The sequence below is a fragment of the Shewanella inventionis genome, from assembly GCF_014641855.1.
GTDB classification, from domain to species: Bacteria; Pseudomonadota; Gammaproteobacteria; order Enterobacterales; family Shewanellaceae; genus Shewanella; species Shewanella inventionis.
The window spans coordinates 57,672-115,342 of the sequence record NZ_BMII01000009.1; the positions used below are offsets into that span (position 1 = coordinate 57,672).

At 42.4% G+C, this 57,671-nt stretch carries 46 protein-coding genes and 1 riboswitch (2 of these 47 cut by a window edge); of the genes, 24 read left to right on the plus strand and 22 right to left on the minus strand.

The features are described from left to right. From katB to IEW93_RS06780, 5 genes are all read right to left on the minus strand, one after another. A protein-coding gene (katB, locus tag IEW93_RS06760; RefSeq protein WP_188738254.1) for a catalase KatB crosses the window boundary here: on the minus strand, positions 1–1,200 show its 5' portion. 261 nt of this gene lie to the left of the window's left edge; only the first 1,200 of its 1,461 coding nucleotides appear in the window; its start codon is at positions 1,198–1,200; its stop codon lies off the left edge, out of view. Positions 1,201–1,474: 274 nt separating this feature from the next. Continuing rightward, positions 1,475–1,720, minus strand: coding sequence for a YgjV family protein (locus tag IEW93_RS06765; protein ID WP_188738256.1), 246 nt, complete (start codon positions 1,718–1,720; stop codon positions 1,475–1,477). 183 nt (positions 1,721–1,903) lie between these two features. Next, positions 1,904–2,341, minus strand: a complete 438-nt coding sequence (locus IEW93_RS06770) for a PaaI family thioesterase (RefSeq protein WP_188738258.1) — start codon at positions 2,339–2,341, stop codon at positions 1,904–1,906. A 121-nt stretch (positions 2,342–2,462) separates the two neighbouring features. Further along, positions 2,463–3,131: a helix-turn-helix transcriptional regulator gene (locus IEW93_RS06775; protein ID WP_188738260.1), complete on the minus strand. Its 669-nt coding sequence runs from the start codon at positions 3,129–3,131 to the stop codon at positions 2,463–2,465. A 408-nt stretch (positions 3,132–3,539) separates the two neighbouring features. Then, entirely contained in the window at positions 3,540–4,148 is a 609-nt protein-coding gene (locus IEW93_RS06780) for a DUF2238 domain-containing protein (protein WP_188738404.1), read from the minus strand. A gap of 201 nt (positions 4,149–4,349) precedes the next feature. Here IEW93_RS06780 and serA point away from each other — a divergent pair, with 201 nt between their 5' ends. The 10 genes from serA to IEW93_RS06830 all read left to right on the plus strand — a co-directional run bounded on the left by serA (position 4,350) and on the right by IEW93_RS06830 (position 16,763). Next, positions 4,350–5,579, plus strand: a complete 1,230-nt coding sequence (gene serA / locus IEW93_RS06785) for a phosphoglycerate dehydrogenase (protein WP_188738262.1) — start codon at positions 4,350–4,352, stop codon at positions 5,577–5,579. 161 nt (positions 5,580–5,740) lie between these two features. Beyond that, positions 5,741–6,703, plus strand: coding sequence for a tRNA-modifying protein YgfZ (gene ygfZ / locus IEW93_RS06790; protein WP_188738264.1), 963 nt, complete (start codon positions 5,741–5,743; stop codon positions 6,701–6,703). Positions 6,704–6,779: 76 nt separating this feature from the next. Beyond that, the gene (locus tag IEW93_RS06795; RefSeq protein ID WP_188738266.1) at positions 6,780–7,427 is read left to right on the plus strand and encodes a hypothetical protein; all 648 of its coding nucleotides are present in this window, start codon (positions 6,780–6,782) and stop codon (positions 7,425–7,427) included. Between the two features lie 32 nt (positions 7,428–7,459). Then, a complete protein-coding gene (locus IEW93_RS06800; RefSeq protein WP_188738269.1) occupies positions 7,460–8,164 on the plus strand; it encodes an ABC transporter ATP-binding protein in 705 nt (234 codons plus the stop codon). 4 nt (positions 8,165–8,168) lie between these two features. Beyond that, positions 8,169–10,718, plus strand: a complete 2,550-nt coding sequence (locus tag IEW93_RS06805; RefSeq protein ID WP_188738271.1) for an FtsX-like permease family protein — start codon at positions 8,169–8,171, stop codon at positions 10,716–10,718. Continuing rightward, on the plus strand, positions 10,715–11,854 hold the full coding sequence (locus IEW93_RS06810) for a lipocalin-like domain-containing protein (RefSeq protein WP_188738273.1): 1,140 nt from the start codon (positions 10,715–10,717) through the stop codon (positions 11,852–11,854). The genes IEW93_RS06805 and IEW93_RS06810 overlap by 4 nt, the downstream gene beginning before the upstream one ends. Positions 11,855–12,180: 326 nt before the next feature. Continuing rightward, complete coding sequence (napA, locus tag IEW93_RS06815) at positions 12,181–14,664, plus strand: nitrate reductase catalytic subunit NapA (RefSeq protein WP_188738275.1); 2,484 nt, start codon at positions 12,181–12,183, stop codon at positions 14,662–14,664. Between the two features lie 31 nt (positions 14,665–14,695). Continuing rightward, positions 14,696–15,430 carry a ferredoxin-type protein NapG gene (gene napG, locus IEW93_RS06820; protein WP_188738277.1) on the plus strand — a complete coding sequence of 245 codons (735 nt, stop codon included), beginning with the start codon at positions 14,696–14,698 and terminating at the stop codon, positions 15,428–15,430. Then, positions 15,427–16,335, plus strand: coding sequence for a quinol dehydrogenase ferredoxin subunit NapH (gene napH / locus IEW93_RS06825; protein WP_188738279.1), 909 nt, complete (start codon positions 15,427–15,429; stop codon positions 16,333–16,335). The genes napG and napH overlap by 4 nt, the downstream gene beginning before the upstream one ends. Before the next feature lie 2 nt (positions 16,336–16,337). After that, positions 16,338–16,763, plus strand: a complete 426-nt coding sequence (locus IEW93_RS06830; protein WP_188738281.1) for a nitrate reductase cytochrome c-type subunit — start codon at positions 16,338–16,340, stop codon at positions 16,761–16,763. Between the two features lie 88 nt (positions 16,764–16,851). On the opposite strand, the gene IEW93_RS06835 is transcribed toward IEW93_RS06830, so the two are convergent. Next, complete coding sequence (locus tag IEW93_RS06835; protein ID WP_188738283.1) at positions 16,852–17,004, minus strand: hypothetical protein; 153 nt, start codon at positions 17,002–17,004, stop codon at positions 16,852–16,854. Between the two features lie 93 nt (positions 17,005–17,097). Here IEW93_RS06835 and IEW93_RS06840 point away from each other — a divergent pair, with 93 nt between their 5' ends. Next, positions 17,098–18,000, plus strand: a complete 903-nt coding sequence (locus IEW93_RS06840) for a LysR family transcriptional regulator (RefSeq protein WP_188738285.1) — start codon at positions 17,098–17,100, stop codon at positions 17,998–18,000. A 96-nt stretch (positions 18,001–18,096) separates the two neighbouring features. Here IEW93_RS06840 and fusA read toward each other — a convergent pair whose 3' ends face one another. The 3 genes from fusA to IEW93_RS06855 form a co-directional block, all read right to left on the minus strand. Continuing rightward, entirely contained in the window at positions 18,097–20,190 is a 2,094-nt protein-coding gene (gene fusA / locus IEW93_RS06845) for an elongation factor G (protein WP_188738287.1), read from the minus strand. A 620-nt stretch (positions 20,191–20,810) separates the two neighbouring features. Continuing rightward, a complete protein-coding gene (locus tag IEW93_RS06850) occupies positions 20,811–22,262 on the minus strand; it encodes a diguanylate cyclase (RefSeq protein WP_188738289.1) in 1,452 nt (483 codons plus the stop codon). A gap of 175 nt (positions 22,263–22,437) precedes the next feature. Further along, positions 22,438–26,991 carry an ATP-binding protein gene (locus IEW93_RS06855; protein ID WP_188738291.1) on the minus strand — a complete coding sequence of 1,518 codons (4,554 nt, stop codon included), beginning with the start codon at positions 26,989–26,991 and terminating at the stop codon, positions 22,438–22,440. A gap of 127 nt (positions 26,992–27,118) precedes the next feature. Between IEW93_RS06855 and IEW93_RS06860 the strand changes: the two genes are divergently transcribed. Continuing rightward, on the plus strand, positions 27,119–28,030 hold the full coding sequence (locus IEW93_RS06860; protein WP_188738293.1) for a LysR family transcriptional regulator: 912 nt from the start codon (positions 27,119–27,121) through the stop codon (positions 28,028–28,030). 387 nt (positions 28,031–28,417) lie between these two features. Here the strand turns inward: IEW93_RS06860 and IEW93_RS06865 are convergent, their stop codons facing one another. The 6 genes from IEW93_RS06865 to IEW93_RS06890 form a co-directional block, all read right to left on the minus strand. Continuing rightward, positions 28,418–29,737, minus strand: coding sequence for a transporter (locus IEW93_RS06865; protein WP_223418782.1), 1,320 nt, complete (start codon positions 29,735–29,737; stop codon positions 28,418–28,420). Between the two features lie 29 nt (positions 29,738–29,766). After that, positions 29,767–30,480 (minus strand): hypothetical protein, encoded by a 714-nt coding sequence (locus IEW93_RS06870; RefSeq protein ID WP_188738295.1) that lies wholly within the window; start codon positions 30,478–30,480, stop codon positions 29,767–29,769. Between the two features lie 10 nt (positions 30,481–30,490). Beyond that, a complete protein-coding gene (locus tag IEW93_RS06875) occupies positions 30,491–31,195 on the minus strand; it encodes a C39 family peptidase (RefSeq protein WP_188738297.1) in 705 nt (234 codons plus the stop codon). Between the two features lie 58 nt (positions 31,196–31,253). Further along, positions 31,254–32,324, minus strand: coding sequence for a FapB/FapC family functional amyloid domain-containing protein (locus IEW93_RS06880; RefSeq protein ID WP_188738299.1), 1,071 nt, complete (start codon positions 32,322–32,324; stop codon positions 31,254–31,256). Between the two features lie 25 nt (positions 32,325–32,349). Then, positions 32,350–32,967 (minus strand): FapB/FapC family functional amyloid domain-containing protein, encoded by a 618-nt coding sequence (locus IEW93_RS06885; RefSeq protein ID WP_188738300.1) that lies wholly within the window; start codon positions 32,965–32,967, stop codon positions 32,350–32,352. A 423-nt stretch (positions 32,968–33,390) separates the two neighbouring features. Next, positions 33,391–34,722 carry a sigma-54 dependent transcriptional regulator gene (locus IEW93_RS06890; RefSeq protein ID WP_188738302.1) on the minus strand — a complete coding sequence of 444 codons (1,332 nt, stop codon included), beginning with the start codon at positions 34,720–34,722 and terminating at the stop codon, positions 33,391–33,393. Between the two features lie 571 nt (positions 34,723–35,293). Between IEW93_RS06890 and IEW93_RS06895 the strand changes: the two genes are divergently transcribed. The 10 genes from IEW93_RS06895 to IEW93_RS06940 all read left to right on the plus strand — a co-directional run bounded on the left by IEW93_RS06895 (position 35,294) and on the right by IEW93_RS06940 (position 45,736). After that, positions 35,294–36,478, plus strand: a complete 1,185-nt coding sequence (locus IEW93_RS06895; protein ID WP_188738304.1) for a PA0049 C-terminal domain-containing protein — start codon at positions 35,294–35,296, stop codon at positions 36,476–36,478. A gap of 66 nt (positions 36,479–36,544) precedes the next feature. Further along, the gene (locus IEW93_RS06900; RefSeq protein WP_188738306.1) at positions 36,545–37,129 is read left to right on the plus strand and encodes a SprT family zinc-dependent metalloprotease; all 585 of its coding nucleotides are present in this window, start codon (positions 36,545–36,547) and stop codon (positions 37,127–37,129) included. A 200-nt stretch (positions 37,130–37,329) separates the two neighbouring features. Then, on the plus strand, positions 37,330–38,031 hold the full coding sequence (locus IEW93_RS06905; protein WP_188738408.1) for an endonuclease: 702 nt from the start codon (positions 37,330–37,332) through the stop codon (positions 38,029–38,031). A gap of 50 nt (positions 38,032–38,081) precedes the next feature. Continuing rightward, a complete protein-coding gene (rsmE, locus tag IEW93_RS06910; protein ID WP_188738308.1) occupies positions 38,082–38,822 on the plus strand; it encodes a 16S rRNA (uracil(1498)-N(3))-methyltransferase in 741 nt (246 codons plus the stop codon). Between the two features lie 42 nt (positions 38,823–38,864). Beyond that, positions 38,865–39,812: a glutathione synthase gene (gene gshB, locus IEW93_RS06915; protein WP_188738310.1), complete on the plus strand. Its 948-nt coding sequence runs from the start codon at positions 38,865–38,867 to the stop codon at positions 39,810–39,812. Positions 39,813–39,918: 106 nt separating this feature from the next. Next, complete coding sequence (locus IEW93_RS06920) at positions 39,919–41,196, plus strand: alkaline phosphatase (RefSeq protein WP_223420127.1); 1,278 nt, start codon at positions 39,919–39,921, stop codon at positions 41,194–41,196. A 67-nt stretch (positions 41,197–41,263) separates the two neighbouring features. Further along, positions 41,264–42,301, plus strand: a complete 1,038-nt coding sequence (locus IEW93_RS06925) for a methyltransferase (RefSeq protein ID WP_188738313.1) — start codon at positions 41,264–41,266, stop codon at positions 42,299–42,301. A 140-nt stretch (positions 42,302–42,441) separates the two neighbouring features. Then, positions 42,442–44,109, plus strand: coding sequence for a flagellar assembly protein A (locus IEW93_RS06930; protein ID WP_188738315.1), 1,668 nt, complete (start codon positions 42,442–42,444; stop codon positions 44,107–44,109). A 23-nt stretch (positions 44,110–44,132) separates the two neighbouring features. Next, the gene (locus IEW93_RS06935; RefSeq protein WP_188738317.1) at positions 44,133–44,507 is read left to right on the plus strand and encodes a DUF4144 family protein; all 375 of its coding nucleotides are present in this window, start codon (positions 44,133–44,135) and stop codon (positions 44,505–44,507) included. Positions 44,508–44,596: 89 nt separating this feature from the next. Further along, entirely contained in the window at positions 44,597–45,736 is a 1,140-nt protein-coding gene (locus IEW93_RS06940) for a site-2 protease family protein (RefSeq protein WP_188738319.1), read from the plus strand. A 51-nt stretch (positions 45,737–45,787) separates the two neighbouring features. Here the strand turns inward: IEW93_RS06940 and IEW93_RS06945 are convergent, their stop codons facing one another. From IEW93_RS06945 to IEW93_RS06955, 3 genes are all read right to left on the minus strand, one after another. Further along, on the minus strand, positions 45,788–46,897 hold the full coding sequence (locus tag IEW93_RS06945) for a succinylglutamate desuccinylase/aspartoacylase family protein (RefSeq protein WP_188738321.1): 1,110 nt from the start codon (positions 46,895–46,897) through the stop codon (positions 45,788–45,790). A gap of 3 nt (positions 46,898–46,900) precedes the next feature. Continuing rightward, on the minus strand, positions 46,901–48,280 hold the full coding sequence (gene lysC, locus IEW93_RS06950) for a lysine-sensitive aspartokinase 3 (RefSeq protein ID WP_188738323.1): 1,380 nt from the start codon (positions 48,278–48,280) through the stop codon (positions 46,901–46,903). Positions 48,281–48,414: 134 nt separating this feature from the next. Next, positions 48,415–48,589, minus strand: a riboswitch (Lysine riboswitch). Positions 48,590–48,876: 287 nt separating this feature from the next. Beyond that, positions 48,877–49,317 carry a DUF3293 domain-containing protein gene (locus IEW93_RS06955; protein ID WP_188738325.1) on the minus strand — a complete coding sequence of 147 codons (441 nt, stop codon included), beginning with the start codon at positions 49,315–49,317 and terminating at the stop codon, positions 48,877–48,879. Positions 49,318–50,004: 687 nt separating this feature from the next. Between IEW93_RS06955 and arcA the strand changes: the two genes are divergently transcribed. Then, entirely contained in the window at positions 50,005–50,721 is a 717-nt protein-coding gene (gene arcA / locus IEW93_RS06960; protein WP_188738328.1) for a two-component system response regulator ArcA, read from the plus strand. A gap of 76 nt (positions 50,722–50,797) precedes the next feature. Here the strand turns inward: arcA and IEW93_RS06965 are convergent, their stop codons facing one another. Beyond that, a complete protein-coding gene (locus IEW93_RS06965; protein ID WP_188738330.1) occupies positions 50,798–53,092 on the minus strand; it encodes a S9 family peptidase in 2,295 nt (764 codons plus the stop codon). 174 nt (positions 53,093–53,266) lie between these two features. Between IEW93_RS06965 and IEW93_RS06970 the strand changes: the two genes are divergently transcribed. Continuing rightward, entirely contained in the window at positions 53,267–54,259 is a 993-nt protein-coding gene (locus tag IEW93_RS06970) for a class 1 fructose-bisphosphatase (RefSeq protein WP_188738332.1), read from the plus strand. 66 nt (positions 54,260–54,325) lie between these two features. On the opposite strand, the gene IEW93_RS06975 is transcribed toward IEW93_RS06970, so the two are convergent. The 3 genes from IEW93_RS06975 to IEW93_RS06985 all read right to left on the minus strand — a co-directional run. Next, complete coding sequence (locus IEW93_RS06975; protein WP_188738335.1) at positions 54,326–55,585, minus strand: dicarboxylate/amino acid:cation symporter; 1,260 nt, start codon at positions 55,583–55,585, stop codon at positions 54,326–54,328. A 284-nt stretch (positions 55,586–55,869) separates the two neighbouring features. Continuing rightward, complete coding sequence (locus IEW93_RS06980; protein ID WP_188738337.1) at positions 55,870–56,814, minus strand: DUF7281 domain-containing protein; 945 nt, start codon at positions 56,812–56,814, stop codon at positions 55,870–55,872. Then, positions 56,802–57,671: the 3' portion of a phosphoenolpyruvate carboxylase gene (locus IEW93_RS06985; RefSeq protein WP_188738339.1), read on the minus strand. It continues 351 nt past the right edge of the window; only the last 870 of its 1,221 coding nucleotides appear in the window; its start codon lies off the right edge, out of view; its stop codon occupies positions 56,802–56,804. The genes IEW93_RS06980 and IEW93_RS06985 overlap by 13 nt, the downstream gene beginning before the upstream one ends.

Consider the following 57,671-nt stretch of genomic DNA (forward strand, 5'->3'; position numbering starts at 1 on the left):
TAATGGAGCCTGAGTATTAGGGCCATAATTTACACTCGCATCGCCACCTGTTTGGCTGCCTTGATATGGGCACGCTGTTCCTGCCATAGCACCTGCACGTTGATGATGATTCGCTTTTGCAGCATGTGGGCAGTTAACCGGTAGCTGATTGTAGTTAGTACCAATACGATAACGTTGGGCATCCGCATACGAAAACAAACGTGCTTGAAGCATTTTGTCTGGCGACGCCCCGACACCTGGCACTAAGTTGCTTGGAGCTAAAGCCACTTGCTCCACTTCAGCAAAGTAGTTTTGCGGTAAGCGATTTAGCTCAAGTACACCCACTTCAATCAGCGGATAATCACTGTGCGGCCACACTTTAGTTAAATCAAACGGGTTGATGGCATAGGTGTTTGCATCAGCCTCAGGCATAATTTGTACGTTGACTGTCCAACGCGGGAAGTTTGCATCGTTAATAGCCACCACCATGTCACGCTGTGACGAATCAGGATCTATCCCTTTTAATATATCCGCTTGCTCACCCGTTAAATTAACCACCCCTTGCTGCGATTTAAAGTGAAACTTCACCCAAAAACGCTCACCTTTTGCATTCCAAAACGAGAAAGTGTGTGAACCATAGCCGTGCATTTGGCGATAGTTGGCCGGAATGCCACGGTCAGACATCAAAATAGTCACTTGATGCAGCGACTCAGGATTAAGGGCCCAAAAATCCCACATGGCTTGTGGATCTTTTAAATTGGTTTGTGGATGACGTTTTTGAGTATGAATAAAGTCTGGAAACTTAATGCCATCACGAATAAAAAACGTTGGCGTATTATTACCTACAATATCGTGATTACCACGTGCAGTATAAAAACGTAACCCAAATCCGCGTGGATCTCGCTCCGCATCAGCAGATCCCATTTCACCGCCCACTGTCGAGAAACGCACAAATGTTTCTGTTTGCTTACCCACACCATTAAAGTGGTCGGCAATAGTATATTCGCTCAAATCTTTGGTTAAGGTAAAAGTGCCGTATACACCGGTGCCTTTGGCGTGCACAACACGCTCAGGAATACGTTCGCGGTTAAAGTGGGCAAGCTTTTCAATTAAATGCCAATCCTGTAAAAGTAGCGGTCCACGCTCACCTGCCGACAACGAGTTTTGATCGTCTGCTACTGGTGCACCATTTTGACTTGTTAAATAGTTACTTTGATTCATATCTTGCTCCTATGCCTGGTCTGTTAACCACTGCTCAATTAAGTCGTAAACTGTTGCCATGATGATCGTCCTCTCTCAATTCATCATTCGATGGAGTGATATTAGCGACTTGTTGTAATTTGTTATAACGATTAAAACAGATAGGGACAACAGACTTAGCAGATTGAATATATAAATAGTTATTGATAAATCAGATTAGAAGAGACTTTACTGCTAGGGGGACAGCTAAAAGCCAAAATGAGTATTTTGGCTTGATGTTAAAAAATTATGTCAATCAATGTTCTTTTGTTGATGTTGGCTCACGGTAGAGCTTTACAAGGTAATAGATATCAATGAGTACAATAAAAAAATTGACCAAAGCAACAGGGAGCGCATCAATAGCTAAACCATAGGCAACAAATAAGGCTGCCCCAATTAAATTCCACCAGCGTAATTTCTTGATGTCAGACATCATCAGCGAAATAGCAACCACTACAGAAGCCAAATAACCGACCCACTCCCAAAGATTAATACTGTCCATGGATTTTCCTTATATTGATTTGCTTGCCATATCACTGACCATAACCGTCATTACACGCCAAGCATTCGCCATAACTAATAAAGCAAACCAACTTATTGCCATGATAAATATATTTAAAAGTTAAACTTTGATCTGTAACTGATTTCAATAAGATTATCGTGGCGCATTTTTAGCTAGTGTAGTCTATCGCTCAACAACAGCTGCCGTCATACGTGAAATACAGCATAGTTCGCCTGCGCTGTTACGAATTAAAATCTCCCAAACTGAACTACGTTTCCCTAGATGCACAGGCTTGGCTGTGGCGGTAAGTTCACCATTTCGTGAGGCTTTTAAATGATTGGCGTTAATTTCTTGGCCAACACAATAGTAGCGAGTAAAGTCGACCACAAAATTAGCTGCATAGCTGGCAACCGTTTCAGCCAACGCGACATTGGCTCCACCATGCACTATGCCTAACGGGTTATGTACCGACGGATTCGCTGGCATGGTCGCCACCATGTAATCATCACCAATCTCAGTAATTTTAATGCCTAATGTTTGCATTAATGTCCCTTTACCCTGCATACCTGCATCTAAACGTGCGCAATCTTCAAGGGTAACGTGACTAAACCATATACTCATAATTACAATCCATTTTTAATTGTTATTAAAACAACTTATACCAATTCTTAAGCTTTTAACACTCATAGAAAATACAAAAAAGGAGCCCATGGCTCCTTTAAGTTAATCACTGCCGTTTTATTTAGCTCACTAATTCGCAGTGGCTTTGATAAGTTTGCGCCCAACGTAGCAGTTCTACACGATTACGAGATTCGGTTTTTCTGAAAATAGAAGAGACATGTGCTTTAACCGTATGCTCACTAATGCATAACCGCTGAGCAATCTCTTTATTGCGAGCACCACTAGATACCAACTGAATAATGGTACGTTCACGATTCGTCAGCCGTTGTACCATGGCCTCGGTTTCTTCATGTAATTCGGCGTTTGTATCAAGTTGTTGTACTAAGCGCCTAAAAATTTTACTGATGAGCGGTCTGTCATACCAAAGTTCATCAGATACCATTTTACGCAGGCCAGTTAACATTAAGTCCATACGCTGATCGCTGTACAATAACCCTCTCACGCCCAGTAACAAGGCTGACTCCTGGTCTAGTGATCCTCTTTCAACCTGATATAAAGCGACGGGAACGTGATTAACTAAGCGGGACACTAACAAAGGAATGCCTTTTGCGTCTAATACGGCACCTTTTTGTGAGATGAGATAAAAATTATTCGAATTTTTATCTAGTTCAAGCTCGGCAGCATGCTTGATCACACGGGTTTTTAAACCGATTGATTCTGCTAAAATTGCCAAGTGACACGGCGCGGCGACTTGGTGAAGAAACACCAATTCATCTATATTAGAACTCATCACTCTTCTCCCTGAAAAGCTAATTTTTACTCATAGATTCTTGAGCACTTCCTAAACGTCATTCTATACGTAAAACAAACGCCTTGACCAGTATTAAGGCCAAGCAAAGTAAACATTTTGTTTTACAATGAATAATTTAGAGTATTAACACTAAACAAACTCAATTGTCTCTAGCGTGTTAGCGTCACTGAAAAGCAAGTCTCTTACTCTATTGTAAAATACCGATTTGATACTGCAATCATAGTCAATTTTTGCTAGTTCATAGGCATGAAATGTCGGTCAAAAGTATTAATCACCCAAAAGACTGACAAATACCGAGTTGTTCCCACTCAAAAAACCGGCGCGAGTGACCATTAAGTTTGTAATAACACTTAATCGTTAGCTCAACACAATCAACCTTAAGCAGCCTTACATGTTTGTGGTAAAACGATTAAGTTGTCTATTATGCAGCGGTGTTAACACCAACAAAGCAACGATGCCGCCAATAAGGGCTAAAAACATATCCGATTGTGTGTCCCACACATAACCCTGGGTGCCTAAGAAGGCCTCTGCATTTTCGCCAGTTGCAGCTGCAACCCACCATTCAATTAGCTCATAAAAAGCTGAAAACGCCAATACAAAACACACAGACAAAAATTGGCACCACGCGCCAATTTGCATCACCTGTTTGCGAATAAAAATCTCGCGCGCCAAAATGACCGGAATAAAACCTTGAGCAAAATGCCCCACTTTATCGTAATTATTTCGATCGCTGCCCATCACTTGGGCTAACCAATCAAATAAAGGCACTTCGGCATAGGTGTAACGTGCGCCAACAAATAATACACAACAATGAACCAAAATTAATCCATAGGCTAATGACGTCAGTGGAAAATTTTTACGGCTAAAAAATAAGATAGGCAAGGCTATTAGCGCAGGTAATGCCTCCAACCACCAGGTAAACATGTCTTTAGGATTGCTTACCGACCACAACAATACCAACAGGTAAACGGCTATCCATATTGCACGTATTATCATCATAAATTCCTTATCTGCGATATTGTTCTAAAATTAAAATATTACTTTAGCCATCTAGCCCTCCACAAGCTCAAAAAAAAGTGCTACTTTGGCATTGCGTCGGAAGTCCGCATTTATATCACAACTATAAGTATATGCATTAACACTAATAGTATATGCATTAGCATAAGCACCATTTAATGATAAGAGGGTACCCATATCATGGCGAAACACTCGCTTGACAAGGATAAAATAAAAATCCTGCTGTTGGAGGGCGTCCACCAAACTGCGGTTGATGTACTAGAACGTGCCGGTTACACCAATATTGAATATCACAAAGCCTCATTAGGCGAAGAGGCTCTTCTAGCCTCCATTAAGGATGCTCACTTTGTTGGATTACGATCGCGTACTCAGCTTACTGCAGACGTGTTACACCATGCAGAAAAACTCGTGGCAATTGGCTGTTTTTGTATCGGCACAAACCAAGTTGACTTAGCGACTGCTGAAAAATTAGGTATTCCTGTTTTCAACGCACCATTCTCTAACACCCGAAGCGTTGCAGAATTAGTCATTGGCGAAATTATCATGCTAATGCGCGGTATTCCTCAGCGTAATGCCATTTCACACCGCGGCGGCTGGTTAAAGAGCGCCAACGGCAGTGTTGAAGTCCGTGGTAAAACCTTAGGTGTCATTGGCTATGGTCATATCGGTACTCAATTGGGTATTTTGGCCGAAACCCTAGGCATGAAAGTGATTTTCTTTGATATCGAAGATAAATTGCCGCTCGGTAATGCATCACAAGTTCACTCAATGGATGATCTGCTCGCTCAAGCTGATGTGGTGAGTTTACATGTGCCAGAAACCCCGCAAACAAAAGACATGTTTGCTAAAGCCGAATTTGCCAAAATGCGTCAGGGCAGTTTCTTTATTAATGCTTCACGCGGCACGGTAGTCGATATTGAAGATTTAGCTGCGGCACTTAAATCTGATCACATCGCTGGCGCAGCGATTGATGTGTTCCCTGTTGAGCCAAAATCAAATGATGATGAATTTATCAGCCCATTACGTGGTCTTGATAATGTGTTACTCACACCTCACATTGGTGGCAGTACTGCCGAGGCTCAAGAAAACATCGGTATTGAAGTCGCAGGTAAATTAGCTAAATATTCTGATAATGGTTCAACTTTATCAGCGGTTAACTTCCCTGAAGTGTCATTGCCACAGCACAAAGGCGCATCGCGTTTATTGCATATTCACCAAAACCGTCCTGGTGTATTGATTAAAATCAACCAAGCGTTTTCTGAAAAAGGCATTAACATTGCTGCTCAGTACTTACAAACCACAGCAGAAATCGGTTATGTGGTAATGGAAGTCGACTCAGATCAGGCTGAAGAAGCCTTAGTTGAACTTAAATCAATTGAAGGCACCATCCGTGCTCGAGTATTGTTTTAATCTAACAACAAATTAACTGGGGTTAATTATGTTGTTCAAAAAGCTATCTTGTGCACAAGGTAGCTTTTTTTATTGTCTTTAAACCTCAACCCTCTGTTGAGTAGTGTGTGAATCCGTTACACTTCAAACCATATCGTCTTATTCTTTCGTTAAGGATCGTTATGACCATTTCAGCAAGCCAACCCGATTGGGACTTCATCACCACCTCTCCAGCATTAATGTTATCGAGCTTATCTCACATGGGATTGATTGAAGTAACAGGTGAACAAGGTCGCAGCTTTATTCATGGCCAAGTCACAACCGACATTACCTCGTTAACAGCTGACCAATGGAAATGGGGGGCTCATTGCGATCCCAAAGGCAAAATGTTAGCAAGCTTTAGAACCTTTGCCATAGCAGACAGCTTGTTTATGCTTATGCCAACATCGACCCTTGAACTCGACTTACCGCAATTAAAAAAGTACGCCGTATTCAGTAAAGCTGAGCTCACCAATGTCAGTAGCCAATATCACATTATTGGGGTGGCGGGTGTTGAAGCACAGGCATTTATCAAACAACAATTTGGTGATGTAACAGCCGCATTAACCTTGATTGATGGTGGGGCTGTTCTACATGATGGTGAGCGCTATATCGTGGTTATTACTAATGATAAAGTCGCAGAGCTAATCACTGCGTCGCAGCAACCTCTTGTTGATGCTAGCGCATGGCAAGCATTAGAAATCAAAGCGGGTTACCCCAATATTGATGCAAGTCATTCAGGTCAATACGTTCCTCAAATGTGTAACGTGCAAGCCATAAACGGGATCAGCTTTAACAAAGGCTGCTATATGGGCCAAGAAACCATTGCCAGAATGAAATACCGTGGCGGTAATAAACGCGCCCTGTATATCTTATCAGGCACCACCAGCCAAACCATTAACACCGAAACCCAATTAGAGATCGCCTTAGAAGATGGTTTCCGCCGCGGTGGTAATATTATTGAGTGCGTTCAACAGGGCGATAAAGTGCTGATGACCGCCGTACTGCCTAACGACACTGAAAACAATGCCAAACTGCGCATCGCTGACAATGAAGGTTCACAACTATCAATTGTCGAACTACCCTATTCATTAGTCGATGCTTAACTAGTATGCCGGATGCATAATACATTAGCGATACTCAACGTTTTTAAACGATGAGTATCGCAGTAAAAGGAATTATATGAAGCCAATCTACTTATTATTTACCGTCATACTGCTCGCGATATCAGGCTGTATGTCTACTCAGAATACCCCTTCCCTATTTGCAACTCATCAACAGCTATACAACACAGAGTTGATCGCCCCAGAAGTGACAGAACAGCTTAATTTGATAGAAAAAAAGGTATTTGAAGAACCTCAATTAGGCGCTATGTTGAGGTACGAGGATAAATTATTTCCGGCTGATGCCATCACATTATATATTTACCCTATTTTTAAAACTTCATGGGTTGATGTTGAACAAACGATAGATGAATCTATTCTTGGGGCGCTAAACGATATTAATCATATGGTGAAACTCGGTAATTATTTATCAGTATCAGACGCTGAACTCAGCCAATTTACAATTAACACCGCAAAAAAATCGTATCATGGTAAAAAAGTCACTTTTACAGTGACTCACAACAACAACGTCAAATACTATTCGAATATCTACGTGTTTATAGAAGAAGATAAGTACATCAAATTTAGAACTAGTTTCGACAGCAGAACTAGCCGCGAGTGGGACGGTGATAGCATTGTGAATGAACTATTACCATTAATCACTGTACCTCAAGAATCTAAATATATGCGAAAATTGCGCCAAGAACATACTAACGCTAATCCGTAACGCTATACCCCAAGAGAAATAATGGAGCGACTATGACCAGCATTGTCACCTTAAATAGCATCAACAAAGGGTTTCGTGATGGTGAATCATTCCATAGTGTACTCAGCAATGTCAGCCTTACCTTAACCCAAGGGCAAACCATTGCGTTAACTGGCCCAAGTGGCAGTGGCAAAAGTACCTTACTGAACATTATTGGTGGCTTTGAAACTATCGACAGTGGTGAAATGCGCATTCGACAAGGTGATGCACTCCACAGTGTGAGCCAATGGCAAGATCATCAATGGAGCCAATATCGCCGCAAAAATCTTGGAGTAATATTTCAACAATTTAATTTACTCACTCCGCTTAATGTCCGAGACAATATTCAATTTTCGTTGGCACTTAACCAATTAAATTGGAGCCCCTGGTGTGACCAATTATGCCAGCAACTTGGGTTAACGCCATTACTTAACCGCAGTGTAGAAAACCTCTCAGGCGGACAACAACAAAGAGTCGCCATTGCGCGCGCTTTAGCACATAAACCGCAACTAATTTTAGCAGATGAACCCACTGGCAACCTTGACCAGCAAGCGGGTATGCAAGTGATGCAACTACTAACCGACTTAGCTAAACAAGCCAACTGCTGTATTTTAATGGTGACTCACAGCGAAGAGTGCGCTCAGTTTATGCAGCATCGTTGGCACGTTGAAAACCAGCAAATAATTGTCAACCCTAGCTCGACACAGTTGCAAGGCTAACCCAATGAAAACAGATGTTTTCTCCACAAACCGATTACGACTATGCCTGCGCTTGTTTGCTTACCATTACCGTCATGCGCCATTACAAGCCAGCGCCATTTTATTAGGCATAATGTTAGCAGTAACCTTGCTGATAGGGGTTTATGCTACTAATGAAAATGCAAAGCAAAGTTATGGCAATGTATCAGAATTGCTTAGCAAGCAGGCCCGTTTAACCATCACCCACTTCACTGAAGACACCCTAGATGAAAGCATTTACTTTGTTCTTGCTAATGCCGGTTTTAACACCTTAGCAAGCATTGAAGGCATAGCTACAGATGATCAAGGCCGATTATGGCGAGTCAATAGCAGCGATATCATTGCCGCTATCAGCAATGGCACAACACAAGATGCACAATCTGGTGGTTCAGTGGCCTCGGTTAATATTCCATTGGCTGAACTGCTCAATGGTCAACCCAAGGTATTAATGTCGCAAAGCCAGCTCGCGCGTATCCAAAAAGTGACCGATCAGTCGCAAATTATCACTTTAAATAAAACGCCTTTAGATATTATAACAATTGATGATAAGTGGGGATTAGGCTCTGCACTATTGGCCGATATTTCATTGGCTCAGCCGCTGCTAAATATGCAAGGAAAACTAAGTTACATTGCCGTTTTTGCTGACGATAACACCGAATCCGATAACCAGCTTATTTCCCGCCTGACAGACACGTTAATTCAGGCAGGTGTTGACGCCAGTAAATTACACTTTGCAACCCAAACCAGTGAAGGTGAATCGCTAAATGCACTCACGGCCAGCTTTCATTTAAACCTTGACGCTATGAGCATGCTGGCATTTGTTGTCGGCTTATTTATTGCCTATAACGGCGTGCGTTACAGCTTAATGAAACGACAAAAGTTATTAGTGCAAATTATGCAACAAGGACTCGATCGCCAAAGCGTGTTACTGGCCTTAAGCATCGAAATTATGATCTTGGTGTTTGTAGGCTGTGTGTTAGGTTTTATTGTGGGATTACAACTGTCGCAATGGCTACAGCCCATGGTTGCCCTTACACTAGAGCAGTTGTATGGTGCTAAACTGTTACCGGGTAACTGGCAATGGCAATGGTTTGCGCAAGCACTCGCCCTGACATTGTCAGCCGCCTTTGCCGCCTGCATCCCAATGTTAATCAGCTTAGTTAATACCCCACTCGCTCAAGGCGCACAAAAACAGCCGCAAAATAAACAATTTAATCTCATTCATCGACGCCAGTTTATTATCGCGGTGATTTTGTTATTGCTGTGCACCGTCGCTTTCGCCTTTACCGAACAATATCGCCATAGCTTGGCCTTACTTGGTATTTTGGTGGTTGCAATCCCTTTATTATTACCTCAATGTTTGCACTGGATTGTTAATTTACTCACGCCAACCCTGCCTAAAGGCTTATGGCGCTACGCTGTCGCCGAAACCAAAGAGATTATCGCACCGCTTGCCCTTGCCATGATGGCAATTTTACTCGCTCTGTGTGCCAATATTGCCATGAACACCCTGGTGGGCAGCTTTGAAATCACCTTAAAAAAATGGCTTGATGCACGCCTGCATGCAGATCTGTATATTCAACCTAATCCAAACCAAATTGATGCCTTAGCGTTATTACTAGCGAACGACCCAAACGTTGAAGCCGTATACGAGCAATGGAAACTCGACAGTACCCTTTCTCCAATAGACACACCACAAACTCACATTCCTATCAATCTACTGAGCCGTGACCAATTATCATTAACCGAAACCACGGTTTTTAAAAGCATAACCAATGAGTTTTGGCCTGGATTTTTTGCGGGAAACAGTGTGATGATTAGCGAACCCTTATCGATAAAATATCAGCTCAACATTGGGGATAAGGTGCAATTATCTCAGTTACAACAAACGTTAGTCATAGGCGCTATTTATTACGACTATGGCAACCCTAAAGGTGAAGCAATGATTAGCCAACCTTTATGGCAACAATCACCTTTGCCAGCTAAACCCATCAGTTTGGCGGTTAACTATGACGGTGAATTAACCGTATTACAAAATAACATCAGCCAGGCACTGAACTTGTCTTCCGCTTATATGTATAGCCAACAACGAATCAAATCAGAAGCTATTACCATATTTAATAAAACCTTCTCGATAACTGTTGTACTCAATAGTTTAACCTTACTGGTTGCCGCTATTGGTTTATTCAGTGCCTGCGTGATGTTGACACAGGCAAGGCAGGCCCCCTTAGCTCGATTGTATGCTTTAGGCATCAGCCGCAAACAATTACGCTTGATGGTCATAGTGCAAATGCTATTGATAGTATTACTAACCTGTTTGCTCGCATTACCCACTGGGGCACTGCTAGGTTATCTGCTGATCCATAAAGTGACACTACAAGCCTTTGGTTGGAGCATCGCAATGATTTGGGACTGGGCGGCGTATGGTCAAGTTGTTGTTATTGCCATAACCAGTTGCCTACTGGCGGTAGGCTTACCGTTATACTGGCAAACCCGAAAACCTTTGATATCAAGCTTGCAACAGGAAGCACTATGACCTCAAAAATAGGTAAACAAACGTGTTTCATCAACTTGTTAACTGTGGTTTTTTGTACGTTGTTATCCGCATGTTCTCCTGCGCCTGAACCCCATCAAAAAACAAGCACTATTAGCAGCATGTCTGCACAATCATCGGTGGGTTACAGTAAGGTTACTCAGGGTAAAAACTTAACGTTTCCACAGGACCATTTAGCACACAATGACTACAAAATAGAATGGTGGTATTTAACGGCTAATTTAACCACCAGCCAAGGCGAAGATATTGGCGTGCAGTGGACCCAGTTCAGGATAGCCATGACACCGCCACAACAACCACAAGCCTTCGCAGATAACACTTGGAGCACCAATCAGCTCTACATGGCACATGCTGCTGTCACCTCTAAAAGTGAGCACCTTACTGCCGAAAAATGGTCGCGGGCACACCCAAAACTCGCCAGTGTCAGCCCTTCTCCTTTTACCGTTCATCTGCAAAACTGGCAATGGCAAAGCCAATCTGATGACTTGTTTCCGGCGACATTAACCGTCAACAACCCTAATTTTACTTATCAATTACAACTGAACAGCCAACAACCTATCCAATTACAAGGCGATAAAGGCTATAGCAGTAAGAGTGCAGACCAAAGTGTCGCTTCTTATTATTACAGCCAACCCTTTATTGATGTAACCGGCGAAATTACTCGCCAAGGCATCACTGAAAAAGTCAGCGGTAAAGCCTGGCTAGACAGAGAGTGGAGCTCACAATTTCTTACTAAAGCACAGCAAGGGTGGGACTGGTTTTCACTGAGATTAAATGACAACTCAACCTTAATGGCCTTTAGGTTACGCGGTAATACCGAACAAAATCACTTTTACAGCGCAAGACGCATGTACCCCAACGGCAGTGGTCGTAATATCAATAGCCGGGAAAATCCAAATGATATTGAAATGCAGCCAACACAATGGCAACAAACAGCACTGGGCAGGCACCCAATAGCTTGGCGTATTCAAATACACAGCGAATCCATAGACATCACCACTCAAGCGATTAACCCTAAAAGCGATATGCTGGTGTCCACCTCATACTGGGAAGGCCCAATCTCCATCGATGGCACTCATCAGGGTAAAGGGTATATGGAGCTAACCGGATACAACTAATACCTCTAAAGAGCATACCTCTCATGCTACCGATAACATCAAGGTAAAGAGAATAATTCTCTTTTCGCGCCTAACGCCATTTAATCACAGACACAAGCCACATCTCAAACACCGCAAGGTTTACAAGCAATAACTAAAACAGTAATTGCCTAATTGTTAAAGTGAGATTTACATCACGCGAAAAAATGTGACCTTGGACAACTATTAACCACTATACCCATTCAGAGGTATACCCATGCTAATAGTAAGGTCTAGACTTATTTTCATCACGTCACCTCCAATGACTATCACGCACCAAGAACAACATTCCAAGAGTGAGGAACACCATGAGCATAAGCCGTCGCGAGTTTCTAAAAGCCAATGCTGCAGCTGCCGCTGCATCAGCAGTTGGCTTATCCATTCCGGTTAGCGTCGTCAACGCTGCCGAAGGTAAAACAGATATAAAATGGGATAAGGCACCGTGCCGCTTTTGCGGTGTAGGCTGTAGCGTACTTGTCGGAACAAAAGAAGGTAGAGTCGTTGCAACCAAAGGCGATCCTGAAAGCCCTGTTAACAAAGGCCTAAACTGTATTAAAGGCTACTTTTTATCAAAAATCATGTACGGTAAAGACCGTCTAACGTCGCCATTGCTTAGAATGAAAAATGGCAAATACGACAAAGAAGGCGAATTTACACCCGTCAGCTGGGATGTCGCTTTAGACACCATGGCAGATAAATGGAAAGCCAGCATTGCTAAAAAAGGCCCTACTTCTGTGGGCATGTTTGGTTCTGGCCAGTGGACAATATGGGAAGGTTACGCAGCTGCAAAACTACATAAAGCAGGCTTTTTAACCAATAACATCGACCCAAATGCTCGCCACTGTATGGCATCTGCTGTGGGTGGTTTTATGCGTACCTTTGGTATTGATGAACCTATGGGCTGTTATGACGACATTGAAGCAGGTGACAACTTTGTGCTTTGGGGCGCTAACATGGCAGAAATGCACCCAATTTTATGGGCTCGCTTAACTGACCGCCGCTTAAGCCATAAAGATGCCAAAGTGCATGTACTATCGACCTATGAAAACCGCAGCTTCGATTTAGCTGACAACCCAATGATTTTTAAACCACAAACCGACCTTGTGATTTTAAACTTTATTGCCAACTACATTATTCAAAACAATGCAGTAAACAAAGACTTTGTCAGCAAACACACAAACTTTGCACTTGGTGTAACCGACATTGGCTATGGTTTACGCCCAGATCACCCACTAGAAAAGAAAGCCAAAAACCCTGGTGATGGTGGTGCTAAACCCATTAGCTTTGAAGAATACGCAAAGTTTGTTAGCACTTATACTGTTGAATACGCATCTGAAATGAGCGGTGTTGCAGTAGAAAAACTGATCACACTTGCCAAAGTTTACGCTGATCCTAAACAAAAGGTTATGAGCTTATGGACCATGGGTATTAACCAGCACGTACGCGGTGTATGGGCTAATAACATGCTCTATAACATTCACTTATTAACAGGCAAAATTGCCACTCCCGGCAATAGTCCTTTCTCATTGACAGGTCAGCCATCAGCGTGTGGTACCGCACGTGAAGTCGGCACATTTGCCCACCGCTTACCAGCAGACATGGTGGTTAATAATGATAAACACCGTGAAATAACTGAAAAATTATGGCAAGTGCCTGCAGGTACTATTCCTGCACAACCTGGATATCACGCAGTACTCCAGAGCCGCATGCTAAAAGATGGCAAACTGAATTGTTACTGGACCATGTGTACCAATAACATGCAAGCCGGCCCCAACATCAATGATGAAATTTATCCAGGTTTCCGTAATCCCGAAAACTTTATCGTAGTGTCAGACCCATACCCAACGGTTACGGCAATGGCTGCCGACTTAATTTTACCTACAGCAATGTGGGTTGAAAAAGAAGGTGCATACGGTAATGCAGAGCGTCGGACTCATATGTGGCATCAACAGGTCAAAGCTCCAGAAGGCGCTAAATCAGATCTATGGCAGTTAGTTGAGTTCTCTAAACGCTTTAAAGTGTCTGAAGTATGGCCTGCAGAATTAATTGCCAAACAACCAGAATATGCAGACAAAACCCTATATGACGTATTGTTTGCAAATGGTGAAATCAACAAATATCCAACAGAGCAATGCAAAGGTGCATACAACGAAGAAAGTGAGCATTTTGGCTTCTATTTACAAAAAGGCATTTTTGAAGAATATGCCCAATTTGGTCGCGGCCACGCTCACGATTTAGATGCTTTTGACAATTACCATGAAAACCGTGGCCTTCGCTGGCCAGTGATTAACGGTAAAGAAACCTTACGCCGCTTTGTTGAAGGGAGCGATCCTTATGTTAAAGCTGGCGAAGGCTTTAACTTTTACGGTAAACCAGATGGTCGAGCGGTTATTTTTGCCCTGCCTTATGAACCAGCCGCAGAAGAGCCAAACAAAGAATTCGACCTATGGATGTCAACAGGCCGTGTACTTGAGCATTGGCATACAGGCTCTATGACAGCCCGCGTACCTGAATTGCAACGCGCTTATTCTGATGCACAAATCTTTATGCACCCAGAAGATGCTAAATCACGTGGCTTGCAACGAGGTGATGAAGTGGTAGTCGCCTCACCTCGCGGCGAAGTAAAAACACGTGTTGAAACCAAAGGCCGTAACAAGCCACCTAGAGGCGTAGTATTTATGCCGTTCTTCGATGCGCGCCAATTGGTCAACAAGCTGTTACTTGATGCAACTGATCCACTGTCAAAAGAGACAGACTTCAAGAAGTGTCCGGTAAAAGTCATGAAGGCTTAACAATACTAAGTGCATAAACGGAAATAATGTAATGAGTAAAGCCAATAGCAAATCAGCAAGTGTTAGCGGTATTAACCGTAGACAATTTCTGGCCACAACAGCGAAAGCCAGTTGTGTAATGGGTATGGTCGGTTTGGGGTTAACAACAGTTGCCACCCAATCTCGCCAACTGGACCCATTTGCTATTCGCCCACCTGGTGCATTGGCAGAAGACGATTTTCTCTCGGCATGTGTCCGTTGCGGACTTTGTGTAGAGGCTTGCCCATACGACACCCTCAAACTGGCTCGCTGGTTTGAGGGAGCAGCAACAGGCACACCTTATTTTACTGCACGCACTATTCCATGTGAAATGTGCGATGACATCCCTTGTGTTAAAGCTTGCCCTAGCGGTTCGCTCGATCACAAACTGGATAATATCGACGACGCAAAAATGGGAATTGCTGTATTAATCGACGAGAAAAATTGCCTTAACTACAGAGGTTTACGATGCGATGTTTGTTATCGGGTTTGCCCGCTAATCGATAAAGCTATCACGCTAGAACTGCAACGTAATGAAAAAAGCGGCCACCATGCAATGTTTTTACCCACTATCAACCCAGATGTTTGTACGGGCTGTGGAAAATGTGAACATGCATGTGTAACAGAGCAAGCGGTGATAAAAGTATTACCTAGCCATATCGCACTGGGCAAGTCGGCAGCTCATGACACTTATCAACACACCGAAGAAACCACACTTGAGATGCTAAATAAGGGGCTGTCGTTATGAGTAATCAACATCGCACAGCCACTAAATCAACGACACGTTTTGCCCAGGCAGCAATAGAAGAATTGGGGTGGTGGCGATCACACCGCTTCCTTATTCTTCGTAGGTTGTCGCAGCTAGGCGTATTGAGCTTATTTGCTATTGGCCCATTTTTTGGCCTCTGGTTATTTAAAGGAAATCTCTCAAGTAGTTTACTGCTGGACATCATTCCATTGAGTGATCCATTAGTCACATTGCAAGTGCTTACAAGTGGCCACTGGCCTGAATTAAGCTTATTACTTGGCGCCATTATCTTAGTAGGGATTTACGCTCTATTGGGTGGCAGAGTATTTTGCAGTTGGGTATGTCCAGTCAATATCATCACAGATGTGGCAAGTTGGGCGAGACGAAAATTATCTTTACCTCGCACCAGCGAAATACCACAAAACTTGCGTTATTACATGCTAACGCTTGTGTTGATATTACCTATTGCCACCGGTTTTACCGTGTGGGAATGGGTAAACCCAGTACCTATCGTCTATCGCGCATTATTATTTGGTGCTAGCAGTGGATTATGGGTATTGGTGGTTATCTTTTTGCTCGACACCTTTGTGGTTGAACGAGCTTGGTGCAGCCACTTATGTCCGACAGGGGCGTTATTTTCACTTGTAGGCAAAATCAGCCCAATAAAAATAGCTGCTGTACGAGCTGATGCCTGCAATAACTGCATGGATTGTTTTAGTGTTTGCCCTGAACGTCAGGTATTAAAACCTGTGTTGAAAAAAGGCAGCACTCAACCACTAATCCTCGACAGTAATTGCACCCTTTGTGGCCGTTGTATTGATGTTTGTGCACCGCGCGTATTCCAATATGAAAACCGATTTAAATCAAAATATTCGAACAGAATTCCTCTTAAGGTGGAGAGCTAGATATGAAAAAATTAATCACTTTAGCAGCGATAATGCTAGCGATTAGCGCTTACTCAGGACAACAGGCAAATGCAAATTCTGAGTCTGTTAAATTGTCATCACTTGCTGGTGATGTGAATGTCACCGATGTACGCCCGGCAGATGAAATGCCTGTATATCCTGCCCGCGGTAAATCGATTGAACGCACATTTGTGCATCAACCACCGATCATTCCGCACAAAGCAACTTATGCAATCAGTGCAGATAAAAATGGTTGTTTAAGCTGCCATAGCTGGGACAAAGCAAAGCGCATGAAAGCGACACCTGTCGATAAGTCTCATGTATTAGATGACAAAGGCACTGTGCAAGGTATGTACTATTTTTGCGATCAATGCCATGTCCCGCAAGCAGAAAACAAACAGCAGCTGGTCGAAAATACGTTTAATTAGTTAATATCCCCCCCGATGCTAACCGTTGCCGCTTGCACAACAAGCGGCTTTTTTATTTGCTTAAAACCAATGTCAAAAAAAACCCAGCTTACGCTGGGTTTGTTGTTTGTTGAACCTGCTGGCCCATTTGTGCACTTGGCTGTGCAGCCGTTTGCGATACATTAGCTGACTGTGCTTGGCGTTCAGCTGGCATAGCGGCTTGCCACAATGCGCCAACCCATAAACTTGAAACTGATTTCATAACTTTTGCTCCTTTGTGTTAATGACATCAAAGTAATGGCTTATGGTTTATCAGTAAAATGAATAAATATTCTTATCTGGATTCCATTTAGGCATGAACATATCAATCAAGAACTTACGTTGTTTTTTAACCTTAGTTGAGACTGAAAACTTTACCAGGGCCGCGCAAAAGAGCTTTATGACTCAGCCGACATTAAGCAAAATTATTCAGCGCATTGAAGACAATATTGGCGAACAATTGCTGATCCGTAGCAATCAAAGCGTAGAGCTGACACAAGCTGGTCGTATTTTTGCTCAAAGTGCACAAGAGATATTAGGTCACTGGCATCGCCTGCAAGAAGACATGAGTAATTTACGAGGACTAAAGTCTGGTGAACTCAGGCTAGGAGTGTGCCCAATGATGAGCAGTCTGATCATTGACTTACTCACTCAATATCGCCAAAAATACCCAGGAATCGCATTACAGATGTACGAATATGGCGGATTTGGGTGCGAGCAAGCGTTAATCAACAATAGCCTTGATATCGCGTTCACTGCACTTCCAACAACCCATAAGCATGAATTAGCTAGCCACCCCTTAAACCGGTATCCATTACTTGCTTGCTTACCTAAAGATCACCCGCTAACAACAAAAGCTAACATCAGCTGGCAAGACTTTGAGCCTTATCCTTTTATCTTATATAACGAAGACTTCTCACTCGCTAAACTGATCAGCCGACTGAGCCGCAAAGCAAGGGTTCAACTCAATATTGCCTTTAGGAGTGGTCAGTGGGATTTTATCGCCACAATGGTTGAAGCCAATATGGGCGTTGCGATATTGCCAGAACCAATCTGCCAACAGTTAACAACAAGCCAACTTGTGTTCAGGCCAATGCAACCGGCCATGACCTGGGATCTCGCCTTAATTTGGCGTCAAAACTTGCCACTCACACCACCAGCGCAAGCTTTGCTGTCGTTAAGTACTCCTAATACCAATCCGCAATCTCGGAACACTTAGGTCTAACCCACACCATTCTTTGTTATGAGAATCTAAATCGCAGGCATAAAAAAACCGCTGCCTAGGCAACGGTTTTTATCAGCAATAAGTTAAGAATTACTTCTTAGCTTCAGCAGCTTTACGCTCTTTAACCTGAGCAACAACTTTCTCAGATACGCTGTTAGGACATGGGCTGTAGTGTGAGAACTCCATAGAGAACTGACCACGGCCTGAAGTCATAGTACGTAGAGAACCGATGTAACCGAACATTTCTGATAACGGTACGTCAGCCTTGATACGAACACCAGTAACGCCAGCGTTTTGATCTTTGATCATACCGCGACGACGGTTTAAGTCACCAATTACGTCACCAACGTTGTCATCTGGGCTGAACACGTCAACTTTCATGATAGGCTCAAGAAGTTGTGGCTTAGCTTTAGCGATAGACTGACGGAACGCGCCTTTAGCAGCGATTTCGAACGCGATAGCTGACGAGTCAACTGCGTGGAAAGCACCGTCTGTTAGTTCGAATTCAACGTCTAACACTGGGAAGCCAGCGATAGTACCAGTGTTCATCATGCTACCGAAACCTTTCTGAACCGCAGGCCAGAATTCTTTAGGTACGTTACCACCAACAACTGAAGACTTGAACACAAAACCTGTGTTTGCTTCACCTGGGCGGATTTTATAGTCGATCTTACCGAACTGACCAGAACCACCAGACTGTTTCTTATGCGTGTAGCTATCTTCAACTTCTGCAGTGATAGTTTCACGGTAAGCAACTTGAGGCTCACCAACGATTAGTTCAACACCGTAAGTACGCTTAAGGATGTCTACTTTAATGTCTAAGTGAAGCTCACCCATACCTTTAAGGATGGTTTCGCCTGAATCTTCGTCAGTTTCTACGCGGAAAGATGGATCTTCTGCAATCATTTTACCGATAGCGATACCCATTTTCTCACTGCCGCCTTTATCTTTTGGCGCTACAGCGATAGAGATAACTGGCTCTGGGAACACCATGGCTTCTAGAGTACATGGGTGCTTAGGATCACATAAAGTGTGACCAGTTTGTACGTTCTTCATACCAACGATAGCGATAATGTCACCAGCTTGTGCTGATTCTAATTCGTTACGTTCGTTAGCTTGCATCTCAACCATACGGCCAACACGCTCAGTTTTGCCAGTAGCAGAGTTAAGGATGGTGTCACCCTTCTTGATACGGCCTGAGTAGATACGTACGAATGTTAATGCACCAAAACGGTCATCCATAATCTTGAACGCTAACGCTTTTAATGGCGCTTCTGCATCAACGATTGCGAATTCACCAGTTTCGTTACCTTCTTCGTCAGTTAAAGGTTGTGGATCAACTTCAACTGGGTCTGGTAGGTAATCAACAACTGCGTCTAGTAATAACTGCATACCTTTGTTTTTGAATGCGCTACCACAGTATGTTGGGAAGAAGTGCATAGTACGAGTACCGGCACGGATACAACGCTTAATGTCTTCAATAGAAGGTTCAGTACCTTCCATGTAAGCTTCCATTAAATCGTCATCCATTTCTACAGCAGATTCGATTAACATTTCACGGTATTCTTCAACCATGTCAACCATGTCAGCTGGCACGTCTTGAATTTCGAAATTTTCTGGTAAACCAGAATCATCCCATACGTGTGCTTTACGAGTTAATAGATCAACAACACCAATAAATTGGTCTTCGATACCGATTGGTAGAACCATAACTAACGGGTTAGCCGCTAATACGTCTTTAGTTTGCTTAACAACACGTAAGAAGTCAGCACCCATACGGTCTAACTTGTTTACGAAGATGATACGCGAAACTTCTGAATCGTTAGCATAACGCCAGTTAGTTTCAGACTGAGGCTCAACACCGCCGCTGCCACAGAATACACCAATACCACCGTCAAGCACTTTAAGCGAACGGTATACTTCAACTGTGAAGTCAACGTGGCCTGGGGTGTCGATGACGTTGAAACGGTGATCATTCCAGAAACAACTTACTGCTGCTGACTGAATGGTAATACCGCGCTCAGCTTCCTGTTCCATGAAGTCAGTTGTCGATTCACCATCGTGAACTTCACCGATCTTGTGGATCTTACCGGTTAGCTTAAGGATACGCTCGGTGGTCGTGGTTTTACCCGCGTCAACGTGAGCGAAGATACCAATGTTTCTGTATTTGGATAATTCGGTCATGATTCAACTTTAATGATTAGTTTAAGAAGTAGACGGAGCATGCGAAAAGGAACCGACACACCGCACATCAGGTTATTAAGGCGCATATTGTAAATTGGAACCTTGCTGGGCGCAAATGGCTGTTGCAATATTTATTTGTTTTTAGCAAAAAAAACATCAAAAAAAGCTAGTTAGTTACTATAAAACAATAGATTAAAAATAATAGATTATTTTTTAACCAAAACGAATTTAACGATAAAAAATAAGAATTATGTCTTTTCGAATCAAAATGCACGTCAATAAGCGCATTTTATTTTAATTAACGCACGATCCACGTCGATTAAGGATACTCAATAACCTCGGGATCCTCACAAATATGATGATTAGGGATGCGTATAACTGAAAATTTCATCAATTTATCGATGATGGCTCAAATCATTACAAGCAAACGCCATCATAAAATTGCCAGGTAAAATCGCCTGTAATGATGTGCTAAGGTTTTTACCCACATTATGGTGTTGGCTATGAAAACGCTCAATACTTTCGAGGTAAGCTGATGAACAGCGCCAGCCAATCAATCAACCTACACTGAATATCCCAAAAAGCTGGCGTAAAAGCAAAAATAACCATACACCGCCAGGTTAAGCACAGCAGTAGGTATTACGACCCGATTGCTTAGCCTTAAATAAAGCACTATCAGCGCGCTCAAAACAGGTTTGAATGGTTTCAGATTCGCCAAGTTCTGCAACACCAAAGCTGCAAGTGACTTTAATATTGTTCTGGAACGAAAACTGAGTAAGGTCTTTTGCAATGCGCTGGCTAAGATCTGCCGCGCCTTGTAAATCAAGGTGTTTACAGACAATCACAAACTCTTCACCGCCCCAGCGGGCAACAACGTCACCGTCACGCACAGATGCTTGAAGTACTTGCGCAACCTGCACTAGCACTTTATCGCCAATGGCATGTCCGTACATATCGTTAATCGCTTTGAAATAATCGATATCAATAATGATCAAGCTGACACAATCATTGCGATATGACCGTTCGTCGTTCAAAAAGGTTTGGTTAAAGTAATGACGGTTGTATAACTTCGTTAATGGATCGTGCTGTGCAAAAAAATCAAGGTCACTATTTTTTTGCTCAAGTTCATGTTGCAATTTTTGCATTTGTTTATTTTTGGCACTGAGGTGATGGTTATACTTAGCCATGCTGACCGTTCGATACAATAAAAACAGGATAAATCCCCCCAGAGCGGCGAGTACCTGATAGATCACACTGTAATCTATATCTTCAATCACGGTGATGTTGTGCCATTTTTTATAAATAGCAATATGATCAGCATGGGTGATTTGGGCTAACCCAGCGTTAATTTGTGTAAGCAAAGCTTGCTTAGAGTCAATAACACCTATGCGTAGCTCGTCTTCAGGGCCACCCCAACCCGCTATTTTTAATGACGTTAACCCTTGCTGCTGAATGTAAGCATTGACTGAAAACATTGAGCCAACAAATACATCTACTTCGCCTTTAGCCACTTTTTGCAAGCCTTCACGCTCACTTTGGGTTAACACGGTATCGATACCAGGATAATACTGCTGAATATACTCAACTAATCGATAATCTCTCGGAATGGCAAGCGAGCGCTGACCAATATGCTCAAAGCCTTGTAAAAATGGCTCTGTTTTCAGTGACACAAGAACATTTGGGGATTTAAAAAAGACATCGCTAAATAACAAATACCGATCGCGTTTTGGCGTTTGATTCAACATTGGCGTTAACTCGCATTCACCTTGTTGCAGTAACGCTAAAGTCTGTCGCCAGGATGAAGTAGGGACCAACACAAAACTCAACCCTGTGTATTTTGTCAGTAAGCTTAGATAATCAGACGATATCCCAGTATGACGCCCATCAATAATTGCCTCGTAAGGCAGCCAATCAGGATCGACACAATAACGGACAACATGGTCCTCTTTTAAGTTAGCCGAATTAGCCGCTTGTGCATAAGCAAAAGCAGTGGGAGCTAGCCCATAAGCAATACAAATAAGTACAAAAATTTGTAATGTGCCGAGTAATGTCAATCCCTTGCGATTAAACAATGCTGATACTCAATGATATTTGGACAATCAATTTATACCAATTAGCACAATCTCTGATCACTTAATTATCCTGATTGGTATTATCCTCAAAGAAGTGTAGTCCATGCCACGAAAACCGAGACAAAAAAATACCCGCCAAATGGCGGGTATGTTATGTAACGACTATATGCCTACATTACGCTTCTACAGGCGATATCACAAACAACAAATCACCTTGCGACACTTGTTGGCCATTACTATTGAGAATACGCTCAATACGGTATTTTTGGTCTTCAGGATAGAGCACTCCAGTTTGGCGGTTAAAGCCAGCGAGTGTGACCTGAGAGAACATCTTCATCGCTTCCATGAGCGCGAGAGTTTGTTCAACTGTCACTATGTCGCCTTCTTTAACAAAGTCAGCTTCACCCGGAGCTGGAGAGGTATAGAATATCCCTGCACCTTGTGCCAACACTTTAAGCTCATTACTTTCGCCAACACGCAATGATTCTGTGTCTACCGCCATAGCTTCTGCCGCGGCTTCCATTTCTGCAATTAATGCAGGAATGTCTAACTCGGCCATTAAGCGTGGTAAGTAGTTTGTATCATACACACCCTCATTAAATGTTGGGTCTTTCAGAATGAGCTTTAACAACGGAATGTTAGTCGCAATACCCTTAATAACCACGCTATCTAGGTAAGCGTACATTTTAGCCACGACGTCGGCACGGTCTTTACCACGAATAATGATTTGGGCAATCAAGCTGTCGTAGTATGGCGACACTTCTTTACCTGCCTCAGCAATCGAGATAATTTCAACATCATCTCGCTGTGGCATTACACATTCGGTGATTTTACCTGGGTTAGGAATAAGCTGCAAAATACCATTGCTGTCTAAAGCCGCTTTTTCGGCTGTAACACGCACTTCCATCGCATAACCTTGCTCAACAGGCTCGAGTTTCTCAATCGAACGGCCAGCAGCAATATCAAACTGCGCACTCACAATGTCGATGCCTGAGGTAGCTTCGGTTACCGGATGCTCTACTTGCAGACGTGTATTCATTTCCATGAAGTACACTTCATTTGCATCAAGGTTATAAATAAACTCAACAGTACCCGCGCCCATGTAATCGGTCGCATCACCTAACGCACGAGTGTATTCCATCACGCGTTGCTTAAGCTCTTCAGGCAACATTGTAGAACCAGACTCTTCAATCACTTTCTGGTTGTTACGTTGTACAGAACAGTCACGAATACCCAGTACTTTAGTATTGCCAAACTTGTCACGCAGTAACTGCACTTCAATGTGGCGTAATGAGGTTACATACTTCTCTAAGTACAAATCACCATTACCAAATGCAGCGGCAGCTTCTGTTGATGTTTTTTGGAATAAACCAATCATGTCCTCAGGGCGTTTAACAACCTGAATACCTTTACCACCACCACCTTGCACTGCTTTAAGTAGCACAGGATAACCAATTTCAGATGCCACGTTCACTGCTTGCTCTGCGTTAGTCAAAATACCATGACTACCTGGAACAACCGGCACATTATGGGCCTGAGATGTATGGATAGCGTTAGACTTGTTACCCATGGTTGTCATTGAGTGCACACTTGGACCAACAAAGTTAACGCCGTTGTTCACACATAATGCCGCAAATTGTGGGCTTTCAGATAAAAAGCCAATACCAGGGTGTAATGCGTCTACATCTTCATACTCAGCAACTTTTAATACTGAATAAGCATTTAAATAACTTTCGTCTGATGTATTACCACCAATACAAACCAGCTTATCCGTTTCTTTCAACATATCCGCTGGCACAGAGGTCATATCAGGATCTGACGCCACTAAAACCACATTAATGTTGTTATCGTGTGCTTTACGGATCAATTTAACTGCTGTACAGCCACGCGCATGCACCAAGACTTTATCGATCGGCTTCATCAATGCACGAGGATCGTCTTGTACAATCTCTTCTTCCACTTCAACCACTTCTGGCACGAGTGAAGACAACGCTTTACTGATCACATCTTCAATTTTAGCGGTTGGCAAAGGCATTAACGGATCAATACCAGATAACTGAGTATCTAACGTTTCGCTAAATGGGTTATGCACAAGCCCTGTCATCGCACCGGGTACTTTAGACAAGTAATTAGATAGCGTTGCAGTAGACGGTAAATATGCTGGTACCACCATTTGCCCTGCAAATGGCATGTTAGTGCCAGACAAATAGTAAGTTTGCACTAACGGGTGAGTCACAAAACTCGCCTGCGCACCACCAGTACAATCACCAAAGCCAAACATCAATACAGGTAATTCGTTATCGCGAATAAAGCGAGTAATACGATCGTTTACCACCGCCATTGAGAATAGCGCCGCTGCACCTTCTTTAGTCTGCATACCGCCAGAACTGATAAAACAAATTACCGGTAACTTGCGCTTAGCACACTCAATCAACAGCGCACTGAATTTCTCAGCACTTGCCATATCAAATGCGCCAGCTTGGAATGCGGTATTTGATACAGCAACACCAACACGTAACTTATTACCCTTGTTATTAAAATCCGCTAAACCAGTGATCAAACCACAAGGACGGATCTTTTTATCAATGGCATCTTCAATCGATAAACGGAACCCAGGGAAGTTAAGCAAGTTGGCTGACATTTTGTCAGCATCAATTTCATCAAACTTAGTGAAAAACTGATTGATGACATTTTCCCAGCCCATCTTGCCTTGTTTTTTCTCTTCGCGAAGCACTTTTTGGATCAATAAGTCTTGGTAACCCATGGTTAAGCGGTTCCAAAAGTCCTTACGACGACCAATTCTTACAGGGTTAATCGTCCCAGTGTATTTGTCGTGATCTTCTTCACTGTCAAAGTATTCAGGTAATAAACGCTCGAAGAAGTAGGTCAAAATAACAAATAACGAATCATTTAACTGTGGAAAACCCACACTCTTCCACTGCTCTACCCGTGTTAATAATTCGGCACGGTTAGACTGGCCCATAAAGTACTTAAGCCATTTATAAAACTTGTTTTTGTCGTTCGCTTTGTCGTTCGTTGATAACGCATTATCGATAGACTTGTGTAACAACTTATCTACTGATTCGCGTGATAAGCTTTTCGACATCATCGCTTCTTTCGAAATAGACGCTAAGCTACCAACAACATTGTCATAAAGCGCATTAAAAATAAGCACGTTATGACACTGCCAAATAAAGTCTTCGCGCAGCTCGTCGTTAACCACTACATCGAGAACTGTCAGCTGATTAAGTTCAGGCCATGGTGCCTGAGTTGCTGACTTTGGTAATGATTCTAAATGCTTAATTAAGCCTTTAAAGTTGTTAGCTGCGTTACTCTTCCAACGGTGGTATAAAGACCAACCAATATTGAATAACAATGCCTTACGTGCTTTTTTGTAGTTTTCTTTTGGCTCACCCAAAATAAAACGCGTAATCATATTACGTTCAGTAGAAATCTCACTGCGCTTAGTACTAAATGTACCCCAAAGCTTGTTGAGTTCTTCGTCGTAAACCAGTTTGTCAGGGTTAGTTAACCAAGCCTGGAACACACGCTCTTGCTCTTGCTTAATACGTTCTAACAAGTCGCCTTTTGGTACGCTTACTTTAGATAAGCGGCCATATTGCTCTTGCGAAATCGATTGAATACGGCTACGAAGTGTTAAATAACGTAAATAACGATAAGCACTACCAAAAATGTTGTGGTACATGGTCGGATCGCTAGCGACCGACAAACCCGTGTTATTTTCCAGCGTTAATAAGTTTTTAGACGGGGTTAAGAAACGCTGTAAACTACGATCGTAATGCTCTTTTAAATCAGCCGAATCTCGCACAAAACTCATTGCTGCGCGTTCAACTGCCTCAATAGAGCTAATAATCGCACGACGTAAGTTATGCTGACGCTCATCTTTATCTGATGGAGAAAAATCAACAATTCCGTCAATACAACCTGAGGTATATAGCTCTTCTGGAGAAACACCAACAGATTTAGCACACTCTTGCCAAGACAAGTTGTATTTACGCGCAATGCTTTGTAAACCTTGTGGTTGAATCGTGTTAAAAATACCATCACGAACCGACAATAAGATGTTAGCAGCAGCTAATGGAATAGCACCGCCAGAATAACCTGCACCAATCACAATACCCACTGTTGGTACATCAACATTGGCACTTTCTGCAATGGCTTTTGAAATTGAATGCGCCTGGTTTTGGCTGTTAGCAATTTCACCCGCATCGGCACCTGGGGTGTCAATCAAATACACAATTGGCATCGACAATTGAGCAAAATGACGGATTGCTTTACAAGCGGCAAGGTGATGCTCAGGCATCCACGCACCATTGGCTGTTGTACGCTCTTGAGCAATAAAACCAACTCGACGAGTGCGAGTACCAAAATTTAGCTCAACCTCGGCACGGTAAAATGGACCCGCATGACTTTCAGCAATCATCTTACCTTTTAAGTCTGCGATCATTCGCTTCGCACCAGGGCGATTTTTATCGAGTGTTGGTTGAATGACTTTGGTCACATAACCATCAACATCTAAAGACGCTAAGTTCTTTAAATTTGCCTGAATAGCGTCTTCACTTAATAGTCCTTTGACTTCTTCAGATAAACTCTGCTTGTTATGAGCAGGAAATAATGAAAAATCTTTAGCCAAGTGTTCAGCTTGTAAAAAAAGTGGGTCAGCCGATAGTGCTTGAGTTTTGTTAGCGGGCTGCTTTTTGCTGGTCATCCTTAGATCCTCTGCTTATATAGCCTCTGAAATTTTTATAGCTCGTAAATATAACTTTGTTAGCGGGCAAATTACCACATATACTACCGTGGACGCTTTGTTCCATAAATGAGACAGTGAGATCAAAATGCCCGATTTGAACGGTATGATGCTGTTTGCAGCGGTTGTAAGAGCAAAAGGATTCTCTCAAGCTGCACGAGACATCGGACAACCTAAATCAACCATAAGCCGAAAAGTGGCTCAATTAGAAGAGCAACTTGGAGTACGTTTATTACAACGTGACACCCGAAATTTAAGCCTGACTCAAGTTGGCGCATTGTTTTTTCAACACTGTGACTCTATTAGTCACGAAATTGAAGCCGCAAAAGCCATTATAGAGAATACTCATACTGATATTTCAGGATCATTACGGATTGCCATTCCGGTGTCATTTTCGCAAGATGTGATTGGCCATTTATGTTCCAGTTTTATGCGCCTTTACCCTAACATTGAACTCGATATTCAGTTTACTGATAACGACGTTGGCCTAGTGGGTGAAGGTTACGACATCGCCATTAAATATGGTCCATTACAATCATCTGATTTAGTCGCCAGACTCTTGTTCGAGCGGCAGCCCATTTTGGTTGCAAGCCCAGGATACATTAAAAAATTTAACAGCCCAGCCACGCCACAGGAGCTTGCTCAACACCATGGCATTTTACTTGGAACCACATTGTCTGCGCCCATTTGGCCGCTGGGCAAAGGTAATCGTAAAATGATGGCGACCTTTAAACGTAAAGTGCGAGTGAACAGTGCCAGTATGGTAAAACGCTTAGCTCTTGATGATTTTGGTATTGCGATGCTATCTAATACCAGTTGTAAACAAGAACTGGCAAGCGGAAGTTTAGTGCCGATTTTACAGGATTGGCCGATGGAGTCGTTTAAAGTATATGGTGTGTATTCCAGCCGCCGCCAGCTTGCTAGTAACATTAGCGCTTTTTTAGACTTTTTCACAAAACGTTACACCAGCCAAGAATCTCTTCACTCTATGATGGGATAGACGATGAGGGGTAAATTCAATATCTTGATCAATCCCTCATTTGGCTGATTACGTAAAAAATTATTGTGGATCGATTCTACCCGAACTTAACGAATATCAATCAGGATAAGTGAACAGAGGTTGCGTAGGGAAAATCGTTTAGAATAAGGCAGGAATTGCAGCTAGCTAGTTGTTTTACCTTCAAAATTTCTAACGACATTCTAAGCGATTTAAACCAGTAAGATTGATCGCATTATTGTGCTTATGGTATAAGTTAAACCACAGCCATTGCCAACAAATTTGATGGTAATGGCTGGCCAAAACTCGAATTCCACTGTTCACGTATCTAGAACACGTCCGATAGCTTAACGAGATCTAGCTGATCGTATTAGATATTTATCAGCGACTTTAGAAACGGTATGGAAAACGTAAACTGATTTGATAATCAGGAGAGTCTTCTGTAAGCCCCGCACCTATCGATGTCACCATCGACAAATTAGGTGATAACGCTAAAGTTGCTCCAATACCTAAGCTGGCAGTGTTAGTGTCGGTTCTTGGTATTTTCTCCCAATCTCCGCCTTCTGGTCTTTGCTTAGTTTTACTGTAAAAGCGTTGATTGAAGCTCATACTTAAACTCATTCGTTCAGACACGGCAAAAGCAAGACCCAAGCTGTAATCAAGGTAATTGCCTAAATCAATTTCACCTGGGCTTTTGCCCACAGCACCAGAAAGATCGTCAAATTCCTCTTTAAAGCTTGCGCCATAATTTAAATTAAAAAATACGATAGCGGGATCAAAGGTTTTGGCAAGACTAAACCCTGTAGACACACTCCAAACTCCTGAACCTGAAGCCATTTCAGTGGGGTAAGTTAAATTGCCCGACTCTGAGGTTTCTAACGCGATACCAAATGGATCTTGTCCTGTAGGCGCACGTACCTTAAAGTTCCACACCCAATCTGGCCAATCGTACGACTCAGAATTTAAACGATAATAAACAGCGGCACTGACATCCCCGATTTGGCCACCGCTAATTTTAGCCGTTTCATAACGTTGGCTAGAATTACCTTCGCCAACAGAATCATACTGACTCCAACGGTAAAGGTAAGGTAATCCGAGTTCAAACTGCCAGTAGTCGTTTAATGTGTAACGCGTTGTTAGATCAAATTGCGTGGTATTGGTGCGAATACGATCTAAATTCAAATTACCCAAAAATATCGCATCTAAGGCTAAAAAACCTCTAAGGATGAGATCTTTACGGCTGTAATAACTGTAAGTAAATGAAGGCTCAACGGTAAACTTGCGGGTAAATACATTATGCGCTTCTTGCAGTACATCATCGGTACTTCTAGCTCTATCAGGGGCTTTTTTACGATCCGAGCCATTTGTCGACTTTGCGGTTTGTTGATTAGATTCGGCTTGTGGCTTTTGCGCTACTTGCGGCTGAGTTGGCGGCGCAGTTTGCGGAGTTGTCGTTGCAACATCTGTCGATTGAGTTTGCCTTAATAATGCTTCTTGTTTCAGTACCTGTTGAGCCATCTGATTAATCGTTTGTTGCTGCAACTTTATTTGCTGATTTAATTGAATCAACTTCTGTTTAAGCTCAGCAATGTCTTGATCAGATAGCGTCGATACCGAGGCGGGTTGAGAATGAGTGTCTGCAGCGTACGCGGGTATTGCAACTAAACTTGGCAATACCACTGCGACAGCTGAGGTCCATTTCTTATTCATAAATACATCCTTGGCTTGTACAAAATGAATTAAAATCCGAGAGCGGTTAAATCACTAATTTGCCTACCAAGTATAGTTGACTCAATTGGTCCAACAGGCATACCGTCATACCTCAGTGTAGACTGATTTATGACACCATGACTGAGTCCGTCAATAAAAATGCTTTGCACCAGCTGACCATTGCCGTTTTGATAACTCATGCCTTGAGTTGCACTGCCCGATGCTAACTCGACTTGATAACCAAGAGAATTGGCATTAGCAGAAAATCTTGTACTTCCATTTTGGCTCACCAGTGTTGTACCTACTGACACATTAATCCCATGCGACAGCGGTGTTAACCGTCCCTGAGCCATATCAAGCTCATTAATGGCTAAGTTTTCACTACCTGCAATTTGAATACGCTGTTGTAAACCGGCAGATTGCCCTAACGAATCAAGCTCAATGCCCTGTTGACTGTCAACTGCATTGGGATCACTAATCGTAATATTAATTAAAGGTTGATTATCGACTTGGCTGATTTCGATTTGCATACCGACTTGCTGATGAACACCATTATCTTGAATAAACTGAGTTTGCATTTGTAAGCCAAAATAATAATCTTGGCCATTATTTGTGTATTTACCTTTCATAGAATCTAACTCAAAGTCAGTCAATACTTGGCTTTGTTGAAACACTGACAACGAAGGTGGACTGGCTATCACAGGCGTTGTGATAGTCAGCAAGAGCATCATGCTTAATTTCATACCTTCCTCCTTAAAGCATATCTGAATATGAAAAACCAAACTCAAGCAATTCGGCATCCGTCATTGGAGACAATGGATCAAGCGTGTTTAGCGTTAATTTAGCTCTTGGGTGTAATAAAGGATTATCACGTTGATAATCTTGCCCTATTACCACAAACACTACGCCATTCCATTTTTGTTTAAACTCATCCATGCTCATAATTCGATTACCGAGCGCAGGGTCGCCTAAATACACCTCTCCATCATCATGGCGCCGAAACACAACAAAGTGACTATAGCCACCATCATTAAGTAACACGATCGCAGGGATTTTTAACAACGACATCTCTGCTTCACCAACTTTATAGCCTCGACCTCTTAAACCTTGTGATTGTAAATAGCGTTTCATATTCAGCAGTGAAAAACCTTGATCTTTAACCAAGGCCAAATCGGCATGTTCTAGCATGCCAATGAGCACTTTTTGCTCATTAATATCATCGCGGTCATACGCATATTTGAGTACGCTAGCGAGACTTGCTGCACCACATGAAAAATCCGTTTTTTGTTCAATCACATATTCAAATTTACGCTCCCGTATACTTTGTATCTGCTTAGAATATGTTCCCATCCCTGGCACCACACCAGTAAGCGGGATATTGGCAGCAAAACAGCTCGCAGGGAGATGTAAGTAAATCAAGAAAGATAAAGCGAGCACGCTTAACGTTGTGTTATTCATAGTATGGATCAGGGGGTTGCCCCCCTGCCTTATTCATAACGTTTGGTTAAAATACAATCTATTCACCAGAAACAATATCTGTGGCAGTAGTGATACTCACCAACGAGAGATTATTTGACTGTAAATTACCTGTACCACTGGCCAAGTTAACGCCAATGTTACCCGACGCCCCTTGGAAAGCGGTGCCCGCTAGCATAGAAGAGTTGTTGGTTTTCTGGGTAACGGTTTCAACAAAGTAAGGTAACGACCCGCTTACCGTACCGTTTAAGTCTAAATCCCCTTCTTCATCGAAGGTCATCATGCCCGGGCTTGAAGCATTTTCTGAATCAAAGTCGATATGCCCCACAACCTCACCTGGGCCAGAATTATGCTCCCCATTACCTTCTAAGATGATTTCAGGATAATAAGGTTCAGCCAAAGCAGATCCACCGTCATAAGTGCCTTCAGCATTTAAATCAAGAGTGACCTGCGCATACTCTATTGAACCTTGCACTACACTTAAATTATCAGAATAGTTATGGCCGGTTTGTTGGACATTCGAGACACTTGCCTCACCTAATGCACCATTGTAAGTCGATGCCGCCATATTATTCGCTTGAATGTTATTGTTACCCGAGGCAACGTTAACACCAATATTACCTGTCGCATTCATAAATGAAGCGCCGTCGATGGTCGATGTATTGGTTGAAGCGTCATTCCACACTGTGTTAAATCCACCAATTTGTGTGCTGAAGATTTCAGCATCACCTGAACCAAATGCAAAACCGGCATCAATTGCTGCTAATGCTGCTGAGTTTGATTGAGCATTAAACTCACCGGCAGCCTGGTTAACACCAATATTACCGCTTGAGTTTTCAAAGGCATTACCAGTAATTTGAGCTTCATTATCATGGTAGGAATTCACAACCATGTTGGCACTGGACTCTTGTACATTTTCAACTACTGCCATACCAAGTCCGTTGGCAAAAATATTACCTTCTATGGTAACAGCACCTTCATAGGTTAAATTTTTAGTCACTTTTACTTTTTTATCTAATTCAACGCTACTGTCTGTCTCTGTCATTCCATTTGCATATGCAGAACCACTCATTATTGCTGCAATACTAAGCACTAAAGTTAGCTTTTTCATCTTCCTTTCCTCCGATCGATGATGGTTAATTCCCGCTTGGTAACTGCAACGAGAATTGGTTAATGGCAATATTTTTATCGCCAGAAATTTGATTAATTTGCATTACGCCCTGTGCATCCAAAAAACTGTCTGGAGCTAGTTCGGCTTGATAATGTGATAATTGATAATTAGAAGGACTTAGCTGGCCAGAGACTTGAGTTAATGCCGAATCACTTAAACCTTGACCCATAATCGTTTCAAGTGTTGAGTCCATGGCAATAGTGCCAATATTGGCTTGCATATTGAATTCGCCACTAACTTGATTGATGCTGGCTAAACCTTGGAATTGCGCAAAGGCTTGACTGTCGATAACCGAACTAAGTGATTTACCCTCACCAGAAGGTAAAACTGATTGAGGCAATTGATTATAATTAATGGTCTCAATTGCAGTGCGTTGACCTATTGCATGACTATTAGACTGAATATTGAAATTACCTGCAGCTTGATTAACACTTGCTCGACCAGCGCCTTGCATAACATGTGAACCTATAACAGAAGCATCATCAGCGTAAGTATGCGTAGCAAGCATTAACATACTCAATGTTATTACTCGCTTAAAAGATAATTGCAATCTAGTGCAATGTACCTGGCTAATGAATTCCATAATATATTCCTTCCATATTTGATACATAAGATTTAGCAATCCATGTGCCAACAAATAAAAGTAATATTTTTCAGTAACATACAAAAAACAAGCTGACCAAAAGTTCTTAAGTTTAAGACAGGAAATCGCTAGGCTATTGATATAACAATTAATTTATAAAAAAGGCGGGATCTTAAATTTGAGACAAAACAGCCAGCAGTACTAGCTTGTATGATTGCTGTCATTATTTAACCTGACGACAGAGCAAGAAATGAAAATCAATTTTCATATCAAGACATTTAAAGCTGTTTTACAGCTTCTTATTTTTTGCTAGCAGGGCGATGTGGTGCACTAATAACTCACCTACGTTAGCTTGAAAAAAATGACTCGATTTATGACATCAAGGTCTGTTTGAGCGACGTTGATTATTCCAAGCAAAATTACCTACATTAGCTGTAGATCATGCTTATCCATTAATCTGTAAAAAGTTGCACGAGAAATATCTAAATAACTTGCCGCTAATTCAACTTGCCCATCAGCAATTAATATCGCCTGTTGAAGCGCTTGTTTTTCAGCATTATCTTTTAGGGTCTTTAACGAAAGCGCAATATGACGTTTTTTCTCAATACTGGCTAACTCTAGATTTTGTGCACTAATTTGTTGTGCATCGCTGAGCACAACTGCACGCCTAACACGATTAATTAATTCTCGAACGTTACCAGGCCATGGGTAATTGAGCAGAGCATGGCAAGCTGACTGAGATAACGGTTTAATCGCAAGCCCATATTCATCAGAATAAATACGAATAAATCGATTAGCCAGTCCAATAATGTCATCTCGTCTATCTTTAAGCCTTGGGGTTTCTATAGTAATGCCGTTCAAGCGGTAATATAAATCTAACCTAAATTGCCCTTGGTCGATGGCATTTTCTAAATTAACATGTGTCGCCGCAATAATGCGTACATTCGCAGTTTGCGGCACGCCACCGCCAACGGAATCATACAAACCTTCTTGTAAAAAACGCAGCAAATTAACCTGAAGCTCAGCAGGCAAATCCCCTATTTCATCTAAAAATAATGTGCCGCCATCTGCTAGCGCAATTTTACCTTTTCGAGCACTAACAGCCCCAGTAAACGCGCCTTTTTCGTGACCAAACAATTCCGACTGTATTAACCCTGCAGCCATGGCACCGCAGTTAACTGTCACAAAAGGACCGTCTTTTCTCGAAGAGAATTGGTGCAATTTGGTTGCAACTAATTCTTTACCAGTTCCAGATTCCCCGCGAATTAATACAGGAATATCGGTTGGTGCGACACGCTCCACTTGTCGAAATAATTGCTGCATAACATCCGATTGCGTCACAGGTTTATCTGTATCATGCTCGGGTTGCTCCCCGAAAGGTGCTTGGTGCTGCTGTTTTAATTTAGATAGACCAATACCATGGCCTAGGCATTTTTCTAGTCTTTCAGGATCAATAGGGCTAGTACAGAAATCCCAAGCATATTGAGCAATAAAGGTGGTTATTTCGGAGATTTCAAGCTGTGATTTGTCAATCAGCACAATGATGTGAATACCTGGATCTAGATCTTTGACAAGGTAGTTGATTTTATTGACGATATTGTTTTTTCGAAGATCAATCAGACAAAGGGCACAATCAGGAGGAATTGTATTTTTATTATATGAATCAATATCAATATAGTGCAGTTGATAGTGTAATCGTGAAAGTACATCATTGAGCTCATTACACTGAAATCCTGCTATGAGTAACGGTTCCATGTTTATATCCTTTCAATACCATGGCACAAAAGTGGCAAGCACAATGCTAGCCTGTGCATATTATTTGAAGATATAGCCAGAAAAGCTGAATCACTATACAAAATAAAGCATTGTATTTATTAACTTATTAATTATTCGACCTACTATATAAAGTATGTCATTACTTATATTAGGTATTTCATTTACGGTATTAACATATTGAGTGTTTTTGTCACCTAAGTACGGTTTGCTTCCCAAATTAGCCGTCTCGATGATCTACTTTAAGTGCATTTAATCTTAGCTACATCTTACTGTAAGGACCTAGTATGGTCTAAAAATAGCAATAATATAGAAAGAATGGGCTCATAAAACAAACTCAACTGTAAAGTTTATCTACCAAACACCATACTAGGCCCTAATTAAGTACATTAGTCTTATCTCGATATTAATTCACCAAAGCAACTGTGTTATAACTATGGCAAAGACTGATTGTGATGCTATTTGATATTGATAACTCATAGTTGATATGTTCAATTACTGATACACGCGTTGTTTAACACAATGGACATTTAAGCCCCCAAAAGGAATCGTCATGATTATTCGCAGCCCTTTTTTATTATTAAGTTCATTAGCATTGTTTGCCTTATCAAATACCTCTTTTGCAGGGCAACTCCCCAAAAACATAGAAGAAATGCGCGTATCAAAAGCTGGGCAAACCATGCCGCAAGTGGTTAATCGCTACCAAGCAATTAACGAAACGCTCGAAATAAAATTGCAGCAAGCAACTGACGAATTATCTGTCACAGAAATGGCCGCACAGCAAGGTCATCGTTTATGGCAGCAAGCTGTTCGTGATGTACAATCAGGCCATGATGACGACCGCTCTTTGTACTGGAGTCGTTTAGGTATGCGCAATACCCTTAAGCAAGAGCGTGCAGGCTTTAACATCGCCGACTGGCAGCGTGAAATTCTCGTCAAAGCGGTTGAAAAATCATCTCGAGGTTTTAGCGATATTGAATTTGATCCCAATACTCACATTCACATTTTAGTGACGGGATTCGATCCTTTTTTTCTCGATCGTAACATAGGCCAAAGCAATCCATCTGGGCTAGCAGCATTAGCGTTAGACGGTTACCGTTTTAATGTAAACGGTAAAATAGCTCAAATAGAAACGGTAATGATCCCAGTCAGATTCAGCGATTTTGACAACGGCATTATTGAATCATTATTAACGCCGTTTTACCGAAACAATAGTTTAGACATGTTATTTACCATCAGTATGGGCAGAGAAAATTTTGACATTGAGCGCTTTCCTGGCCGTAACCGAAGCGCTGACGCACCAGATAATTTAAATGTATTAACAGGTGCAAGCCAGCGCAATCCTAAAGCGCCCTTATTTAATGGCGGAACATCAAGTGATGGTAAACTCAATGGCCCTGAATTTGTTGAATTTTCATTACCTGTTGAGTTAATGCAAGCTGTAAAAGGGCGCTGGATTGTAAACGACAACCATCAAGTTAGAACCCTTTCTCGTAAACAATTTAATGCAACTTCATTAGCAGAGTTACAAAATGAGATTTCAGTCGAAGGCTCTGGTGGTGGCTACTTATCTAATGAAATATCCTATCGCAGTATTTTAATGCGCGATCAATTTAACCTGACCCTTCCTATTGGTCACATTCATACTCCACGAGTAAAAGGGTATGACGCTCAAGTTGAATCAGATATTGTTGAACAAATTAAAGCCATGATTGCCGCTGCAGCGACAAGCTTGTAATGGCATAATCTCAATTGCTAACCTAGCGCTTGAGTAGCAAACGCTACTCAAGCCAAGAATGAAGCCATGCTAAAGAATCTATTTAATTTTACATCACCCAAACAAGCTGCGCTGGGCAGACCGAAAGCAATCGCTAAAGTGGCATTAACATCCTGCCAGGCTAAATCAGCTTTGCAACAGCAAATACTCGACAAAATCGAAAGTGATTATCAACATGCTGAGCATCATTTTAATCGCCAGTTTCCACGCCCTGTAGTGCAATTTAGTTTACGCGGAAAAAGTGCCGGCACCGCCCATTTACAAACCAACCGCTTACGCTTTAACCCAGTATTATTAGCCGAAAATCCAAACGTTTTTTTAACCGAAGTCGTGCCGCACGAAATAAGCCACTTACTGTGTTACCAGCTGTTTGGCCGAGTAAAACCCCATGGCAAAGAATGGCAAAGCATTATGGTATCTACTTTTAACGTGGTCCCCAAAACCACCCATCAACTTAATATTCAATCGGTAAGCGGGCAACAATTTGACTATTTTTGTGGCTGTGGCAACACCACACTTTCTATTAGACGCCATAATCGAGTGGTGCGTGGTCAAACTCAATATCGTTGTCGCCGCTGCCAACAAACCCTTCAATCAGCACAAAAAAATTAGCATCATTAACGCGTAACATTTTATCAATTGCGTCATCGCACCCTATGGCTTACCATCAGCGCAAAATGACGGATTAACTCCGCAATAAGGGCCTGTTTCTGTTTCTAATGTAATTAGAAAACACGACTGTCCTGTCGATTTTTAGTTAACTTTTAGGGTTTATTTTGCGCATATCTAATTATCACTCCTGGTTTTTTGGGGTGTCGCTTTTGTGCGGCATTTTTTTAACGACCGTTCAGGCAGCAGAGCATCCGGGCAGCTTTAGTCAAGCCAAAACCATAGCCAAAAAAATTTACCAGCAACAATTACCACTCAATACCTTTTATTGCGGCTGCGATATTGCAATCAGTGGCAAGCTTTGGCAAGCAGACCACCAAAGCTGTGGGTACAAAGTACGTAAACAGTTAATACGCGCCAACAGAATTGAGTGGGAGCATGTGGTTCCAGCATGGGAGTTTGGCCACCAGCTGCAATGCTGGCAAAACGGCGGACGTAAAAATTGCGGTAAAAACAACGACAAATTTAAAAAAATGGAAGCCGACTTACATAATCTCGTACCAGCCATTGGTGAGGTAAACGGCGACCGCAGTAATTATCGCTTTAGCGACTGGAATGGAAAAGCGGATCAATATGGTCAATGTGAAATGATTGTCGACTTTAAAGGCCGTAAAGTTCAACCCCCTAAGCAGGCTCGCGGGCAAATTGCCCGCACTTATCTTTACATGCAACAAACTTATGGTTTGCAAATCAGTAACAGCCAGCAAAAATTATTCTTAGCATGGGACAAACTGCAGCCCGTTTCCGCAACAGAATGCAAACGTGATAGCTTAATCGCTGCCAGCCAAGGTAATCATAATGATTTTGTATTCAAACAATGCCAAAATAACGGCTTAATACATTAATTCACTATCTAGCACGTATCTGAGCCATTAATTAAATAAGGTCTACACTGATGAGAGTACCCCGCATTTACCAGCCCATTGAAAACTTACAACAAGGGCAAACAGTGCAATTAGACGATGACGGTGTCGCGCATATTGGCCGAGTATTGCGTATGGGCAATGGCGACCATATCAGCTTATTTAATGGCAACGGCAATGATTATTTAGCTGAAATTATCGATGCTGGTAAGAAATCCATCACTGTCACGGTCTTAAACTGTGAAGCAAACATCAGCGAATCACCACTCGATTTACATTTAGGCCAGGTCATTTCTCGTGGCGATCGTATGGAGTTTACGGTACAAAAGTCAGTTGAGCTTGGTGTCACTACCATAACCCCATTATTTTCAGATCGCTGCGGTGTTAAATTAAGTGGTGATCGTTTAGATAAAAAGCTTCAGCAATGGCAAAAAATTGTGATTAGCGCATGTGAACAGTCAGGCCGCAGTGTCGTGCCCATAGTGCGCCCAGCGATGAGCCTGGCTCAGTGGTGTGAAGAACCCACAACCGCAATAAAATTGAATTTACACCCGCGCGCATCGCACGGTATAAATGGCTTAACATTAACTGCCGACAATAACAAAGTCAGGCTGTTAATCGGCCCTGAAGGCGGCTTGTCAGACGAAGAAATTGCCATGACAGAAACACAACACTTCACTGACATACTACTTGGCCCAAGAGTGCTACGTACCGAAACTGCATCGCTGACCGCCATAACCGCACTACAAGTTAAATTTGGCGATATTGGCTAATACAAACCAATATTATCTTCCCCATATTGTAAGGAAATCTCCATGATTAAGCTCGGCATTGTAATGGACCCAATCAGCGACATTAACATCAAAAAAGACTCAAGTTTTGCGATGCTATTAGCCGCACAGTCACGTGGTTATCAATTGTTTTATATGGAAATGCACGATTTGGCTATGGTTAATGGCAAAGCCATGGCAAACATGCGTCCATTAACAGTTAAACAAGATGCAAATGACTGGTTCACCTTAGGGGAAGCGAAAGACACACCATTAGCCGACCTTGATGTTGTGCTAATGCGAAAAGACCCACCATTTGATACCGAATTTATCTACGCCACTTATATGTTAGAGCGCGCCGAAGAAGAAGGCGTGCTAATTGTTAATAAGCCACAAAGCTTACGTGATGCCAACGAAAAGCTGTTCACGGCATGGTTTTCAGAGTTTACGCCTGAAACCATTGTCACCCGCGATGCCAAACGTATTCGTGCGTTTCATCAATTCAAGCAAGACATCATCCTTAAGCCCTTAGACGGCATGGGTGGCACTTCTATTTTCCGTGTGAAAAAAGACGATCCAAACGTAGGCGTGATTATTGAAACCTTAACCAGCTATGGGCAGCAATATGCTATGGCGCAAGCCTTTATCCCTGAAATCACTCAAGGCGATAAACGTATTTTAGTGGTTGATGGCGAACCCGTGCCGTTCGCGTTAGCTCGTATTCCGATGAAAGGCGAAACCCGAGGAAACTTGGCCGCCGGCGGAAGTGGTGTGGCTCAACCATTATCTGAAAGTGACTGGAAAATTGCTCGCGCAATAGGGCCAGAGCTTAAAAAACGTGGACTGATTTTTGTTGGCTTAGATGTTATCGGTGACAAACTCACTGAGATTAACGTAACCAGCCCAACCTGTATCAAAGAAATTGAAGCCGCCTTTGATGTCAACATTACTGGCATGTTAATGGATGCGATTGAAGCGCGTGTAAACCAGTAACCACATAGGATATCCCATGGACTTTATCGCTACGTTTAAGCACTCAGTAATCTGTTTAATGTTAATACCATGCCTTTGTGGGGCAAACGCCTTCGCAAATGATGTCATGATAAGCCCTGACGTTACTGGAGCCTCCAACACCAACGTGCCATCGGTTGGCCCATCAAGACCCAAAAACATCATCATTATGATAGGTGATGGTATGGGCCCAGCCTACACCACTGCTTATCGATATTATAAAGACAACCCAGAGACAGAAGAGATAGAGCAAACCGTTTTTGATCGCCTACTCGTAGGTATGTCCAGCACTTATCCTGCCTCTGTGAGCGGTTATGTGACCGATTCAGCAGCATCAGCAACGGCATTAGCAACAGGCTTTAAAAGCTATAATGGTGCAATTAGTGTCGACATTGAAAAACGTCCATTGCCCACACTGATGGAAAAGGCAAAATCATTAGGTTTAGCTACAGGTATTGCGGTAACCTCGCAAGTTAACCACGCAACGCCAGCTGCTTTTCTTGTTCACAATGAAAGCCGTAATAACTACATCGACATTGCCCAAGCCTATATCGATACTGACGCCGATGTCATTTTAGGTGGTGGCCAGCAATATTTTCCCGCATCGTTGCTGACACAATTTACCGAAAAAGGCTACCAGCACATCACAGAGTTTACGCAACTCGATAGTATCACCACCCCCAAAGTATTAGGTTTATTCGCTGACGTACAATTACCCTGGGCAATCAACGATAATCGAAGTCATAAGCTCAGTAAAATGACTCAAAAAGCCATCGACTTACTGTCACAAAATCAGCAGGGCTTTGTGCTATTAGTTGAGGGGAGCTTAATCGATTGGGCCGGTCACAGTAATGACATCGCCACAGCCATGGGTGAAATGGACGAGTTTGCAGCAGCCATTGAAGTTGTAGAACAATTTGTACGCCAAAGCAAAGACACGTTAGTGGTCATTACAGCCGACCATAACACCGGTGGCTTATCGGTTGGCGCAAATGACAAATATGAATGGAAACCCGAGGTGCTCAGTCGAGTTAAGGCCAGTCCAGACGAGATTGCAAACCAAGCTATAGCTAACGAGCAGTGGCAAACAGTTGTCACTGAGCTAATTGGTTTTACCCCAAGCGACACTGAATTAACCGCGTTAGACAATGCGCGTCTTCAAGGTAATGAAGCATTAACTATCGCATTACGAAAAATAATTGACGTTCACTCAAACACAGGCTGGACAAGCGGCGGGCATACAGCCGTTGACGTACAAGTGTTTTCAGCAGGTCCAGGAGCAAGACTTTTTGGTGGTCATCAAGACAATACAGACATTGCCAATAAAGTCTTTAGCTTATTGCCAGAATCTGCCGTAAAACAATAACCGCTCGACACAGCCTTTTGCAGACCAAAGGGCTGTTAACATTTTATCTTTATCATGAGTAACTCAAGTGCTAACAAATCCGTCTCAAGCATTAATTCGAAACAGCGAACTATTTCAGCAACATAAAGTATTAATACTCAATTATGAGGCTGATACCTTTGCTAGCCAATGCTTGGACTGGGCCAGCCATGTCAAAGCACTAGCATTCGACTTTAATCACCATCAAACACTGTCACCTTATGCCAATGACAAACTTGATTGTTATTTCGGCCATCAATTGCCTGATACACTCGCAGCAGAAAAATTTGATAGTGTGATTATCTATTTCCCTAAAGCTAAACCACTAATGGGCTACCTACTGCAATTAGCTGCTCAACACTTAGGCATAAATGGATTACTTGTTATAGTCGGAGAAAACAAAGGTGGTATTAAATCTATTACAAAGTTAACACCTAGCTATTACTCAACGCCCATTAAACAAGATAATGCACGCCACTGTTTGCTATACACATGTTACTTAACCCACATCGCACCAGCATTATTACTCAGTGATTGGGTAAGCCAATATGCATTAGAAACGCCACAGGGACAGCTACAAATTTGTAATCTGGTTGGTGTGTTTAGTGAAAAACGCCTTGATCAAGGCACCGAACTCCTGCTTTCGCATTTGCCTGAAAACCTTCAAGGGAGAGTACTTGACTTTGGCTGTGGTGCAGGTGTGATCAGCGCAGCACTATTAAAAGCAAATCCTACGTTAAACATGGAGTGCATAGACATAAATGCAATGGCACTAGCCTCGTGTCAACTCACTCTTGCTGCTAATAATATGCAAGCGAAAGTTTATCCATCTGATGGCTTTAAGCAAATCAGCGGGCAGTTCAATGGGATCATCTCAAATCCGCCCTTTCATGATGGGTTAACCAGCACCACAGACATAGCCACACAATTTGTTAAACACAGCGCAGACAGTTTAGCCACAGGGGGGATTTGGCAAATTGTTGCAAACAGACACTTACCCTACTCAGATACCATTGCCGCCCATTTTGGTAATGTGAATGTCACAGCGGAAAATAATAAATATAAGCTCTATTTTCATCAGCATTAATGCTGGGGTTTAGCTGGAAATGGACTTCAATATCAGCTAAATTGACTTAAAGGCAAAATGACTCACATTTTATTACCATTTTGACTGCTATTCTTATGCCTTGGTGTGGATAAAAAGAAAAATAATAAACAAAGGACGTTATGTTAGATCCCTCAGTAATCGCGCTAAGCGCAGACAAATCAAAAGCAGAACTTCGCCTAGTTCCAAATACTCACGGCCCTATAGCAACGGAAGACATTGACGGCTTACTCAAACAAGCCAATTTTGCCATGCTACACCCCATTGAATCAGCCATTAATAAAGCCGTTTCAGAAGTCAATGCACTGTGCGGACAAAAGCCTGGGGATCATGAGTTATTTTTTGCTATTGCCGAGCGCAAAGACGGTTCGGTAAGCATCACAGTCAGTGACGATAAAATGCAAGCCAGCATGAAGATCACCTCTGCATGGGGAGGCAAAGACATGGCGCTTGCCGATATCCTCAATACTCTTAAAAGCAAAAAAATTAAAATGGGCTTAAGCAAGCCTAAAATAATGGCATTAATGCAACGCCTATCGATTTTACCACCAGGAGAAAGCTGCGAAGGAGTCATCGCTTGCGGCAAGCCTGCCGTTAATGGTGAAAACGCCATCATCACTCGTAAAGTCGCCTTAGCCCGCGAGCGCTTACTGCAACCACAAGAGCGCGAAGATGGCTCTGTTGATATGCGAAATTTAGGCGCATTAATCACAGTGAAACCCAATGACGTTTTAATGGTTAAAACAATGGCAACCATTGGTACACCTGGTTTTAATGTTCACGGCGACGTTTTGCATCAAATCCCTGGTAAAGACAAGCCAATGGAGCCAGGAAAAGGCACCAGTTTACACCCCAAAGATCCCAATAAGCTTATTGCAACCTTGTCTGGCCAACCCGTTGAAAACCGCAAAGGCATGCAAGTCGACGATATACTGCAAATCAAAGATGTTGATGTTCGCTATGGTCATGTCAACTTTAAAGGCAGTATTCTCATTACCGGTGACGTACACGAAGGCATGGAAGTCAAAGCCACCGGAGATGTAACCGTAATGGGGTTTGTCGAGTCGGCAAGTATAGAAGCACAGGGTGATGTGATTGTTAGCAAAGGCGTTATTGGGCGCTTAATAAAAGATCAAGAACTCAGCACCCATATCAAAGCTAGCGGCCAAATTTGCGCCCAATTTGTACAATACTCACGTCTCGAGGCCCAAGGTAGTATTTTGGTAACCAAACAACTACTTCACAGCCATACCACCTCAGGTGACACCATTACAGTTAGTGATACCCAATCAAGACGAGGAGACTTAGTCGGAGGCATAGCCACTGCAGAAAAAGGCATTCGAGCCATTGCTTTTGGCGCAACAGCAAGTACCAAAACAGAGTTGTACTGCGCAATGCATCAAACTGAACTAAAACAACAACTAAAAGAGCTAGATAGCAGTATAAAAGAGATGGTGGTTGCAGGGTTAGAACTGGAAGCCCGATTGCGAAAATTGCCCCCAAAAACAGAATGGCAAAATGATGCCGGTATGATTGAACAAGTCAAAATGATGCTCGACCAAAAAAACAAAATGGCGGCTGAACGAGTTAAAGAAGAAATTGAATATACACAACAACAAAATGAAGTTGATGGTTATTTTGATAATTACTTCATCAAGGCTGAAAAGCACATTTTTACCAATGTTGAAATTCACATAGGTAACGCATTTAATCGCACCCAACGCGAACATGGTCCATGTGTTGTCAAAAATGTAAATCAAGAGTTGTCATTTGATTATAGCAGTCGATAACCAACACCCAGCACAGGCACACTATGCAACAAATACATTGGCCAGCCATTTTACAGTTTGATCAAGATGATGAGCTAATGTATTTGGCCAACCAGCAGGATTGGCTGAGTTTTATTTGCGCAAACCAATACAATGTTTGTTTTCAAGACAAACTTATCGACAGCAGTGGCTCAATATTTCTCATCAACAAGCCACTTAACAGCAAGGCTTGCGCCGAACAAAATGTGGCACAATTACCTAACCTTGTTAAGCAGGCTCAACCAATAAGCTTATTACAAATGTTGTCTATAGTGCGACATTACGGCCAATTTCAAGGGCATTGTTGCAGCGCTAAAATCATGTTTACTTCTATTGAGCAAGGTATCAACACTGTCGCTGAATTAGAACAGCTTTATTAGTCAATAAAACCGCCTCCCCCATTGAGCATCAAACAACGCTCTGGCAAAATGCCCGCATACTCACCGTCTATAAGCTCTGAGAATTCTTAATGGAATTACTTAATATTGAATGCCTTGGTAAACGTTTACGTCTAGAAGGTTCTATTGCAGGTTGGCAGCAATTGTACTGGGATAACCAATTGGTATCACAAAAATCGGCAAGTGCAAGCGATCAAGCCTTTCATATACACTCTTTTGAACTCACCCAACAATTTACGCCACCACAAACCGAAGGTGTACCTGAAGAGACGGTGGGGATGACCTCTCACACAAAAGCGATCCCCGTTCGTTTAGAAATAGATGTTAACTGGCAACCTTTTCAATTGGATTATTGTTTACTTGTCGATGAAGAGCAAATTACACAAGGCCATCGCACAGTTAGGGATATCGAAAATCAAACCCCTGAAATTCCTGTCGCCAAAGCACAAAAACTCAGTATTGTCGGTTTGGCCTCTTTAGGGTTTAAGCTACTCAAAAGCGCCAAAGTGATTAAAGTGTTATTTGCTGGCGCCAGTGTCGCAGCTTATTCATGGCTATTTTCGTTAGAGTTTGCCTTAGCACTTATCGGCTGTTTAGTGTTTCACGAATACGGCCATATTCGTGCCATGAAACATTTTGGCATGAAAACCAAAGGCATTTATCTTATCCCATTTGTAGGTGGATTGGCCTTGAGCGATGAGCGAATTAATACTCGCTGGCAAGATGTCTATATTTCAATTATGGGGCCGACTTTTGGGCTTATATTGTCCATTATTAGCCTAGGGCTTTACTGGATCACAGGTAATATCTTTTTTGCAGGATTGGCCAGCTTTAACGCCCTACTCAACCTATTTAATTTACTACCCATTTTACCGCTCGACGGTGGTCATATTTTAAAAAGCATCAGCTTTTCAATGAATAGCTTAGTTGGCCTTATTGCCTGTATTTTAGGGGCTGCTGCAGGTGTGTTTATTAGCTACAGTTTAGGCCTTGCACTGTTAGGTTTTTTACTGCTGATTGGTAGTGTAGAAATTGTCTTTGAATGGCGAGGCCGCCATCAAAGCCATCTACTGCCACTTGACCGCTACGGACAGATATTCTCAACCGTATGGTATCTACTCACAGTTGCAGGCCTAGTGGGGATTATTTGGTACTTTGCCAGCTCAGGGGACGACATGCTTGCCATTCCACTGCAAATTTTAGGCAGTTAGTCAGTAATATAAAAAACACCTGCAAAATGCAGGTGTTTTTATTATTGTCGTTTACAGCGTAAACACATTGGTCATCACTTTATAAAGCTCAGTACCTTGATGCACCGATGCCGAAGCAAAATGCAAAATAGGCACGCAATCTACTGGCAAACAGACCTTTTCAAGAGCCTGATCACTGCCATATAAGTCCATCCGTAAAATATTCACTAATGGTAGGCCTGCCTTAAGAGGTTGCCCAACTGCTGCGCAATATTCAATTAACCCAGCTTTTGGAGCATGGAACTTTTTATAATCTTTTAAGTAACAGCCAAAGCGAGCCATATCTGCTGGCTCAACTTTTTCGCGAATAACGCCACGATAGCTTAAATAGACCAAAATGCCTTTTGCATCGACTAATGCATCCGCTAAATCAATGCGCTCTTGGCTCGCAAGCTCTAGCGTAAAGGCTGACACAGGCACAGTAAACTCACGGCCATGCTTTGCCGCAACATCCGTTAGTCGCCACCAGGGACAAAACGCTGCTTCATCCATCGCCCCACCAAAACTATTAGGGATAACCAAGGTGTAAGGAATGGAGAAAAAACGAGCAGCATCAATATCATACTCAGGGCAATATAAATGCTTACAGGATTTAGGTCCGGTATGTAAATCCAGCACAATATCAGCCTGATGGGCCATTGATTGCAAGCTTACGGCTAGTCGGTGACCTGTTGTCACCCCAAATGCTTGATTAAGCCTTGCCTGACACGACTCGACCAACGTCGCTCGATATGCCTTAAACAACGCATCATTCGCTAAATGTTGATGTTCGGTATACCAAGTGGTTAAGTCAATATTGTGATCAAAATACTCTCGGTTCCAATTCACACCTGTAATAGGATCAAAACGCCCTAATGTAAACTCACCACTTTTTTGATTAATGCCTAGCGGATTAGCCAAAGGTGCAAGGCGAATATCACCCAATACCTCATAGCCCTCAAGCAAGGTCATCAGCTGATACATCACCGCGTTACCCTGCACTTCAGCACCGTGCACATTGGCTTGAATATACACGCTAGGTGCCGACATATCTGCACCTTTAAACTCATAAAGCGGTATGGTAAGAGCTTGCCCAGTGGCAAGCTCCCCAACACAAATACTCGATGGTATCGCCTTACTCATGGCTTACGACTCAAACAAATTTTGGTGTAATGCATTAACCACTTGCGCCGCTTCAGACTCAGACACCAACACACATAAATTGTGTGGGCTAGCACCCTGGCAAATCATTCGTACGTTGTGGTTTTCAAGCACTTGAAACACACGACTACAAATACCAGCGGTAGAGGCAATACGATTACCTATAATGGCAATAAGCGCTAAGTTATCTTCAACACGCACACGACAATGTTGAGACAGCTCTTGCAGTAATGACTCACTCAATAAGCCTTGACCACTTGAATCTGAACCGGTTTTATCCAAGGTCAACGATACGTTAACTTCTGATGTAGTGATTAAATCAACTGATATTTTATGGCGAGCAAGTGTTGCAAAGGTTTCAGCTAAAAAGCCTTGAGCGTGTAACATTTGTAAGCTGTGAAGGTTAAGCAATGTTTGATCTCGGCGTAATGCCACTGCACGATACACTGGCGTATCCTCAACCTGATGGCGGATCCAAGTCCCTCCCATTTCGGGCGCTTTACTTGAGCCCACAAACACCTGAATTTTTTGCCTAACAGCAGGCAAAATAGTTGCTGGATGTAACACTTTCGCGCCAAACGTTGCCATTTCTGCTGCTTCATTAAAACTAATCTCAGCAATTGGGCGTGCGTTGGGTGCCAATCTTGGATCTGTGGTATAAATACCTGCAACATCGGTCCAAATCTCAACCGCAGATGCATGTAACGCTTCGGCAAGTAACGCTGCAGAATAGTCACTACCACCACGGCCTAAGGTTGTTGTGCGACCATCTTGATCTGCACCAATAAAACCTTGAGTAACAATAATATATTTAGCTAACAGCGGCTTTAAAAAATCACCCGACAATGAAGCTATGGCTTCTATATGTGGCTCAGCTCGGCCGAAGTGACTGTCAGTACGAAGAACCTGGCGCACATCAAAATGATCTGACGCTGAGCCTTTTTCACGGATCACCGCAGAGAATAAAATCGACGAGCATTGCTCACCTGTAGACAATAATTCATCCATTATTGCCTTACTACGGTCAAGCTCTAACGATTCGCTTAACACCGACATGCGACTGAGAATTTTATCAATACTTGCCGCCACATCTTGTGGACGCCCTAACTCATCTAAAATGGCGTATTGAATTTTCGCAATTTGCTTTAACAGCGCTAAACGACGCTCGTCATTCACATTCGCTTGGGTTAACTCAACCAGTAAATTGGTCACGCCACTTGACGCACTAACCACAACTAAACGAGTTGCAGGGTTGGCTAAAACAATATCAGCACAACGGCTCATTGAGCCGTAGTCAGCAACCGACGTGCCCCCAAACTTGGCAACAACCAATTGTGCTTGTACGTCTTGAGAAATTAGACTCATACAGATGCCTCCGCAGTTTGCGAAAGACAATAAAATAAGATGTGATTTACTAACATGATATACGCTCCGAACACACTACGTTCGAAGAGCCTGGTGCTAAGATAACGCACCCTTAAAGAAGGGAAACAGCAATCATCACCAGAAGCTCTCCACCAAAAAAACAGGTGACAATCGTTAGGATTCAGCCTAAACGACCGATATCAATGTGTGCCACACAATTTGATACCTCGGCGCTAATCTCCATCATAAGTTGTCATTGGACTGGCATCCTCAAACTTACTACCTAGTTAACGCTCCTCTTCTGTGCCTCCCGAAGGAGGGACCTGAAAAATAGCAACAAATGCACTCACAAGTCAATCAACAATTGTAGTAAAAATACACAAATTTAATTTTATTCATCTTTGAGCAGTGCTAATCCCCCACAATGAATAACAGTGGAGGTGTTAATTTGGAATTATTTATTGTTCGAAATACTGAAGAATTACGGTTTAAAGATAACGGGAAGTAAAAAAACAATACAATCTATTAAAATTGTATCCAAAAAGGATCCAATAACCAAAACAGTGACAAGATTGGTTAGGCTCTAAATGAACACACTAAATGTGAGCACCAATGTCGGGTAACTCATTAACCAAACGTAAACGATGATTGAATACGCCCAATTCAACCTCAGGCATCTTCGAGTCATTACAAGCAACAAGGGATAAAAGCCCCTGTTCGACATAATAAATTGCGTGTTGGTTAAATGCTTTACCTAACTCAAGCGCTTGTTCTTTATCAATAAAAACAGCCCAGCTTTTTTCCATATGCGATAAATCAGGAGCAGCACCAATCAGCGCTCGGTATGGGCTATTAAATTGTTGGATTTTAGATTGGAGTTGGCGATCTAATAAGCGATTTTGACTGGGGGTGAGCAACAAACCGCTTGGATTATAAGCAGTAACAATAGCGAATGGGAAATCATCTGAGAGGCGTTGAGTAAACAAAAAATGAGTGGTTTGATACTCGTGCCACAGTGTATCTATAACATTTTCCATAATATTAATTCGTCAATTAAGCCAAAAACAGTGTAGCAGAGCCTTGTGAATTCTTAAAGGTTTGAGATATCAGTCACAAGTATAATATTTTAATTAAAAATAAAATCAAACAGTTAAGAAAAGACCAAACTTTTCATCTGTTTTTTATATTAATTATTTAACATTTAATTTGTTAACAAATACCTAAAACGAGTACAATAATCATTACTTACTATTAAAGCGCCGTGACTTCACCCATAACATCAAGCCATTAGATGCACCATGGGACAGCGTTTAAAACGAATTCATTGGTTATTAGTCACATTTTTGTGTGCTTAGTTTACACCTGAACGTTTTATGTTCTACATTTGATAACACAATCAAGATAAACCGTAATACGAGTAAATAAGTTTGCAACAAATGGAACTATCTTTGTAAATCGTATTCATAGTAGTAAGCCAATTAGGCAATTTTTTTACTCATGAGGCAGGAGTTCATTACAACGCCTGATGAGCTTAGATATACGCAAGACAACTCAGTAACCATAAACTAGCGTTACATTATACGAGTTCATAAGAGTGTTTTATTCAGGGCAGACATAGATAAACACCATAAAAAATACTGGAGTATCGGCGTTAATTAAGAACGCGATTACAACTTGACTAGCCTGTCGCTAGAGTCGAATTTTTATTAAATTAGGTATATATCATGCAAAACCCGCACATTCTGATTGTTGAAGACGAAGCAGTAACCCGTAATACATTGCGCAGTATTTTTGAAGCTGAAGGTTATGTAGTAACTGAAGCAAATGACGGCGCAGAAATGCATAAAGCCATGCAAGATAACAAAATTAACCTAGTGGTTATGGACATTAACTTACCTGGTAAAAACGGTTTGTTACTCGCTCGCGAATTACGTGAAATTAATAATATCGGTCTTATTTTCTTAACGGGTCGTGATAACGAAGTTGATAAAATTCTTGGCCTTGAAATCGGCGCAGACGACTATATCACTAAGCCATTCAATCCTCGTGAGTTAACCATCCGCGCACGTAACCTATTAACGCGTGTTAACAGTGCAGCTGCAGAAACCGAAGAAAAAGGTTCTGTTGAGCATTACCGTTTTAATGGCTGGAGTTTAGAGATTAACAGCCGTTCTTTGGTTAATCCAAAAGGTGAGTCTTATAAGCTACCACGCAGTGAATTCCGTGCGATGCTTCATTTTGTTGAAAACCCAGGTAAGATTTTAACCCGTGCAGATTTATTATTAAAAATGACTGGCCGTGAGTTAAAGCCGCATGACCGTACTGTTGACGTCACAATTCGTCGAATCCGTAAGCATTTTGAAAGCTTAGCTGATACGCCAGAAATCATCGCCACTATCCACGGTGAAGGCTATCGTTTTTGTGGTGACTTAGAAGACTAATCTTGTAATTACCCAATAAAAAAACCAGGTAGTTAACCTGGTTTTTTTATGCCCGCTTTTCACGATTAGTTTATGATTATTTCAATTGCTGGTCTAAAAATGCCGCCAACGATTTATATAAATGATTACGCACTTTCTCACCGCGCATGGAATGCTTAGACCCAGGATAATCCATCATCTGGAATAATTTCCCCTCATCTTGCAATGCTTTATAAACGCGTGTGCTGTTTTCAAACAACACGTTATCATCTGCCATGCCATGGTACATCAGCAAACCTGACTGATAATTTTTTACGTAAGGTAAAATACTGCTGGCATCGTAACCTTGTTTATTGGTTTCAGGATTACCCATATAACGCTCGGTATAATGAGTGTCATATAAACGCCAGTCGGTAACCGGTGCCCCCGAAATGGCTGCTTTAAAATAATCTGGCGCCTTAAATTGGCTCATTAATGCCATGTAGCCGCCGTAGCTATGACCATAAATCGCCACGTTTTCGCCATCAATAAAGGGCAAACTACGCAAATAATCTACGCCCACTTTTTGATCGTTTACCTCGGCATCTCCCATATTTTGATAAATCACATATTCAAACGCAGTGCCACGGTGGGCCGAGCCACGATTATCTAATTGAAATACTGCATAGCCTTGTTGCAACAAATACTGAGTAAAATAGTCTGCTTCGCTCCAGCTGTTAACCACTAACTGGGCGTGCGGACCGCCATAAACACGCACCACCACTGGGTACTTTTTATTGGCATCAAACGGCACAGGTTTAAATAAACGGTACATTAATGGCTGACCATCTTCTGCTTTTAATTGACCAAATTCAGGCATTTGCCATAAACCAGCCACATCATAAAGAGGATGTGTCTCATTGATTTCGTTTTGCTCAACCCAGGCTAATAATTTACCAGAGTCATTGTGTAAACTGATCTGTGGCGGTTGTTGCAGGCTATTAAAATAGTCTAAATATACCGGGCTTTTGTCAGCAAAAACCGCGTCATGCATACCAGCGCTTTGACTAATACGTTCAATTGACTCTACGCCTATATTCATATTAACGCGGTACAAATGGCGCTCTACCACACTGTCTTTACGGCCACTAAAATACACCCAACCGCTGGCTTCATCGACAAACTCAAGCGCATCAACTGCCCAATCTCCTTGGGTTAATTGTTTAAGCTGTTTACCCTGTAGGTCAAACAAATACAGATGGTTAAACCCATCACGCTCTGAACCCCAAATAAATGCTGACTGCTGCTTTAAAAAATGCAGGTCATTATTAAGGTTTACCCACGCTTTACTGCGCTCTTCAATCACTGTGTTAGCTTGCTCTGGTTGACTAAGTGCAGCAATGCGCAAGTCTACTGCTTGTTGGTTTCGGCTTTGCCATTGAAAAGACACATGTTTGCTGCCTGGTAGCCAATCAACACGCGGTAAATACATGTCTTTTTGTTTACCTAAATCAATCCAATTAATGCTTTTATCTTGCAAACTCACCACACCAAGGGCAATTTCAACGTTCGCTTTACCTGCATAAGGATAGCGTTGTTCGGTAAGCTTAATACCGTCGGCGTAAATCTCATTACGGGTGACTAACTCAACACCTGATTCATCAATACGAGTAAAAGCAATTGCTGACTCATCCGGCGCCCACCAATAACCGGTCATGCGATCCATTTCTTCCTGGGCAACAAACTCCGCCATGGCATTCTTAATAGGGCCTTTCCCATCTGTAGTTAATGCGATCACTTTTTGGGTATCGAGTGCTAACACATAAAGATTTTGATCGCGCACAAACGACACATAGCGGCCTTTAGGCGACAAACGCGCATCGGTGGCAAAGCCTTCGCCAGTGTTAAGCTCTGTGACTTTATTGCTAGCCACATCATATAAATACAATTGCCCTGCAGCAGGAATTAAAATACTTTGGCTGTTTTCAGACCAAAAGTATTCCATGATCCCTTCGCCATAAATTCGCTGGCGTTCACGGCGAGCTTTTTCTTCATCAGACAGCTCACCACTGGCTAGCAGATCTGCATTTATCAAGATGCTGCGCTCACCCGTGGCGATATTCATTTGCCACAAATCATAAAAATGTTGGTTTTCGGCACGGCTTGATAGGTAAGTGACGCGCTTTCCATCTGGAGACAAGGCCAGACCGCGTGGGCTTGAACCTGCTAATGCAGGAGATGCATGAATACGTTCTATCGTCAGTGGCGTTTTATTGCCGTTTATTGCACTTAACGGCGCGGTAGTTAATGAAGTCATGGTATTGCCTTGTGCGGCTTGAGAAATCTGGCTAGTAAAGAGAAACGGTACGGCAGTCATTGCCACTAAAGCATGCTGCTTCCATGTTGTTGTCATTATTATTAATCCTATGGGCAAACAATCAGTCAACATTTTGCCTGAATTTACGACAAAACCAAAACCTTGGATAACAATCGCTGAAATTAGCATCATTGTGGGGTATGATTTGCAGATAACTGATAAAAATGAACAACATCGACCTTAACTTCGCAAAACTTCATAGGAAAAATCATGCAGACCTTGGCCCAAACCCTTAGCGCTCAAGCAGTCAATGCGTCATTAACGCAATTACTAGTCACCTTAGCAGAAACCTCAATCGCCATTAGCGGTGCTGTTCGTCACGGCGCGTTGGCAGGAGTATTAGGCGCAACAGAGCAAGAAAACGTTCAAGGTGAAACCCAGAAAAAACTGGATGTGATCACAAACGACATGCTTAAAGATGCTTTAAAGGCTGATAGTACAGTGCGCGGCATCGCTTCTGAAGAAGAAGATTACGTTGTAGAGGCCAATGCTCAAGGTGAGTACTTAGTCAGTTTTGATCCTTTAGATGGCTCATCTAATATCGATATTAATTCACTCGTTGGCACGATTTTCTCGGTATTACCGGCACCTGCTGGTGAGTTTAACGAGCAAAGCTTTTTACAAGCTGGGCGCAAGCAAGTTGCAGCAGGTTACGTGCTTTATGGCCCATCAACTATGATGGCGCTAACCACTGGCAAAGGTACACAGTTTTATACCTTGGATCCAGACAGCCAAACTTTTCTATTGACCAACGACAATGTGCAAATCACGCCAGATACGGCTGAGTTTGCAATTAACATGTCTAACCAGCGCTTTTGGGAAGCGCCAATGCAAACCTACATTGCCGACTTGCTACTGGGTAAAATTGGCCCTCGCGAGCAGTCTTTTAACATGCGTTGGATTGCCGCTATGGTGGGTGATGTACATCGCGTATTGTGCCGCGGCGGTATTTTTACCTACCCAACAGACAATAAAAACCCGGCCAAACCATTCAAATTACGCCTAATGTACGAAGCCAACCCAATGGCGTTACTTGTGGAGCAAGCTGGCGGTAAAGCCTCAACAGGTTACGAAACCATTTTGGATATTCAACCGACTGAAATCCACCAACGTGTTGCCGTTATTTTAGGTAGCGCGAATGAAGTCGATACATGTTTAAGTTATCACGGTATTGATTACAGTGAAGAACCATCGATTGACTAAACTGTTTGTAACAAAAAGCCGCTCAATAAACCATTGAGCGGCTTTTATATGGTGCAAAAAAGTCACTTATTCTTTTGCTGCCACTAAGCTCTCTTCTGTCACTTGGTGCTTTTTCTCGGTCTGGTCAACAATAGTCAGTACCGCGGTGTCACCTACTACGTTACAAGATGTCAGTACCATATCAATAATACGGTCAAGTGCTGCAACAATCACAAACGCTTCTACCGGCAAGCCCATTTGATAAATCAATACCCCAATCATTACCATGCCACCACCAGGTACACCACCAGCACCAACAGAGAGCAAAAACACGCTGAATAAGAGTGACGGAATTTGATCATTGCTAATCGGCATACCAAACGCATTGGCCACAAAGAAAATAGCGATGGTGATGTAAATCGACACGCCACCCATGTTCATCGTAGCCCCTAGTGGCACGCCAAAACCGGCAACCGCCTGGCTTACGCCCAGTTTGTCGGTTAAGGTGCGCATGGTCACAGGGATAGTGGCATTAGAGCTAGCCGTTGAAAGCGAGAACAATATCTGTTCTTGAATTTTATCACGAAACGTTTTAGCCGAAACGGGGGTAAATAGACTGACAGCGATAGGATAAACAATAAAAATCCAAATCAATAATAAGGCTAAAATCAGCACTAAATATTCAACCACACTGACAAAGATTTCAGGTTCTAAGGTGGCGCCTAATTTAAACATTAGGGCGAATACACCGTATGGCGCAAGGCTCATGACCACTGAAATTAAGCGCATCATAATTTTATTGGCAGTTTGAAAGCCTTTCACTGCACCTTCAACCGATGAGCCCATTGATTTAATGACACCACCCATCAACAGTGCCATAAAAATCACTTGTAACATGTTGCCAGAGGTAAACGCAGAAAATGGATTATTAGGTACAATGCTCACAATAAGTGACATTAAATCTGGTAATTCGGTTGCAGTAATATCAACAGAATCACTGCTCGACATGTCAACGCCTTTACCAGGTTCAAAGATCATTGCCACAGCAAATGCGGCAACAATAGCAACCACAGTGTTGATAATATAAAAACCAAAGGTTTTGCCCCCTAAACGGCCAAAACTTTTTAAATCTTGTAACTCACACACGCCGCACACAATGCTCACAAACACTAAAGGCACGACTAACATCATGATCATATTCACGAACATGGTGCCTATACCGCTTGCAAAAGTAACTAGGGTTCCGCCGAAGAAGGCGTTGTCGGCCAGTGCAAACTGTACAATACTGCCTAGTAGCACACCCAAAAATAGACCGATAAAAATCCGGGCCGAAAGTGATTTTGTCATCTGTTATTTCCCATTCGAAATGGCAACTTATGTTGCTGCTTATTGTTATGCCAATCCTGGCGATTATTCTTTTCGATCGATGAAATACTGAGACATAGCGCAATATATTTCAATCGCCTTATCAACAAAAGTGATTACTTTATCAGCGCTTAGTAAACAAAAATCACAAAAGTATGTAATAACAAGGTATTACAAAAGCGATTATGGGCTATTTATTGAATTGCCACATGGCATTCACAAGGGCGCAAGCCACAGGGAAACCAGTGCATCGCAACAGATGAGGGTTACAACTTGATGCTAAGCAAACTCAATGATAATGATTTTGCCAACATATGCTGCTGTTTGATACTCACACTATGATGGCTAATCCAATTGACTAACGTTAACCATTGGGCCGTGTATGCTGCTGCATTTTCAGCCGTTGGCGATGAGACATTCTTTAAATAAGTAAGTTGTTTGTGTTGTTTATTAAAGTCTGCGACTAAATTGATTTGGCTAATCGCAAGCAGCTCATTCGGTGAAGAAAGTGCTTGTTGTGGCACTATCATGCTCCGGCACCCATTTAAGGTATTCGCAATCATTAGCCCAGCAGGATCTAGATCGGTAAAGGCAATCACATTTATGTTCATCGGCTCTATTAAACGTAAAAAGCGCTTTCTTCCTGCGGGTGAATAGTCATGACTGCCACGATACAACACCATGCAACTATCGATGATTGGTTGTAACTCGGGTGTAAATGAATAAGCAAATAGATTGTCAAAACTGTCGAGGTTTTCGACCACAATAAGGTGTGAGAGTTTAAGCTGTTGACATAGCGCGACAGCGGTATCGACTTTTAATCGCAATGCGCTGTGTTGTGCACTCAAAATATGGGGTATTGCATCCCCCATAATGTACCTAGCGAGCTGCGGAGCAAGCTTAATGAGCACATAATCGGCCTCTGGGTTGATATTAGCGTATTTTTCATTGGCGCTTTGCTGCGCCATTTGATCTCTAGGCACATCAAAATCAAGCGATAAAATGTCTAACCCTGAGCCAATCTGCGCCATTTTTCGCAGTAATGCGTAATCTTTACTGGTTAAATACAGGTATTTTTCAGCGCCATCCGGCTCACCGATTTGCCATATCTGATAGAGTTTTTTCCAACTTGCATTAAAAGCCACGCGCGGCAATTGTTGCTTTGCCGCGCGGGCCAATATCTGTAATTGACTCTGGCTTAAGCTAGCCATAACTCAACATCATGAATAATAAAATTACCGTTATACACAGGATCGGGTTTGCCTATTGGTTCTAACTCAAAGTAATTTTTATGCTCATCGGCCAAACCTTCATAGCCACCAATCACTTGGTATAACCAACTTTCGGCATCCCACTGTAATTGTTTTTCGGTTAAATAACTCAATGCTGATTGACGCAAACCAGAATCAATCACCTCACAGAAATATTCATCCACGGCAATTTTGAGTGGGTTTTCAGGAATATCAAAGTCTTCAATGTCGCCCATTTCAAAGGTAACGTTTTGCTCACGTGCAATGTGCGGTAATGCATCACGGCTAATGGCTTTCACTTGTGCCACTATACTCATTAGCTCCAGCTCATGATGTGGGTTACTCACATCAACACTGGCTGGCGCCAACAGGGCCTCAGCACAATTAAATAAACTCGGGATCTGTTTATGACCAACATGATTATCGACTTGATAGTCTGGGTGCATGTCGGTGTGCAGCAACCAGCCTTTGAGTAACCGTGTACGGCCTTGAATTTGCCTAAAGCGGCCTAATAACTCATATAACCTACCCTGCACAATACTCAGCTCTTGAGTACATTGGCTTAGGGTTTCTTGTAGGCTGGTCATTAATAAACGGCGCAGCTCGCGGATGTCACCGGCAATGTCACCCAGCTCACTAAACTGGAACATCTCGAGGCCATTGAGCAAGTCTGACACCTGGCTTTGCGCTAATTCGTTTTCGCGAATTTTGGCACTGATAGTCCCGACATAACCAAACTCGTTATTAATGCGGCCCCATAACACCCTAATCGAATATCGCAGGCTGTCGGTAAAGCTGTAAACGTGTTCGTTTAGGTC

Bases quoted from the DNA above. Each gene is read 5' to 3' on its own strand.
- IEW93_RS06865 (WP_223418782.1), bottom strand. From the start codon at position 29,737: ATGAATAAGAAATGGACCTCAGCTGTCGCAGTGGTATTGCCAAGTTTA.
- IEW93_RS06920 (WP_223420127.1), top strand. From the start codon at position 39,919: ATGATAAGCCCTGACGTTACTGGAGCCTCCAACACCAACGTGCCATCG.
- serA (WP_188738262.1), top strand. From the start codon at position 4,350: ATGGCGAAACACTCGCTTGACAAGGATAAAATAAAAATCCTGCTGTTG.
- IEW93_RS06770 (WP_188738258.1), bottom strand. From the start codon at position 2,341: ATGAGTATATGGTTTAGTCACGTTACCCTTGAAGATTGCGCACGTTTA.
- IEW93_RS06880 (WP_188738299.1), bottom strand. From the start codon at position 32,324: ATGAAAAAGCTAACTTTAGTGCTTAGTATTGCAGCAATAATGAGTGGT.
- IEW93_RS06800 (WP_188738269.1), top strand. From the start codon at position 7,460: ATGACCAGCATTGTCACCTTAAATAGCATCAACAAAGGGTTTCGTGAT.
- IEW93_RS06940 (WP_188738319.1), top strand. From the start codon at position 44,597: ATGGAATTACTTAATATTGAATGCCTTGGTAAACGTTTACGTCTAGAA.
- napA (WP_188738275.1), top strand. From the start codon at position 12,181: ATGAGCATAAGCCGTCGCGAGTTTCTAAAAGCCAATGCTGCAGCTGCC.
- IEW93_RS06855 (WP_188738291.1), bottom strand. From the start codon at position 26,991: ATGACCAGCAAAAAGCAGCCCGCTAACAAAACTCAAGCACTATCGGCT.
- IEW93_RS06830 (WP_188738281.1), top strand. From the start codon at position 16,338: ATGAAAAAATTAATCACTTTAGCAGCGATAATGCTAGCGATTAGCGCT.
- IEW93_RS06775 (WP_188738260.1), bottom strand. From the start codon at position 3,131: ATGAGTTCTAATATAGATGAATTGGTGTTTCTTCACCAAGTCGCCGCG.
- IEW93_RS06945 (WP_188738321.1), bottom strand. From the start codon at position 46,897: ATGAGTAAGGCGATACCATCGAGTATTTGTGTTGGGGAGCTTGCCACT.
- IEW93_RS06860 (WP_188738293.1), top strand. From the start codon at position 27,119: ATGCCCGATTTGAACGGTATGATGCTGTTTGCAGCGGTTGTAAGAGCA.
- IEW93_RS06930 (WP_188738315.1), top strand. From the start codon at position 42,442: ATGTTAGATCCCTCAGTAATCGCGCTAAGCGCAGACAAATCAAAAGCA.
- IEW93_RS06975 (WP_188738335.1), bottom strand. From the start codon at position 55,585: ATGACAAAATCACTTTCGGCCCGGATTTTTATCGGTCTATTTTTGGGT.
- IEW93_RS06870 (WP_188738295.1), bottom strand. From the start codon at position 30,480: ATGAAATTAAGCATGATGCTCTTGCTGACTATCACAACGCCTGTGATA.
- gshB (WP_188738310.1), top strand. From the start codon at position 38,865: ATGATTAAGCTCGGCATTGTAATGGACCCAATCAGCGACATTAACATC.
- IEW93_RS06935 (WP_188738317.1), top strand. From the start codon at position 44,133: ATGCAACAAATACATTGGCCAGCCATTTTACAGTTTGATCAAGATGAT.
- lysC (WP_188738323.1), bottom strand. From the start codon at position 48,280: ATGAGTCTAATTTCTCAAGACGTACAAGCACAATTGGTTGTTGCCAAG.
- IEW93_RS06895 (WP_188738304.1), top strand. From the start codon at position 35,294: ATGATTATTCGCAGCCCTTTTTTATTATTAAGTTCATTAGCATTGTTT.
- IEW93_RS06965 (WP_188738330.1), bottom strand. From the start codon at position 53,092: ATGACAACAACATGGAAGCAGCATGCTTTAGTGGCAATGACTGCCGTA.
- napH (WP_188738279.1), top strand. From the start codon at position 15,427: ATGAGTAATCAACATCGCACAGCCACTAAATCAACGACACGTTTTGCC.
- ygfZ (WP_188738264.1), top strand. From the start codon at position 5,741: ATGACCATTTCAGCAAGCCAACCCGATTGGGACTTCATCACCACCTCT.
- IEW93_RS06795 (WP_188738266.1), top strand. From the start codon at position 6,780: ATGAAGCCAATCTACTTATTATTTACCGTCATACTGCTCGCGATATCA.
- IEW93_RS06955 (WP_188738325.1), bottom strand. From the start codon at position 49,317: ATGGAAAATGTTATAGATACACTGTGGCACGAGTATCAAACCACTCAT.
- IEW93_RS06805 (WP_188738271.1), top strand. From the start codon at position 8,169: ATGAAAACAGATGTTTTCTCCACAAACCGATTACGACTATGCCTGCGC.
- IEW93_RS06780 (WP_188738404.1), bottom strand. From the start codon at position 4,148: ATGATAATACGTGCAATATGGATAGCCGTTTACCTGTTGGTATTGTTG.
- IEW93_RS06970 (WP_188738332.1), top strand. From the start codon at position 53,267: ATGCAGACCTTGGCCCAAACCCTTAGCGCTCAAGCAGTCAATGCGTCA.
- IEW93_RS06840 (WP_188738285.1), top strand. From the start codon at position 17,098: ATGAACATATCAATCAAGAACTTACGTTGTTTTTTAACCTTAGTTGAG.
- IEW93_RS06875 (WP_188738297.1), bottom strand. From the start codon at position 31,195: ATGAATAACACAACGTTAAGCGTGCTCGCTTTATCTTTCTTGATTTAC.
- napG (WP_188738277.1), top strand. From the start codon at position 14,696: ATGAGTAAAGCCAATAGCAAATCAGCAAGTGTTAGCGGTATTAACCGT.
- fusA (WP_188738287.1), bottom strand. From the start codon at position 20,190: ATGACCGAATTATCCAAATACAGAAACATTGGTATCTTCGCTCACGTT.
- IEW93_RS06765 (WP_188738256.1), bottom strand. From the start codon at position 1,720: ATGGACAGTATTAATCTTTGGGAGTGGGTCGGTTATTTGGCTTCTGTA.
- IEW93_RS06980 (WP_188738337.1), bottom strand. From the start codon at position 56,814: ATGGCTAGCTTAAGCCAGAGTCAATTACAGATATTGGCCCGCGCGGCA.
- IEW93_RS06835 (WP_188738283.1), bottom strand. From the start codon at position 17,004: ATGAAATCAGTTTCAAGTTTATGGGTTGGCGCATTGTGGCAAGCCGCT.
- IEW93_RS06890 (WP_188738302.1), bottom strand. From the start codon at position 34,722: ATGGAACCGTTACTCATAGCAGGATTTCAGTGTAATGAGCTCAATGAT.
- rsmE (WP_188738308.1), top strand. From the start codon at position 38,082: ATGAGAGTACCCCGCATTTACCAGCCCATTGAAAACTTACAACAAGGG.
- IEW93_RS06885 (WP_188738300.1), bottom strand. From the start codon at position 32,967: ATGGAATTCATTAGCCAGGTACATTGCACTAGATTGCAATTATCTTTT.
- IEW93_RS06900 (WP_188738306.1), top strand. From the start codon at position 36,545: ATGCTAAAGAATCTATTTAATTTTACATCACCCAAACAAGCTGCGCTG.
- arcA (WP_188738328.1), top strand. From the start codon at position 50,005: ATGCAAAACCCGCACATTCTGATTGTTGAAGACGAAGCAGTAACCCGT.
- IEW93_RS06810 (WP_188738273.1), top strand. From the start codon at position 10,715: ATGACCTCAAAAATAGGTAAACAAACGTGTTTCATCAACTTGTTAACT.